The 57,671-nt window shown below is 38.6% G+C and carries 52 protein-coding genes (1 of these 52 cut by a window edge); 2 read left to right on the forward strand and 50 right to left on the reverse strand.

What is annotated here, in order from left to right; all coding sequences use genetic code 11:
* Positions 1 to 324 precede the first annotated feature (324 nt).
* The 19 genes from F4694_RS23220 to F4694_RS23310 form a co-directional block, all read right to left on the reverse strand.
* Complete coding sequence (locus F4694_RS23220) at positions 325 to 1,701, reverse strand: FAD-dependent oxidoreductase (protein ID WP_179602283.1); 1,377 nt, start codon at positions 1,699 to 1,701, stop codon at positions 325 to 327.
* 6 nt (positions 1,702 to 1,707) lie between these two features.
* The gene (locus tag F4694_RS23225; RefSeq protein ID WP_179602284.1) at positions 1,708 to 2,154 is read right to left on the reverse strand and encodes a GlcG/HbpS family heme-binding protein; all 447 of its coding nucleotides are present in this window, start codon (positions 2,152 to 2,154) and stop codon (positions 1,708 to 1,710) included.
* Between the two features lie 31 nt (positions 2,155 to 2,185).
* Positions 2,186 to 2,914, reverse strand: a complete 729-nt coding sequence (locus F4694_RS23230; RefSeq protein WP_179602285.1) for an SDR family NAD(P)-dependent oxidoreductase — start codon at positions 2,912 to 2,914, stop codon at positions 2,186 to 2,188.
* 17 nt (positions 2,915 to 2,931) lie between these two features.
* Complete coding sequence (locus F4694_RS23235; RefSeq protein ID WP_179602286.1) at positions 2,932 to 4,353, reverse strand: FAD-binding protein; 1,422 nt, start codon at positions 4,351 to 4,353, stop codon at positions 2,932 to 2,934.
* Between the two features lie 18 nt (positions 4,354 to 4,371).
* The gene (locus F4694_RS23240; protein WP_179602287.1) at positions 4,372 to 5,244 is read right to left on the reverse strand and encodes an isocitrate lyase/PEP mutase family protein; all 873 of its coding nucleotides are present in this window, start codon (positions 5,242 to 5,244) and stop codon (positions 4,372 to 4,374) included.
* On the reverse strand, positions 5,244 to 6,089 hold the full coding sequence (locus F4694_RS23245) for an FAD synthetase family protein (protein ID WP_179602288.1): 846 nt from the start codon (positions 6,087 to 6,089) through the stop codon (positions 5,244 to 5,246). The genes F4694_RS23240 and F4694_RS23245 overlap by 1 nt, the downstream gene beginning before the upstream one ends.
* Before the next feature lie 46 nt (positions 6,090 to 6,135).
* The gene (locus F4694_RS23250; RefSeq protein WP_179602289.1) at positions 6,136 to 7,332 is read right to left on the reverse strand and encodes an acyl-CoA dehydrogenase family protein; all 1,197 of its coding nucleotides are present in this window, start codon (positions 7,330 to 7,332) and stop codon (positions 6,136 to 6,138) included.
* Between the two features lie 186 nt (positions 7,333 to 7,518).
* On the reverse strand, positions 7,519 to 9,018 hold the full coding sequence (tcuA, locus tag F4694_RS23255) for an FAD-dependent tricarballylate dehydrogenase TcuA (RefSeq protein ID WP_257029357.1): 1,500 nt from the start codon (positions 9,016 to 9,018) through the stop codon (positions 7,519 to 7,521).
* A gap of 74 nt (positions 9,019 to 9,092) precedes the next feature.
* Entirely contained in the window at positions 9,093 to 10,046 is a 954-nt protein-coding gene (locus tag F4694_RS23260; RefSeq protein ID WP_179602290.1) for a VOC family protein, read from the reverse strand.
* Positions 10,047 to 10,068: 22 nt separating this feature from the next.
* Positions 10,069 to 10,908: an alpha/beta fold hydrolase gene (locus F4694_RS23265; protein ID WP_179602291.1), complete on the reverse strand. Its 840-nt coding sequence runs from the start codon at positions 10,906 to 10,908 to the stop codon at positions 10,069 to 10,071.
* Between the two features lie 292 nt (positions 10,909 to 11,200).
* Positions 11,201 to 12,523: an MFS transporter gene (locus F4694_RS23270; protein WP_179602292.1), complete on the reverse strand. Its 1,323-nt coding sequence runs from the start codon at positions 12,521 to 12,523 to the stop codon at positions 11,201 to 11,203.
* Between the two features lie 198 nt (positions 12,524 to 12,721).
* Positions 12,722 to 14,575, reverse strand: coding sequence for a V4R domain-containing protein (locus F4694_RS23275; protein ID WP_179602293.1), 1,854 nt, complete (start codon positions 14,573 to 14,575; stop codon positions 12,722 to 12,724).
* Positions 14,576 to 14,696: 121 nt separating this feature from the next.
* On the reverse strand, positions 14,697 to 15,473 hold the full coding sequence (locus F4694_RS23280) for a 2-keto-4-pentenoate hydratase (protein ID WP_179602294.1): 777 nt from the start codon (positions 15,471 to 15,473) through the stop codon (positions 14,697 to 14,699).
* A gap of 31 nt (positions 15,474 to 15,504) precedes the next feature.
* On the reverse strand, positions 15,505 to 15,978 hold the full coding sequence (locus F4694_RS23285; protein ID WP_179602295.1) for a flavin reductase family protein: 474 nt from the start codon (positions 15,976 to 15,978) through the stop codon (positions 15,505 to 15,507).
* A 42-nt stretch (positions 15,979 to 16,020) separates the two neighbouring features.
* Entirely contained in the window at positions 16,021 to 16,974 is a 954-nt protein-coding gene (locus tag F4694_RS23290) for a VOC family protein (RefSeq protein ID WP_179602296.1), read from the reverse strand.
* A gap of 64 nt (positions 16,975 to 17,038) precedes the next feature.
* Positions 17,039 to 18,232 carry an acyl-CoA dehydrogenase family protein gene (locus F4694_RS23295; protein WP_179602297.1) on the reverse strand — a complete coding sequence of 398 codons (1,194 nt, stop codon included), beginning with the start codon at positions 18,230 to 18,232 and terminating at the stop codon, positions 17,039 to 17,041.
* 35 nt (positions 18,233 to 18,267) lie between these two features.
* Positions 18,268 to 18,927 carry a GntR family transcriptional regulator gene (locus tag F4694_RS23300; protein ID WP_179602298.1) on the reverse strand — a complete coding sequence of 220 codons (660 nt, stop codon included), beginning with the start codon at positions 18,925 to 18,927 and terminating at the stop codon, positions 18,268 to 18,270.
* Positions 18,928 to 19,059: 132 nt separating this feature from the next.
* Positions 19,060 to 19,908, reverse strand: a complete 849-nt coding sequence (locus tag F4694_RS23305) for an alpha/beta fold hydrolase (protein ID WP_179602299.1) — start codon at positions 19,906 to 19,908, stop codon at positions 19,060 to 19,062.
* Between the two features lie 265 nt (positions 19,909 to 20,173).
* Positions 20,174 to 21,364 (reverse strand): MFS transporter, encoded by a 1,191-nt coding sequence (locus F4694_RS23310; protein WP_179602300.1) that lies wholly within the window; start codon positions 21,362 to 21,364, stop codon positions 20,174 to 20,176.
* A gap of 504 nt (positions 21,365 to 21,868) precedes the next feature.
* Here F4694_RS23310 and serC point away from each other — a divergent pair.
* Positions 21,869 to 22,966, forward strand: coding sequence for a 3-phosphoserine/phosphohydroxythreonine transaminase (serC, locus tag F4694_RS23315; protein WP_179602301.1), 1,098 nt, complete (start codon positions 21,869 to 21,871; stop codon positions 22,964 to 22,966).
* A 28-nt stretch (positions 22,967 to 22,994) separates the two neighbouring features.
* On the opposite strand, the gene F4694_RS23320 is transcribed toward serC, so the two are convergent.
* Entirely contained in the window at positions 22,995 to 23,645 is a 651-nt protein-coding gene (locus F4694_RS23320) for a protein kinase family protein (protein ID WP_179602302.1), read from the reverse strand.
* 126 nt (positions 23,646 to 23,771) lie between these two features.
* Between F4694_RS23320 and F4694_RS23325 the strand changes: the two genes are divergently transcribed.
* The gene (locus F4694_RS23325; RefSeq protein ID WP_179602303.1) at positions 23,772 to 24,347 is read left to right on the forward strand and encodes a GNAT family N-acetyltransferase; all 576 of its coding nucleotides are present in this window, start codon (positions 23,772 to 23,774) and stop codon (positions 24,345 to 24,347) included.
* 23 nt (positions 24,348 to 24,370) lie between these two features.
* On the opposite strand, the gene F4694_RS23330 is transcribed toward F4694_RS23325, so the two are convergent.
* The 30 genes from F4694_RS23330 to asd all read right to left on the reverse strand — a co-directional run.
* Positions 24,371 to 24,571: a hypothetical protein gene (locus F4694_RS23330; RefSeq protein ID WP_179602304.1), complete on the reverse strand. Its 201-nt coding sequence runs from the start codon at positions 24,569 to 24,571 to the stop codon at positions 24,371 to 24,373.
* Positions 24,572 to 24,687: 116 nt separating this feature from the next.
* Positions 24,688 to 25,233, reverse strand: coding sequence for an outer spore coat protein CotE (locus F4694_RS23335; RefSeq protein WP_179602305.1), 546 nt, complete (start codon positions 25,231 to 25,233; stop codon positions 24,688 to 24,690).
* 218 nt (positions 25,234 to 25,451) lie between these two features.
* Positions 25,452 to 25,901 (reverse strand): YlbF/YmcA family competence regulator, encoded by a 450-nt coding sequence (locus F4694_RS23340; RefSeq protein ID WP_179602306.1) that lies wholly within the window; start codon positions 25,899 to 25,901, stop codon positions 25,452 to 25,454.
* Between the two features lies 1 nt (position 25,902).
* Complete coding sequence (gene miaB / locus F4694_RS23345; protein ID WP_179602307.1) at positions 25,903 to 27,447, reverse strand: tRNA (N6-isopentenyl adenosine(37)-C2)-methylthiotransferase MiaB; 1,545 nt, start codon at positions 27,445 to 27,447, stop codon at positions 25,903 to 25,905.
* A 189-nt stretch (positions 27,448 to 27,636) separates the two neighbouring features.
* The gene (locus F4694_RS23350; protein ID WP_179602308.1) at positions 27,637 to 28,503 is read right to left on the reverse strand and encodes a 2-oxoacid:ferredoxin oxidoreductase subunit beta; all 867 of its coding nucleotides are present in this window, start codon (positions 28,501 to 28,503) and stop codon (positions 27,637 to 27,639) included.
* 2 nt (positions 28,504 to 28,505) lie between these two features.
* Positions 28,506 to 30,242 (reverse strand): 2-oxoacid:acceptor oxidoreductase subunit alpha, encoded by a 1,737-nt coding sequence (locus tag F4694_RS23355; protein ID WP_179602309.1) that lies wholly within the window; start codon positions 30,240 to 30,242, stop codon positions 28,506 to 28,508.
* Positions 30,243 to 30,710: 468 nt separating this feature from the next.
* Entirely contained in the window at positions 30,711 to 30,971 is a 261-nt protein-coding gene (spoVS, locus tag F4694_RS23360) for a stage V sporulation protein SpoVS (protein WP_003181955.1), read from the reverse strand.
* Between the two features lie 170 nt (positions 30,972 to 31,141).
* On the reverse strand, positions 31,142 to 31,939 hold the full coding sequence (locus tag F4694_RS23365; RefSeq protein WP_179602310.1) for a TIGR00282 family metallophosphoesterase: 798 nt from the start codon (positions 31,937 to 31,939) through the stop codon (positions 31,142 to 31,144).
* A gap of 109 nt (positions 31,940 to 32,048) precedes the next feature.
* Positions 32,049 to 33,608: a ribonuclease Y gene (gene rny / locus F4694_RS23370; RefSeq protein WP_179602311.1), complete on the reverse strand. Its 1,560-nt coding sequence runs from the start codon at positions 33,606 to 33,608 to the stop codon at positions 32,049 to 32,051.
* Positions 33,609 to 33,923: 315 nt separating this feature from the next.
* Positions 33,924 to 34,964, reverse strand: a complete 1,041-nt coding sequence (gene recA / locus F4694_RS23375) for a recombinase RecA (RefSeq protein ID WP_179602312.1) — start codon at positions 34,962 to 34,964, stop codon at positions 33,924 to 33,926.
* Between the two features lie 333 nt (positions 34,965 to 35,297).
* Positions 35,298 to 36,551, reverse strand: coding sequence for a competence/damage-inducible protein A (locus tag F4694_RS23380; protein WP_179602348.1), 1,254 nt, complete (start codon positions 36,549 to 36,551; stop codon positions 35,298 to 35,300).
* An 18-nt stretch (positions 36,552 to 36,569) separates the two neighbouring features.
* Complete coding sequence (pgsA, locus tag F4694_RS23385) at positions 36,570 to 37,148, reverse strand: CDP-diacylglycerol--glycerol-3-phosphate 3-phosphatidyltransferase (protein WP_179602313.1); 579 nt, start codon at positions 37,146 to 37,148, stop codon at positions 36,570 to 36,572.
* A 50-nt stretch (positions 37,149 to 37,198) separates the two neighbouring features.
* The gene (locus F4694_RS23390; protein ID WP_179602314.1) at positions 37,199 to 38,107 is read right to left on the reverse strand and encodes a helix-turn-helix domain-containing protein; all 909 of its coding nucleotides are present in this window, start codon (positions 38,105 to 38,107) and stop codon (positions 37,199 to 37,201) included.
* 21 nt (positions 38,108 to 38,128) lie between these two features.
* Positions 38,129 to 38,920 (reverse strand): DUF3388 domain-containing protein, encoded by a 792-nt coding sequence (locus F4694_RS23395; protein ID WP_034676716.1) that lies wholly within the window; start codon positions 38,918 to 38,920, stop codon positions 38,129 to 38,131.
* Between the two features lie 156 nt (positions 38,921 to 39,076).
* Positions 39,077 to 39,334, reverse strand: a complete 258-nt coding sequence (locus tag F4694_RS23400; RefSeq protein ID WP_179602315.1) for a DUF3243 domain-containing protein — start codon at positions 39,332 to 39,334, stop codon at positions 39,077 to 39,079.
* A 79-nt stretch (positions 39,335 to 39,413) separates the two neighbouring features.
* On the reverse strand, positions 39,414 to 40,136 hold the full coding sequence (gene ymfI, locus F4694_RS23405; RefSeq protein WP_179602316.1) for an elongation factor P 5-aminopentanone reductase: 723 nt from the start codon (positions 40,134 to 40,136) through the stop codon (positions 39,414 to 39,416).
* A 75-nt stretch (positions 40,137 to 40,211) separates the two neighbouring features.
* Complete coding sequence (gene yfmH / locus F4694_RS23410; RefSeq protein ID WP_179602317.1) at positions 40,212 to 41,501, reverse strand: EF-P 5-aminopentanol modification-associated protein YfmH; 1,290 nt, start codon at positions 41,499 to 41,501, stop codon at positions 40,212 to 40,214.
* The gene (gene yfmF / locus F4694_RS23415; protein ID WP_179602318.1) at positions 41,501 to 42,781 is read right to left on the reverse strand and encodes an EF-P 5-aminopentanol modification-associated protein YfmF; all 1,281 of its coding nucleotides are present in this window, start codon (positions 42,779 to 42,781) and stop codon (positions 41,501 to 41,503) included. Before yfmF ends, yfmH begins: the two co-directional genes overlap by 1 nt.
* A 201-nt stretch (positions 42,782 to 42,982) precedes the next feature.
* The gene (locus F4694_RS23420) at positions 42,983 to 43,933 is read right to left on the reverse strand and encodes an ABC transporter permease (RefSeq protein WP_179602319.1); all 951 of its coding nucleotides are present in this window, start codon (positions 43,931 to 43,933) and stop codon (positions 42,983 to 42,985) included.
* A 3-nt stretch (positions 43,934 to 43,936) separates the two neighbouring features.
* The gene (locus F4694_RS23425; protein ID WP_179602320.1) at positions 43,937 to 45,016 is read right to left on the reverse strand and encodes an ABC transporter permease; all 1,080 of its coding nucleotides are present in this window, start codon (positions 45,014 to 45,016) and stop codon (positions 43,937 to 43,939) included.
* The gene (locus tag F4694_RS23430) at positions 45,013 to 46,536 is read right to left on the reverse strand and encodes an ABC transporter ATP-binding protein (protein ID WP_179602321.1); all 1,524 of its coding nucleotides are present in this window, start codon (positions 46,534 to 46,536) and stop codon (positions 45,013 to 45,015) included. The genes F4694_RS23425 and F4694_RS23430 overlap by 4 nt, the downstream gene beginning before the upstream one ends.
* A 190-nt stretch (positions 46,537 to 46,726) precedes the next feature.
* A complete protein-coding gene (locus F4694_RS23435; RefSeq protein ID WP_179602349.1) occupies positions 46,727 to 47,800 on the reverse strand; it encodes a BMP family lipoprotein in 1,074 nt (357 codons plus the stop codon).
* A gap of 112 nt (positions 47,801 to 47,912) precedes the next feature.
* On the reverse strand, positions 47,913 to 48,638 hold the full coding sequence (locus F4694_RS23440; protein WP_179602322.1) for a GntR family transcriptional regulator: 726 nt from the start codon (positions 48,636 to 48,638) through the stop codon (positions 47,913 to 47,915).
* A gap of 246 nt (positions 48,639 to 48,884) precedes the next feature.
* Entirely contained in the window at positions 48,885 to 51,227 is a 2,343-nt protein-coding gene (locus F4694_RS23445; protein WP_179602323.1) for a DNA translocase FtsK, read from the reverse strand.
* A gap of 158 nt (positions 51,228 to 51,385) precedes the next feature.
* On the reverse strand, positions 51,386 to 51,622 hold the full coding sequence (locus F4694_RS23450; RefSeq protein ID WP_179602324.1) for a YlzJ-like family protein: 237 nt from the start codon (positions 51,620 to 51,622) through the stop codon (positions 51,386 to 51,388).
* Positions 51,619 to 52,371 carry a ClpP family protease gene (locus tag F4694_RS23455; protein WP_179602325.1) on the reverse strand — a complete coding sequence of 251 codons (753 nt, stop codon included), beginning with the start codon at positions 52,369 to 52,371 and terminating at the stop codon, positions 51,619 to 51,621. Before F4694_RS23455 ends, F4694_RS23450 begins: the two co-directional genes overlap by 4 nt.
* A gap of 160 nt (positions 52,372 to 52,531) precedes the next feature.
* Complete coding sequence (locus F4694_RS23460; protein WP_179602326.1) at positions 52,532 to 54,202, reverse strand: ribonuclease J; 1,671 nt, start codon at positions 54,200 to 54,202, stop codon at positions 52,532 to 52,534.
* Between the two features lie 237 nt (positions 54,203 to 54,439).
* The gene (gene dapA, locus F4694_RS23465) at positions 54,440 to 55,306 is read right to left on the reverse strand and encodes a 4-hydroxy-tetrahydrodipicolinate synthase (RefSeq protein WP_179602327.1); all 867 of its coding nucleotides are present in this window, start codon (positions 55,304 to 55,306) and stop codon (positions 54,440 to 54,442) included.
* 80 nt (positions 55,307 to 55,386) lie between these two features.
* Positions 55,387 to 56,631: an aspartate kinase gene (gene dapG / locus F4694_RS23470; RefSeq protein ID WP_179602328.1), complete on the reverse strand. Its 1,245-nt coding sequence runs from the start codon at positions 56,629 to 56,631 to the stop codon at positions 55,387 to 55,389.
* Positions 56,632 to 56,664: 33 nt separating this feature from the next.
* Positions 56,665 to 57,671, reverse strand: partial view of an aspartate-semialdehyde dehydrogenase gene (gene asd / locus F4694_RS23475; RefSeq protein WP_179602329.1) — the 3' portion only. The gene runs 52 nt beyond the window's last position; only the last 1,007 of its 1,059 coding nucleotides appear in the window; its start codon lies off the right edge, out of view; the stop codon is at positions 56,665 to 56,667.

Consider the following 57,671-nt stretch of genomic DNA (forward strand, 5'->3'; position numbering starts at 1 on the left):
GCTCGTGTGATTTGTCCTCAAGACCCTGCATTAAGGACTAATCCCTCTGATCGCTCGTGTGATTTGTCCTCAAGACCCTGCATTAAGGACTAATCCTTCTAATGGCTCGTGTGATTTGTCCTCAAGACCCTGCATTAAGGACTAATCCCTCTGATGGATCGTGTGATTTGTCCTCAAGACCCTGCATTAAGGACTAATCCCTCTGACGGCTCGTGCGATTTGTCCTCAAGCCCCTGTATTAAGGACTAATCCTCCTAATGGCTCGTGTGATTTGTCCTCAAGAATTACCGTCAAATATTATAACCTTCCACAAAATGGTAAATATCAGATAACTGCACTCGCTGATAATGCTTCCCGAACTGCTATTCTTCCAAAAACCGCAGCCTTTCCTAGCGAACTTCCCGTCATGTACCCTGCCCCGTGGAATCCTCCAGTTACTTCACCGGCCGCATACAGCCCTGGAATGTGCTCACCAAAAGGATTCAAAACCTGAGCAGCAGCATTGACAGACACACCCGCATAGGTAGCAAGCATTGCAACTGTTGATTCAAATGCATAGAAAGGTGCTGTTTCAATCGCTGTTGGTTTACCGTAGTTATGTGTTAACGACCTTCTGCCAAAATCAGGATCTTCCCCATTTTGAACGCCTTGATTGTATCTAGAAATGGTATCTTCTAGTACTTCTACAGGTACGTCAATACAATCTGCCAGTTCTTCTAAAGTATCAGCTTTGTACAGAAGTCTGCGCTTCTTAAGCAATTCAAAATCATAGAGTGGATCATCTATCACACCTTTAGCCATTACGGTTTGGTCCCATACTTGATAGCTGATCTGATCAGGCTGGTCGAATGCCGCTTTTCCTAATAGTTTATAAGAAATAGACTCATTCACAAACCGCTTCCCAAGCTGGTTAACCATAATAGCTCCTTTATAAAATGCCAATCCCTGCGACTTTAACTTCCCAGCTGCACTTGGATGAAATCCGTATGTTCCATTCAAATAGGGAAGGTCCTTCACCCATGCACCATGTTCCCAGGCCATCCGAATCCCATCACCCTGATTGCCGGCACCTCCAATTCTTAAGGCACCCTTTAATTGCGGGGCAAACTGTCCAAGCAGCTCCTCACTTTTGGCAAAACCACCAGAGGCAATTAATACTCCTTTCGAAGCAACTGCCTTTCTCTCTACCCCATCCTTCTCATATAAAACCGTATCAATTCGTCCCGTATCATTTTTTAGGAGTCTTCGTGCAGGAGCATTAAAATAAACCGTCACGTTTTTCAGCTGCTTCACTCTCTTGTATAGGGACTGGATTGCCTGATGAGGATCTATAATATGTCCGCGTGGAACACTATGACCACTTACTGCTTCCAATGATCTAAACTCGATATCGTGGTCTACCAGCCATTGGTAGGTCTCGAGCTGGTGTCTGCCATATTCAGCTACTAGTGTTTGATCATTTACCCCGCCGCCAACCTCTGTCATATCAGCCAAAAGAGATTCAGTAGAATCGATAATTCCTGCTTTTTCCTGCATATCTGTTCCTGCAAATGCCATATAGCCTGAGCTAAGGACTGTACTGCCGCCAAGTTCTTCCTGCTTTTCTAAGAGCAGGACGTCTTCTCCCTGCTCCCCTGCCTCAACAGCAGCGCACATGCCTGCAAGTCCGCCGCCTAGAATAATCAAATCATATCTTTCCATTCCTTATCACTCCTCAGATTCAAAGGCTTTTAAAACCTCTAAGGCGGCTTCACATACCTGCATGTCGTGTGAATAATGACCACCGCTTACACCAATTCCTCCAATTAGTTCGTTATTAATTTTGATTGGATATCCACCGCCAAAAATGACTAATCTAGGTGTGTGAACAATGCCATGTAATAATGGAGGATCGTCTTTTAATCTGTCATACCATTCATGTGTCGCACGGTTATAAGCTGCTGCAGAAAATGCTTTATTTTGAGCGATTTCAAGGCTTAGTACTGGCGCACCATCCATCGCATAAAATGCTTTTAAATTACCAGGTTTGTCAACAATCGCAATACTAAAAGGAATTCCTAGTTCTTGTCCCTTTGCTAAGGCAGCTTCGAGCATTTTATTGGCTAAAGCTAAGCTAATATTTTTTGATTCAATTGCTGTTATAATGTTTTCCATTTTCATTCCCCTTTTCTACCAACATAATAGTTTACAAATTTACTGGTCTTCCATTCCCAAATGCCTCGATTACTGTTGCGGAAACTGCTTTCATTTTTGGCAAGCATAAATCAACAATTACAGTTGCCATGTCTACTGGGTGCAGCCAATTGTCTTTGTTCGCATCCGGTGCAATATCTTCCATCATCTTTGTATCAACCGGACCTGGGCAAACTGCATTTACCCTGACATTGAATGGTTTTAACTCTTCTCCTAATGCTTTGGAAAATCCAATAACGGCCCATTTCGAGGTAATATAGGCACTTCTGTCTGGTCCGCCTTTTGTTCCCCAAATAGATGATAGATTGATAATGACACCATTTCTTTTCTCTTTCATTTGCGGTACTACTGCTTTCGCGCATAAAAATACACCGCGGGTATTGATTTCCTGTACAAAATCCCACTCTTCAACTGTTGTTTCATCAAATGGCTTGAGCAGCATGACACCGGCATTATTAATTAAAATATCAATACTTCCAATTTTTTCCACCGTTTCCTGAACTGCTTTATTAACATCATCCCAAGAGCGTACATCACCAGAAAGAGCAATGGCTTCGCCAGCTAGCTCTTCCCTAATATAAGCAGCAACTTCCGAAGTTTCTGTTAGACTTCGAGAAAAAACAGCTACTTTTGCCCCCTGTTTTGCTAGGAGTATACATGTTTCCCGGCCAATTCCCCTGCCGCCGCCAGTTACAAATGCAACTTTATTTTTTAAATCCAACGTTAATCCCCCTTTCTCTACACCCCAAGTTTCTTATCACTACTAACATAAGAAGCTGCATGCTCACCAGCACGTTTACCAAACACCAGCCCTCGAAGCACGGAGGTGCCTCCAGGATATTTTCCATAGTATAGACCCGCTGTTTCACCTGCGGCGTACAATCCAGGAATTACATCATCATCCTGCGATAAAACCCTGCCATTTGTATCTGAAGCTATGCCGCCATTAGTGAAAACATTGGAGCAGACAATTGGGTAGGCAATATATGGCGCCTTATCGATTGTTATCGCCCAGTTTGATTTTGCCGGTGTAATCCCAACAGCCTGTTTTCCGTCCTTCTTATCCCAGTGGAATTCCCCTGGCTGTACAGCAGCATTAAAGGATTCTACTGTTGCAATCAATTGATCTGCAGGCACCCCAATTTTCAATGCTAATTCCTCTAGTGTATCGGCAACAATTGCCGGTTTATCCGTTTCGATTGCTCTCTCATAATTCGGAATGTTGTACATTTTTTGATCACTAATCATATACGCGATATGGTCTGGGAGGTCGTAAAAGATTTTGCGGGCTACCGCTTCATATTGCTCGTCAACTGTGGAAATTCCTTCATCGACAAAACGGTTGCCATTTTTATCAACTAAAATCGCGTAAGGGTAGGTCATAACTGCTGCTTCTTCCCGCTTACTTCGTGGGTCAACTGGTTCTGCATGGAAAGAGTCGAACTGACCCGCTCCTTTAGCCCCTATTGACATGGCCATCCGAATACCTTCCCCCTTGTTGTAAAGACCGCCTTCTGCAACGGTGCGAATTTTATGCGCATCCCTGCCAACATACTGTGCCATCATTTCTTGATTTCCCTGGAATCCGCCAGCAGCAAGAACAACCGCTCCTACTTTCAGCTGTAGAGAATTTCCACCCTTAACCCGAACCATGAGTCCATTTACCGCACCTTCATCATCAAGGAGTAATTTCCATGCTGTTGCCTCGTAAATAATTTCAACACCAAGCCCGCCAGCACGACGTGATAATGTATCAATGATTGCCCTGCCGCCACCAACTGGAAGCAGCCGTGGTCTTGAAGATGTTAAAAACATCGTCGGCAGGTAATCGAATTCTACCCCTTTTTCCTCAACCCACCTTAGTGTACTGCCGGCGTTTTCTGCGAGAGTTTCTATGTACTCCCTATCGGAAAAATGATCGGAGAACGCCATCATATCTTCTACAAAGTTGTCTGCGATCTCATCAATATTCTTCATTCTCATGTAGGACGCCGTCCACCTTGAATTTCCGCCTCGATGATCGTAATCCGTCCGTTCTAAGATTGCGATTCGTAAATTTCTTCCTGCCTTCTTGGCACTTTCCGCAGCGGACAAAGCTGCTGCTGTTCCTGCTACACCGCAGCCAATTACTACAATGTCATAATCCAATTCTCTCTCCACTTTCGTAACCTCCTAGTACTAAATATTATATATATAGTTCTTTTCCCACTCTTTGATTTGATTCAGCTTGAAAAGAGATTGTCTTTCCTCCCAGGTACAGATTAAAGGTAATAGATTTTCCTGAGAGCCTTCTTCTTTCAGTATTCTTAAGGATTCAGTGATTCCTTTAATTGCTGAACGCAGAGCTGTATTTGCACACAACATGATTTTAAAACCGATTTCCTCTGCCTCTTTTAAGGAAATAAGCGGGGTTTTGCCCCCCTCTACCAAGTTAATAACCTGCTGGATTCCTTTTAACGAACTGGTGATTTTCCGTAATTCTTCAATGGTATTTGGTGCTTCAACAAAAATAATATCTGCACCCGCTTCGTAATAAGCAAAAGCCCTGTCTATCGCGTCTTCAACACCATTAACAGCAATTGCATCTGTGCGTGCCATAATTGCTAGATTTTCATCTTTTCTTGCATCTAAGGCTGCCTTGATTTTCCCTACCATTTCTTCTTTAGAAATAACATCTTTACCGTTAAAATGGCCGCATTTCTTTGGCGAGACTTGATCTTCCATTTGAATGGCTGCTACTCCTGCACGTTCAAATTCTCTGACCGTCCTGATTACATTAATTGCATTTCCAAAGCCAGTATCACCGTCTACTACAATTGGAACATTGGTAACGTCAGCCATTCGAGCGACAATATCAACAACTTCTTTTAATGAAGTAAGCCCTACATCTGCCCAGCCCAGCTGTGCATTCGAAATCCCAGCCCCCGTTGCGTAAATCGCCTTAAAACCAATTTCCTCTATTAATTTTGCAGACATCGCATCATAGGCGCCAGGCAAGATAAAGGAACCGGGTTCTTGAAGCAGTTTTTGAAAATCTTTGCATTTATTCATTAATTTGATCCTCCAACAGTTAGAATATTGCGGATATCAGGAGTGTTTGAAGCGTTACGGTTATGCCACACAACGTTTATCTCCCCAATTAAATACGACTGCAGTTCAGTAACTGGTTTAAGTAATTTCCCTTGATTACCTTCCGCCACCATCACTTCAGCACGTTTTGATAGATTTCCCTTGTTTATGGTTACGGTATAATAACCAGGTGCAGGCAATGTATAATAGGGTTTTAGATTGAAAGATTGACCATCCCACTTACATTCCACTTCATAGCAGCGCCCAAGAAAATCAGACAGTTCCTCGACATTACCTGCAGTAAGCCTCTCACGAATAGAGGTAGAACTAATCTTTTCTCCACGGCACATCACTTTCTCCACTTTCGTCACATCTATAATCCCGCCTGAATCTCTCTTCAACCGCTCTAAATTTCCTATCCCTCTTGAACCATAAGAAAAATCAAAACCAGCGACTGCATGGATAACACCTAATTTGACCAGATAATCCCTCACATATTGTTCAGGTGAAAGAGAGGCAAATTCTTTATTGAATTGGGCAATATAAAATGTATCAACACCTAATTCTCGAAGAATTCTCTCTTTTACGGAAGGAGGCATTAAGTAGTCAATCTTTTTTTCCCCATTGGATAGGACTGATTTGGGATGTGGAAAAAAACTCATGACAGCTAGAGATACACCTTTTTCTTTTGCCTTCCGTAATGCCGTTTTTATTACTTCACGATGTCCGTAATGTAGACCGTCAAAAAAACCAAGCGCCATCACACATGCTTTTGCTTTTTCCTGCCAATCTGCCAAATTATCAGTGTTTATATAGATTGTTTCCATACAGTCACCTTTCTTGTCGATTAAGATTTTCTACTAGAGTAGAGTTCTAATATCTTAAAGCATTGGATTCCAGACCAGATAATACGCGGCCATAGTTTTCTTTTGTGATTAATGGGGAAAGTGTTCTGTGTGAGTAAAGTGTCCAAAAGTCCCGGAAAATTCTTTGCAGCGGGTGCCCTTCATATACGTATCCAGAACCGCTTGCAAGCATTAAAATATCGAGTGCTTCCTTACTTACTTGATTGGCATAACCGATATCCGCTAAGGCTTTTACTCGCGCTGGCTTATCCATGAATTTACCGCTGGCAGCCCATGAATCAAGTTCATCTGCAACACGGTAATAGTGCATGGAAGCGGTATCAACTTTCAACGCAGCATCAGCAAGTAACGAGTGCAGCGTGGATGAATCACGTAAATATTCAACCCCGATATGTGCAGCTTTTCGATTTGGAAGTGTATCTTGGAAAAATTCTAACGCCGCCTTTACCAATCCTAAGCCTGGCAATGCTAATGACAACGATAAGGATGGAAAAAGTGCCGTACTATATAAAGGAATATCTCTTAGATGGTCTGATTTAAATGTTCCGTTCAACACCTCTGGAAAAGAAACGACTCGATGATCCGGAATAAATACGTTGGTCATTTTTACACTGTTACTTCCTGTACCCTTCAACCCCATAACATGCCAGTCATCCATAATCTCTAACTCTTCAAAAGGTAGCGTCATCAAAGCCTGATCCACTAGATTGCCTTCATCATCCCTGATTGCCATCCCAAAGTACCCCCAAGTGGCATGAAGCGATCCGGAGCAGAACATCCAGAAACCTTCTTCGATTAAATAACCACCTTCGACTTTCCTCGCAATACATTTTCTAGGTTCATATACTCCAGCAAACAGGACATTATCTTCATTCTCTCCGAAGATTTCTTGGTGCGTTTTTTCCGAAAATGATTCTGCTACCATGAGTTCCCGAATGGCACACAGTGATAAAATCCAGCCTGTAGATGCACAGCCACGAGAGATTTCAACAATACAATCAGAATAGGTTCTCATGCTAGTTTGATAGCCGCCATAAATCCTTGGACGAAGTAGCTTGAATAATCCTGCTTCTTTTAAGTCGTTCATTGTTGCTTCAGGTATCCGGCGAATTTCTTCCGTCTCTTTTGCTCTCTCTCTCAGCTTCGGAACAAGGGCTTTTGCTTTATCTACAAGATACGTGTCGCTATAGGTAACGTTTGTCATGGTACTATCTCCTTTTCAACTTTATTCACTTTTCGTTTAAGTTCTTACCTAGATTTTAGAAAATTACAAAATCATTTTAAAGGGTAAAAACCTTTCAACTTTCAAACATTTTCAGCTAATTTTTATTGGATTTTCAGCGAAAACTTTGAAGTTTTGTCCACAAGACTAGTAAATTGTATAGAATTTTTACGAATTAATAATTTCCTTCGTTTTGATAAACTTGGCTGCATTTTCACCGGCAATTTTACCAAAAACCGATCCAGCCATTAAACCTGCACCACCAGGGTAGTTAAAGTAAAATAGACCACCCACCACTTCACCTGCAGCATAAAGCCCTGGAATAGAATGGGATAACACATCTTGAACTTCTGTTGTCGAGTTAATTTTCAAACCGCCAAAAGTAAAGGTAATGCCACAAGTAATGGCATAGGCTTCAAATGGACCGTCCTCCAACGTATTTGCCCAATTTGACTTGCGTACGGCTAGTCCTTCCGTACACCTGCCGTCCTTGATATTTGGATTAAACGGGATATCGTTTCGGATCGATGCATTGTATTCTTTCACATTTTGTAAAAAACCTTCAGCGTCTACACCTTCAAGTTTTTCTGCTAGTTCCTCTAGTGTATTGGCTTTTACTTTTGTTACCTGCCTGCCCTTGTATTCTTCTCGTAATAAACGAGATACCTTTTGATCAAAAATTTGCCATGCAAATTGTCCTGGCTGGTCGAGAATTAATCGGCCATATTTGGCATAAGTGTAATTACGGAAATCTGCACCCTCGTCCACAAAGCGCTTTCCTTCGGCATTTACCAGGATTCCAAAAGGATAACTGAGCTTTTGAAAACCTTCTGTAAAATCTGGAAGATACCGGTCCCCGCCAACAGAATGACAGCCTGACCAATTTCCAGAAGAAAGTGCGCCAATATTTAATGCCATTTGAATGCCTTCTCCCGTATTAAAACGGCTCCCTCTTGCATGGGCCAGGTCCCATTTTGGTCCTAAATAACGTGTTCGCATTTCAGGATTAGCATGAAATCCTCCGGAGGCCAAAATGACGGCCTTAGCATACACCTTTGTTGTTTTGCCTTTGTGCTTAAAAATCACTCCATGCACGCCTTCGTCATCATGGATTAGCTCAGTCGCCATGGCCTCGAATAGCGTTTGCACACCTAAAGAAGTTGCTTCTTTATGCAGGGCTTCTACTAATCCAGGTCCCCCGCCGACCGATTCAACAATCATTCCGCCCCAGAACTTAAATTTTCCGTCTACCTTAAAGGCTTGACGACCATATATAGGCACCCAGCGTACCTTGTGGGAAGTGAGCCATTTCATCGTTTCAAAACTTTTTCCTGTTAAAATTGAAGCTAGTTCCGAATCAGTACGGTAATTGGTGACACGGCACATATCTTCATAGAATTCTTCCTCAGAGTAGACTCCAAAATCTGAAGACTCAATATCCTCTTGTGAAAGGTCTGGCATAATCTCCTTTAAGTCTTCGACACCATCATAAGCAAACCGGATGGAACCATGTGTATAGGTGCTGTTTCCTCCTTTTTCAGCTTCTGGTGCTTTTTCAAGGACCAGGACATTTGCGCCATTCTCCCTTGCTGAAATGGCTGCGCACATAGCAGCATTGCCGGCACCTACTACAACGACATCTGTTTCATAAATTTTGATTTCACTCATAACGCTCAGCCTCACTTTCCTAAAAATGTCTTTGAAAAAAGCTGACTCAATTACTTTTGAGTCAGCTTTTTAATTTAAGCCTCTATCGTAGGTTTGTTCATTTCTTTATCGCTGACGGATTCCCCCCAATAGGTGTTAGCGATTGAATGATCTTCCTCCGTCCATTCAACTGGTTCCCAATCAGGTTCAAGAATTAAGTAGGAATTACTAAATAGCTCAACACGACAGCCGCTGCCTGGGTCAAGAACATATAAGTAAAGTGCTTGAGAAACACCATGTTTACCAGGTCCGATGAACTTAATACCTTCTTCACTTAAAATGTCTGCAGCACGTAAGACATCCTGTGCATTATCCAGCCAATACGAAATGTGGTGGAGCTGGTTTGGCGTTGCTGCCTGTGGTCTGGAAATAACGGCAATGTCGTGAACGAGAGGCGTTACACTCATCCAGCCGGCCATGGTTGATTCATTGTTATATCTCACATATTCACGAAGCTTAAATCCTAATTGAGCTCCTAGGTAATCGAGGATTTCTTGGACATCCATGGATGTAGCAATATTTACATGATCAAATCTTCTTGGTGAGCAGCCACGAGCCCAAGCCTTATATGTTTGATTTTTCAAAACGGAACGTCTTTTTTCATCCACTTTCGGTTTTTCAACATCATAATAGATTTCAAAGGAATGCTGACTTGGCAGTTTAAATCGTATGGCCCTACCTTGACCCGCTTCTTCACCTGCTTCAATCCATTTTACTTCCGTTCCAGCTTTTTCAAGCAGCTGTGCAAAACCTTCCACATCTTCCGGACGTTTCGTTCTCCAGCCGATATGATCTACATATCCTCTATCTCCTGCAGTTAAAGAAAGGGAGTGGTGTTCAAAATCGCCCCATGCCCGTAAATAATACGTACCGTTTACTTCCTCCGTTACTTCTAAGCCGATTACATCACGGAAAAACCATAGTGATTTTTCTAAGTCGGGAGTAACGATTGCCACATGTCCTAACTTTGCAATTTCAGGTAAAGTCATCTTCTTTTCCTCCTTTGATTTTTTAGATTCTATCAGCAAAATAGTTCTGAATTAGGTAATTAAAGCTTTCCTGCTTTTCAATTTGCGTCCAATGTCCACATTTCCCGTATACATGAAGCTGGGCATTCGGCAAATGTGAGAGTAAATAATAGCTGGATTCTACGGAGCAAACCATGTCATCCCGGCCGTGCACTAGTAAAACGGGATTCTCAATTCTTCTTAATGCGGTTGTTGGAACTGGTACAGCTGCTGTTGCGAAAATAGAATCATTGGAGATACGGACATCTGGCTTCATAGCTGTTTCATATCGGTAATCAGTAATAGCATCGATAATCGGCGCCATTTCCTCCGCATCGTATACAAACCAACTCATAATTTGACGCAGCTTCTTTGGCGTGGGATTGTCATAAAATCCTTTCGCGCGCGCTAACTCTGGGCTTAGTTTGGTATTTGGAGTTCCTCCTGGTCCCATTAACACCACTCGGTCAAATCGTTCTGGATGTACTAATAAAAGCTCAAGTGCAATAGAACAACCTAATGAATTACCAACTAAATGGGCCTTTTGAACACCCAAATCATCTAGAAGCTCCATAAGTTGAGTTACCCATAAATCCATCCACGCTTGCCTATTCTTAGGCAAGGTTTCCGGATGACTGCTGTTGCCAAAACCTAAAAGATCTGGAGCAAGACAGTCATACGTCTCGGAACAGTCTTTCAAGGCATAACGCCAGTTCGCGAACGATGTAACACCTGGTCCGGAGCCATGTAAAAATAAAATCACTTCTGAATTGCCTTCACCTGCACGATTTAGGTATGTTTCGTAGTTAACAGTCTTAATTAATTGTTGAGTAATGTTTGTCAATTTACCATTCTCCTCCTTGAACAAAAATCAGTTTTTCTAGAAATCCCCCACGGATGAAATCCCTTACATTTTTAAATTTGACAGTTAAACATAGTAAAGTTTATCTATAACTGAAATTTTAGAAAATTTAACACTTTATTTCTAGAATAAAAACTATTTGATTATTAATCATTTTTTAGTAGATTTTTGTTGGATTATTTAAAGATAAACAAAAAATATTACCTAATTAAGTGTTGTTTTCATAAAAAATAGCCCAAAGAGGGCTCAAATAAATTATGTTACTTTAATTAAATTAATTAGGAATCTCCACTGCTCCTGTATCGACTATGTCTTTCTGGTTATTCTTCGCTAATCTTAAGGTAAATAGAGTAATCAGGCTGACAAGCAGGCATCCAGCAATGATAAACATTGCTTGTTTAAAATCGAAAATGCCCATTAACATTGGGCCTATGAAACCACCAAGTGATGATAATGTGCTTACTAAGGCAATTCCAGCAGGTGCGGTTGATTCAGAAAAGAAGAAGGTGATATAAGCATAGAAAGTTCCGGATATCCCATATAATCCTGCTGAAGTAATCGATAGCATTAATACCATCAGCGGCACACTTGAAACGTAAGCACATCCAATGAACCCAATCATGGCAATTGACACACATGCACCTAAATGCAATTTATGCCTGCCCGTTCTATCTGCATTCCAACCTGTAAAAAGAATGGATGGAATCGCGATAATAGAAGGAATCATTGCCAACCATCCAATTTGCAAATTGGTTGTTTCAGAAGATGAAAGCGATTTAATAATCGTTGGCATCCAGTAAGATAGTGCATTCACCGCAACAAATCCAGCAATATTAAATAAAGCTAATTTCCATACTTTCGATTCCATTAACATACCCAGATGTGATGATTTATTTAATTTTGCACTTAGTTTTCTTTCTTTTACAAGCTCATCTTCAAGCCACGTTTTTTCCTGTTCTGTTAACCACTTGGCGTTAACAGGACGGTCTGTCAAGTAAAATAAAACCACAATACCCAATAAAACTGCAGGTATGCCCTCTAAAATAAACATCCACCGCCATCCTGCTAATCCTCCCCAAGTCACGGTATCCATGATCCAGGTAGAAAGCGGTGCACCAATTAATGCACTTAATGGCAAGGCAACGAAAAAGAGAGCTGTTGCCTTTCCTCTTTCACGGGCTCTAAACCAATATGTTAAGTAAAGAATGATTCCTGGGACAAACCCAGCTTCTGCAGCACCCAATAAAAAGCGTAAAATATATAAGTGGGCGGCAGATTGGATAAATCCAGTTAATACGACCACAATGCCCCATGTAATCATAATACGGGCAATCCAAAGCCGTGCACCAACTTTGTGCAAAATAAGGTTACTTGGGACTTCAAAAAGGAAATAACTAATAAAGAATAAACCAGACAGTAATCCAAATGCTTCTGCGGTTAATGCTAAATCTGCATTCATCTCTAAAGCTGCATAGCCCATATTTACCCGATCCAAAAAGGCAATGACATAAAGAATTAAAATAAACGGCAGTATTCTTCTCATTGTTTTCTTTAAAGTACTTCTTTCAACGGTATTAATAGCTGTAGCTTGATTCAAATAAATCCCTCCCAGATTCTTGTATCAAAAAGAAAACCCTTACATTTCTAAATATTAGAAAATTCTAAATATATAAACTAGAGTAAAAATCATTGGATTTTCTATCATTTTCAACTAGTTTATATTGGTTTTTTGATACTTCACCTAGGAAAAAAGAGCAATCAAACATGAATGCCCTGGTAACCTAACTCACTATTCTTATATTTCCAGCTCCCCCAAAGCTAACAGTGAATCTAAAATCAATAGTAACTGATAGCTTTGTGATGAGTCTCGCAGATCTTTATTAATTAGATTTTCAATCTTGTTAATCCGGTACATAAGTCCACTCATTGATAATGACAAATCATCCATCGTTTGCTGTAGTTTACCGCCATTTGATAAAAATACATATAGTGTTTTCAATAATTCCTTTTGTTTGCCCTCTCCCAATTTATAAAGCGGCCCTAATTCCTGTTTAGCAATTTTTTTAATCCCACTTACATTTTTTGAATTAATTAAAATACCAACAATTCCCAAATCCTTGAAATGGATAATTTTCTTCTCCGTTGACATCCTCAGGCTTATAAGGGATTCATCCAAATACTCCAAAACATGTTCAATTTCTTCAGCTTGATCACTAATTCCAATCTTATAGTTGTAATTTGAATGAGTCGTTTCAATATGTTTTAAGATTTTTTCCAAATTTTGCAGTATGTTCGAAGTTTCAGGTATCAACATAATGATTTTACCTTCATATTGACCGATTAGTGCTTTATATCCCTGAATGTCTAGATACTTAGCAATGGATTCTAAAATTTGTTCATAGTCATTGCTATCTTTTGCTGTCTTGCCATTCTCTTTATAGTCAATTGCAGCAATATAGAAGGGCGTTTCAAGATTTACCCCCATATAGCGTCCGCGATTGATAATTTCTTCTCTAGAGGAATACTGTCCCTTTAAAATTTGTTCTAAGAAATAGCCCTTCATCTTTTCAAGTGCTTCAAAGCTCGTCTTCTCATTTAAAAGGTATAGCGAGGCTGCATTTGCTACCCGCTCGATAAACATAATGTTATTCTCAGAGCTTTTCTCTGTTTCTTTTAAATAAATAAATGTACAATAGCCAATCACTTTTTTTTGTACAATAATAGGCGTGATGAGACGCTCTTGGTTTTCTGTTTTTAGTCTAGTTGTTTCTTTAAATAGGGGAAGCGGTTTATTATTTTTTCTATTCTTTCGAATTAAGCTTTCTTTCAGTTCTTTACTCAAAGCGCTATATTCGTCTTCTTCCATTCCTGTATAAACAATTTTTTGAAAGCTTAAATCCTCAATTGAAATCGGTATTTTTAATAGTCCAAAAGTAGAATCGGCAATATCCTGTAAATTGCTTCCGTTTGAAATACTTTCCGTTAATTTTTTATGAAATTTGGAAACCTTATCGATATAATTCCACTGCTCTAACAATTGCTCATAGGTGTACTCTAATTCTTCTATAATATTGGTTTCATGATAGAATTTTAGCTCATCCTGGATCTCTAGTCCCCAATCCTCCTGTAGCTTCATCTCGAAGCAGCATTCAGGGTCACCTTTGGCTAGGCAGCTAATTTCCTTCACAATCAAACTCTTTTTACAAATGGTAGACATATAGCCGCTTGCATACCCCGTTAAGATATGGCATACAGGCATATCAGATTTCCCATGATGTTTAAGATGCTCCTGTGCTTCAAATGAATGAATCCACTTTCCTTTACCACTTATTGTTCTAATATTTTCTGAATCAACCCATTCAATAAATCTTTCAGACTGGACATCTCCTATATGGCCTGTACTCAAATGGAGCACGGCAGCTTGTTTAATTAGATAGTCAATGGAGGTACTCGTTAACATAGCCTCTTCCGCATTGCTGACACCCAAACTCCAGCCATAACGAAGCAAAAACCCCTTGGACCGCTTTAATCCCAAATTCTCGATTATGCCCTTACGCAATAAACCAAAGGCTCCTGCAGTGGTTAGAATTTTCTTATTTCCTTCCTCTATGTAGTTTGGTTCCAGCAGATTGCCTGAGTTACCCCTCATAAACTCACCTTTTCCTTCTAAAGATTAAATATTAAACTGTGTTGATTAATAAATGCCAGAGTTTAAAATAAAGACTCCTTACATTATTCATACAAGGAGTCTTAATCTTTATATCTTGTTATTATTTCTTGAAGGCAGCAGTTACTGCTCCAATATGTTCAAATTCAGCGGTGAAGGTATCTCCATCTTCAATTGGTATTGCTTTTGAAAGTGCTCCAGAAAGAATAACTTCCCCGGCATAGAGTGAAATTCCGTAGCTTCCAAGTGCATTGGCTAACCATGCCACTGCTTGAGCTGGGTGCCCCATTACAGCTGAACCATCTGCTGAGTCCAAATACTCACCATTTCTTGTTACTGTCATTTTTACGGCTGCTAAATCTAAATGATCTATTTTTGCAGTTGTTCTTCCTATAATTGCACCAGCGGATGAGCCATTGTCTGCAACTGTATCTTCAAATTTGATCTGCCAATCTTTTATTCGACTATCAATAATCTCTAGAGCTGGAACGACATAGTCCGTAGCTTCAATGACATCGTTCATCGTTACACCCGGACCTTTTAAGTCCTTTTTCAAAACAAACGCAATTTCAAATTCAATTCTCGGCTGAATATACTTATGAAGACTGATTGTCTCTCCCTCTCTATACATCATGCTATCAAGAAGATGTCCATAATCAGGTTCGCAAACATTCAGCATTTCCTGCATGGCTTTACTTGTCAGCCCAATCTTTTTTCCAACAACCACAGCACCTTTTGCAACCTTTTGGCGAATTTGGAAAAGCTGGATGTTGTAAGCATCCTCAACAGTAATTTCTTCTGTTGAGGATGTAAATGGGGCAATTGTTTTTTTCTGATCTTCTGCTTCCATTAAAGCAGTCGCCGCTTTTTGAATATCCATTAGAGCTGTCCCCTTTTCATTAAAGTGTTCATTATACCGTTACAGCTTCAGCTAAAGCACGGTACTTTCCACTATAAAAAATGAGTGGTTCAGCATCTTCTAAATGAATGTCTGTTACACTTCCAATGAATAGCGTGTGATCTCCTTCAACATGTTCTGCAGATACTTCACAGGCTATTTGTGCAACCGCCCCGTTTAGTACGGGCTTCCCATCAAGCCGGTCAAATTCCACATCGCGGTGTTCCTTTAACTGTCCAGCAAATATCATCGAAAGTTCCTGTTGGTCAGCAGCTAAAATATTAACTGAAAACGTTTTGCTTTGTTTAATTTTCTCAAGAATCCTTGCCTTTTCACCAATTGAGATTACTACTAGTTTCGGGTCAAGTGACACAGACATGAAGGCATTGGCTGTCATCCCATGTACGTCTCCATCCACATCAGTAGCAATTACGGTTACGCCTGTTGCAAATTTTCCCATTGCGGTTCGAAATTCACGGTCATCCATTCTACTAACCTCACTCTTCTATAAAATTAATTTATTATACTCTTAAGCTTCAATCGTCGGATTGTTTTCTGGTAACGTATCTGTTTGATCTCCCCAGAAGGTAAAGCCTACATCCATTTCATCTAGCGTCCATACAATAGGCTCCCAATCTGGTTCAAAAATCAAATAACCATTCGTGAACAACTCTACACGTACTCCGCTTCCTGGATCGACCACGTATATATACATTGCTTGTGAAATACCATGCTTACCTGGACCTTTAAACTTAAGTCCATGTTCCGTTAAGATGTCTGCTGCCCGCAGCAAATCTTGGGCATTATCAAGCCAGTAAGACAAATGGTGGATTTGATGTGTTGATGGTGAGAATGGATCATGGCTTACCGCGATATCATGAACCAAAGGAGTTACACTTAACCACGCGCCAATTAATGATTCATCCGGAGCTTTAACACATTCTCTCATTTTAAATCCTAATTTCTCCATCAAATAATCTGAAATAACGTTTGCCTTTAATGAAGATAGAATATTAACATGGTCAATTCTTCTTGGTGAACAGCCTTTTGCCCAAGATTTGTAGGTCTGATTCTTTAACACTGAACGCTTGGAAGGCTCTGCTAATGTTTTTTCCATGTCATAATAAATTTCAAAACGGTGTTCACTCGGCAATTTAAAACGAATGGCTCTTCCTTGCCCTGCTTCCATTCCAGCCTCCACCCAGCTTACTTCTGTTCCTGCCTCCTCGAGTAGATGTGCAAATTGCTCTACATCTTCCGGACGCTTTGTTCGCCATGCAATATGATCAACATATGACTTTTCCCCAGCTGTAATGGATAATGTGTGATGTTCAAAATCTCCCCATGCGCGTAAATAATGCGTACCATTTACTTCTTCGGTTTCTTCTAAACCAATTAATTCCTTAAAGAACCAAAGTGATTTTTCTAGATCCGCTGAAACTAAAGCGACGTGACCTAACTTTGCGATTTCTGGTAAACTCATGTTTTTTCCCCCATTTAATTTTGTATTTGAATCTTCAGAAAACAGAAAGCCTTTTCATTTAAAATTAGACAAAATAGGTATTCGGTTCTTGCCCGCAAAGGACTCTTCCATATGTTTCGATTAAACTTGATGGTGTAATGAAACCATGTAAATGCATGGCAAAAAAATCACGATAGACTAATTGTAGAGGATTATTATGGTAGGTAAACATGGAGCCCACACCAGCAACTAGAAGATCAATCGCTTCCTTACATAATTGATTGACATAGCCGAAATCTGCCTTCACTTTTACGATTTCAGCCGTATCCATTACTTCTCCACGTTCAGCATAGCTATCAATTTTATCTACAGCACGGTATAAAAACATTTCAGCAGTATCAATTTTCAATTGTGCTTGGGCAACCTGGTGATGTGTGATTGGTGCTTCATTTTGTTTTTGATAAAAGGTGTTTCCAATTCCAGCTTTCGGAAGTCTTTCCATATAGAGGTCCATCGCTGCCTTTGCAAGTCCCAATGCCGGTCCTACAATCGATAAAGTAAGAGATGGCACAAAAGAAGATCTATATAATGAAACGTCTTTAAGCGGATCAATTAGGTAATGACCTTTGCTTGCTAAGCGATCCAATGATACACGGTGTTCTGGTACGAAGACATTTTGAATTCTACAGCTATTACTGCCGGAACCCTTTAATCCCATAACATTCCAGTCGTCAAGAATCTCTATTTCCTCACGTGGTACCACCATAATGGCCATTTCCATTCCGTCATTTTCATCTGCTAACGGGAATCCGAAGTAGCACCAATCGGCATGTGGACTTCCTGAAACAAATGGCCACTGGGCTTCTTCCACAAAGTATCCGCCTTCAACCTTTTTGATATTACACTTAATCGGTTTAAAGTTACCTGCTAACACAACATCTTTGCCCGTTCCATAAATCTCATCTAAGGCTTTTTCTCCAAATGTGTAAGAAATCATATAATCACGAATATTGCTTAAGCAAACGAACCAACCTGCTGAACCGTTACCACGGGAAATCTCTGTTACAACCTCTGTGAACGCTCTCATATTTGTCTGATAACCGTCAAACATATTCGGCCTGAGTACCTTTAAGAGTCCCTCATTTTTTAAATCATCTACAATCTCTTCTGGAATTCTACTATTTTTATCAATATCTAGGCTAAACTCTCGCAGTTTAGGAATAAGAGCCCGCGCTCTGTCCACTAATACATTTTTCGTTTCCAACACGCTTTGGTTCATAAGAAAACCTCCCGTAATTATAGTTGTTATACCATTTAAATTTCGTTACCCACTTCCTGAGCCAGACCCATTTTCTGATATTTTTCACTAACATTATCTGCAATACGGGTTAAATGTTTTTCCATTAGCTTTTTTGCTAGTTTGGCGTCCCGATCTTTTAAGCTAAAGTAAATCATCCAGTGCTCCGCCTGCGATTGCTTTCTTCGATCGATTGAAAATAACATTGCCGGATTCCCAACATAATTCAAGTAATCCCATAACTGATTTGCAAGAGTAAACGTATAAGGTAACTTAGCCGCTAGATAAATGATCCGGTGAAACTCAATATTAAGGAGTGAATACTCTTCCTCAGAGATTTCTAGATTATCCATCTTAGTTAAAATCGTATACATTTGAGAAAGTTCTTCATCATTTAAATTTTTTATCGCATGCTCCGTCATTAAAGCGTCTAGGTTTGCACAGACCAATAATCGCTCCATCACTTCTTCCATCTCTGGTCTTTTTACAAACACACCTACTTGGGGAATGATTGACAAAAATCCTTCTTCTGAAAGTTTTGTCATAGCCTTATGTATCGGTGTGCGGCTGATATTTAAATGCTCAGAAACTTCATTAACATTAATCGCTGTATCAGGTACCCAGACTCCATCAATAATTTGTCTTTTAATATAGCGATATGCCTGATCTATTTTCATCTTAATACACCTTCAATTCTCATTTGTTGTCGTTACCCCTATAATATTAGTAATCACTCTAAGAGTCTATCACTTTCATACTGATAGGAAGAGAGGATCAACGGTGTATTAGCAATTAAATCAACACTATTTCTAAATTTCACCGTTGAAAAAATCCGAAGTTAGTTTGATAAATCTTTCCTTTTGTTCTACCTGTGCCCAGTGTCCACAGCGCTTGAAGATATGGAGCTGTGCGTTTGGCAAGTAATCCATGACGTAAAGGCTGCTTTCAATCGGTACAAATCGGTCTTGGTGTCCATGAATGAGTAACATTTCATTCTCCATTTGTTTAAGTGCTGAAGGAGGAACAAGCATGTCAGACAGATGTGTTTTTGTGAAATTTTCCTCATAAGATCTGCGTACATCGGGTCTTAAGAACAACTCTAACCGTTCTGCAACAATCTTCTCCAGCTGATCTTCTAAAATACTCTTATCGTAGAGGAACCAGCTTAATAGATTTTTAAATGCAACAGGGTTTGGATCTTTGTGGAAGTTTGCTAATTTAGCAAGCTCTGGGGTAGGTTCTTTCAAGCCGCCTCCTGCTCCCATCAACACGATACGATCAAATCTTTCTGGAGCATACATAAGAAGGTGAAGTGCAATAACACCGCCCAGGGAATTCCCAACCAAATGGGCTTTTTCAATTTCTAAAGTGTCCATTAATGATAGTACTTGTTCTACTCGAATCTTCATCCATTGTGCCCCATTTTGAGGGTATTCTTCAGGATGATCTGTATTTCCAAAGCCAAAGATGTCTGGTGCCACTACGTGAAATTTATCTTGAAAACTAGGTAGAATTTCTCTCCAGTTTGATTCTCCACTTGCCCCAGGTCCGCTTCCGTGTAAGAAAATAATTGTCTCAGATGACTTATTATCTCCACCTTCATTAATAAAAGTTTGATAGTTTCCGGTTTGGATCTTTCGTTTAATGACTTCAGCCATATTTCAATTCCCTCACTTTCCAAATCAATTGATTCTTCTAACTAAAATTTCAGTTCTTGTGTTAAACATCATATATGTAGTATAAAATCTCTAAAAAAGCGCTTCCATTAACTAACTATAATTTTACCTACTGTTTTTTAATCTGTCAATCAATTCTAAATATTTATTAAAATTAAAATATAAATAGATGAAAATCTATCTTAAAAACCTTTCACAAAAATATAAAAGGATGTACAAAGTTATTTGTAACATCCTTTCTTCATAATTAATTATTTAATGTAACTTCTATATCTTTTTTAGGTTTCATTACCGCTGCAGCCCATATTAACGATAAGACAATTAATCCAATGGCACTGACAGCTAATGGGAATCTTCCAATGTCTTGATTAAATATGTTTTGCACGATTTGGAATCCAAATGGTCCCAAAATACCGCCTAGACCCTGCCCTACGACAACAAGCCCTACTGCTGGCGGTGCACCAGGAGGAGTAAGTTCTGAGACTTTTGTAAATACACCTGGAAGTCCAATCCCCATTGCAAACCCGCCAATAATGCTACCGACAAAGATCATTGTTAGGGTTGGTGAGTAATAACAAATTGCCATCCCAATCCCTGTTACAAGAACACCTATAGGCAGATAAAAGTTTGGCAGTGCATGTTTGATTTTTCCAAAGATAAATCCTGCAATCAGTGTACCAAAAGTAAATACAGAGATTGCCATACCTGCTTCTGTTGCATTCCCTAGTCGATCACCTTGAATGACGACCGAAATATTTGTAACATATCCAAAGATTAACCCAGAGTATATTACTTGCCCTAAACATACCCAATATATTGCTTTTGGTAATTTAAGCTTATTACTTGCTTTTGCTGCTTCATTCGTCTGTTTCTTTTCAGGCTCTGGTAAATAAAGCATAGTAACGGCGAGTATCCAAATTGGGAAAAGGTACGTAAGGAATCCATATTGCCAGCCAAAGGAATCTGCTAAAATTCCGCCGCCTAATTGGAAGAAAATCGCTCCAATACATGCAATCGTGGAAGTTCCAAAACCAATTAAGAAATCCCTTTCCCTGCCGTCAAAGAAATCCGTAATGACATCAATAGATAACGGCATGGTAATACCAACACCGAGTCCTAAAAGTCCTCTCATTGCGATAATCAATGGCAGATTATCAATAAATGTTGGCAGTGTCCCACCAATAATAAATAAAGTCAACCCGATAAATAACAATGTTTTCTTTTTAAATACTTTTGTTAGTTTTCCATAAAATAATGCAGGTACAATTTGTATGAGACCCGGGAATGTAGCTACCAACATGACAATGGTGGGATCATAATCTGGAAATGCCTTAATAATGTCAGCCATAATCGATCCAGCTACTCCAGCTGCAACATCTTGAAAAGCCAGAATGACGACTAAAAATTTAAGCATATTTCTACTAATATTTTTTGCCATTTTTATCCCCCTTGTATTTGTAATACAGTATGCGATGTTTTTCTGTAAACGTTTTCATTTAACTTAAAGAATATTACTTTTGATTTGCTTGTGGCCAGCAAGCAACAAAAGCTTAAAATCTCAGTTTTTAATAAACTGAAATTTTACATTTCTATTTTTCACGATTTTACCGGTGAAAATCGTGAAAAAAGCAGTTCCTTTTGCTAACTGTAATTCTACAGTCGTATAAAATGCTTGTCAATGTATTCATAATACTTTTTATTTTCTGAATAATTAATTACACAATTTCTCTTATTAAATAAAAAAAACACTGAATATCTACTATTTTTTACTTAATTTCTTTGTGAAAAATTGAACTCTATTTTTATGTTTTAAAAAGGTTAGCAACTAAAATTTTATATATTTTAAGTTTTTTTAAATGTAAACGTCTTCACTTGAATTTAGTTGATTTAAAATGTAAGAAAATATGTTATATTCTAATAAATGAAAAATGGGAGTGAAAAAATGAATACACTTGTCCAGCGCGCCTATAACTTTAATGCAGGTCCATCTGCCCTTCCGTTAGCTGTTCTTGAGAAAGCTCAACAGGAACTAATCGATTTTCGTGGTACGGGTATGTCAGTCATGGAGCTCAGCCATCGTAGTGCTGCCTATGAGGAAGTACATAACAACGCCATTGCACTTCTAAAAGAATTGTTATCTATTCCGGAAAATTACGAGGTCCTTTTTCTCCAAGGAGGAGGAAGTCTTCAATTTTCAATGGTTCCCATGAACTTTTTGAAACCAGGAGAAAAAGCAGGATATATCATGTCCGGGTCATGGTCTGAAAAAGCATATTCTGAAGCAAAACTATTTGGGGATGCTTACCATGTTGCCTCTACGAAGGAAGGACAATATCGCCGTGTCCCACAATTTGACGAGTTGAAATACAACCCGACAGATGCTTACATTCATCTAACATCAAATAATACAATATACGGTACACAATGGAAGGACTTCCCAAACACAGGTGATGTACCATTGATTGCGGATATGTCCAGTGATATCTTATCCAAGCCTATTGATGTCAGTAAATTTTCATTAATTTATGCAGGCGCTCAAAAGAATCTCGGTCCTTCTGGTGTTACAGTAGCAATCATTCGCAAGGATCTGCTTGAAAAGGCGAATCCTAACATTCCGACTATGCTAAAGTATAGCACCCATTCAAAAAACAACTCTTTATATAACACACCGCCTACATTCGGAATTTATATGCTTGGCGAAGTTTTGAACTGGATAAAAGAAACAGGCGGAATTAATGAACTAGCCAAACGAAACGAGGAAAAAGCAAAACTCATTTATGACGCAATCGATCAAAGCAATGGATTCTATATTGGTCATGCAGAAGTCGAAAGCCGCTCACTGATGAATATTACTTTCCGAGTGAAGGATGAAGAATTAGAGAAAAAATTCTTAGCTGAAGCAAAGAATGAAGGATTTATCGGTGTAAATGGTCACCGCTCTGTTGGAGGCTGCCGCGCCTCTACCTATAACGCTGTCCCATATGAAACATGTAAAGCGTTTAGTGAATTCATGGTGAAATTTCAAAATGAAAATCGATAAGTAAACTTAAAAAGGGAAATATATAATTTTATATACTTCCCTTTTTTATTTTTCTAAACAAACGATACCCTTTTCTGACACTGTTAACGATAAAGAAAGGTATAGGAATATTATATTTATAAATAATAGGCAGATAAATTTTGTAATAAGCCTTTTTTAGGTCATCCCACTTTCGGCATTTTCCCTGCTTATAAAAATCTGATACATCTACTATATACCCTCTCCCATTACTCATCACAACATTTTTTCCGTGTACATCAAAGGGATTTAATCCAACCGACCTCGCATACGCAATCCCCTCATCCACATCGTGAATAACACTTTCGGGGATTCGTATTCCTTTCACGACTGCATTGAACAGATTAACCCCATCAATTCTTTTTAAAATTAAATAATTATCTCCGTAGTCAATTAATGAAGAAAAGGATGGATGATTCCCTAGCTTCTTATATACTTCCACTTCTTTTTTTAGGTCCTCAGGATTTCTTCCATACACCTTTACAACCCAATTGGGGTTCGACCGATGTAAAAATACCCCTGCATAATTCCCGCTCCCAATTGTTTTCCAAGTATTTGAGGTATTTTTTACAATAATTGGATCAAATGGACCTTCGGTTGATAATTGGATATTGGGCAATAATTCATTTCCAATCAATTTTATATATTTCTCAATTTTCATTTGGACACCTCAAAACAAACTAGATAATTCTTTCCTTTTAGTATACATCTCATATACACTTAGAATAGAAAAAATATTCTCTACTTTAACAAAAAATTTATTACCTATTTATAATGAGGTGTTCCTGTGTTATTTCCAACCTTAGAAACAGATCGATTAAAATTAATTGAAATTACTCAAATTCATGCTACCAGTTTATTTAATATTTTATCTTTAGAAGAGGTAACCAGATATTACGGGACTGATACTTTCACCTCAATCGAAGAGGCAAAAAAGTTAATTGACATGTTTCAGAAGAACTTTTACGAAAAACGGTCCATGCGCTGGGGGATCGTCCTGAAGGAAAATAACAAATTTATCGGTACCTTAGGTCTGAATGGATTACAGCTAAAAAATAAAAAAGCGGAAATTGGCTATGAAATTCATCCCTTCTATTGGAGGAAAGCCTATACTTCAGAAGCGATCAAAGAGGTTATGCGTTATAGCTATCAAGAGTTGGGATTAAACCGCATAGGGGCTGTTGTTTACTTAGAAAACGAGGCTTCAAGTAATCTTCTTGAGAAGTTAGGCTTTAAAAAAGAAGGGGAATTGCGTGATTATTTGTTTCAAAACAATTCATATCATACCACTAGTATGTTTTCTTTATTAAAGCGTGAATGGGAACTGCTTGCAATTGAATCAAAGGATGCTCAAGTTCAATAAAAAGCCAGGATATATCTCCTGGCTTACTCTTCAAAATAATCTCTAAATGCTTTGGGATTATCGGTTTCTTTCCCCTGATAATATGGGTTATTCTCGGTAGAATCCTGCGGGTCAAGATTTGTTTTAATAATCAAATGTGGTCCTGATGGCTGCTCCACAATGATTCTGTCGTTTAATTGGTCGAAATCAGGCAGTTTGTTATTTCCAGGTTGTCTAGGCTCCATTTCTGTGACACCTCCTAAAAATAGGTTGCTGATTTTTCTTTTTTATCATACCTTCTTTCTTTTATTATAAGATAATAAAAAAGAAAAAACTAGGAAGTAGAGACTTCCTAGTATGTTTATTCTTCTTCGACGCCGAGTAAGAAATCTGGATTCAATTCCTCAAATTCTTCGTCGTCAACATCCATTCCCCAATCATCGTCATCGTCCTTGCAACCATGTGGATTAACGGCGACACATACTTTCGTTTCGCCAATCACTTCCACGAGGAATTCCCTTTCAACATGGACAATGATTCGATTGCCATTCGGGGAGATAACGGCTTCACAACAATTTGGCTGCTGAAGAACGCGAGCACAAATTTCATTGTCATCCAAACAATCATGGTCACGGTATCGTAACTTAATGACATCTGTATATTGAACCTTTTCGGTTACTACTTCTGTTCTGGTATTATCATTAAATGAATACCAAACGTTAATGTCATACGAGCCGTGTATCTCTACAGTTTTGCCGACTTTTTTCGCGTTGTATTTATGGTTGATAATCCAACATCCAAGAATGCTTGTCGGACTATGTGCCGGGCTAATCGTATGATTGGACTGGGTGAATTTACGCCCTTTCGCTACTACGGCCTTCGTAATTATCTCTCTGTATTCTCCCATTTCGCGCGAACCCTCCTCATTCATTTTCAATTCATCCTATGCAATTTTATAGACTAGTGTGCGATATATTTCTGCGAATACTGGATAAAAGTTTAGTCATAATTCATTTTATGCGGGAGTCTAATGTAGGTTCCAATTAGGCAAGTACTTTAAGTTGAAATGACTTTTCTAAAAATGTCCATAAAAAAACCAGGCTCTGTAAAAGCCTGGTTACCTTTTTAATGTTCATGGTCGTGATCGTGATTTCCACAAGACCCGCCATTATGAATACTTGCACCTGTTTCACCTTTTAAGACATCTCCGCCAGTAGACTCAATAATGACATCTGTTACCTTATTAGAGATTGTAGTAGCAATTAACTGAAGCAATTCATTTACTTCCATTTGGGACTGCTTAAACTCTTGAACAACTGGAATATCATCTAACTCCTGTTCAATCGAAGAGATTTTATCTTCTACCTTTTTTAATGCTTCTGGCTTACCGTAATGTTGTAAATTAACGGCTTGCTTTTGCAAACCCTTAATATCTGAAATTAACGTACTAACCTTCGGGTTTACATGAATCTGTGCTTCTGCACGTTTAAAGAAATCAACTTCCTCAGTTTCTCCTATCATGCGTGCTAATTCTTGTGCACGAGCGATGATATCGTCTTTTGTATATTTCGCCACTTTACTTCACCTCTACCGGTTCTAATTCTTCCACCATTTCTCCGTTTAATGACCATGTTTTTGTATCAGTAATTCTGACCTTAACAATTTTACCAATTGCTGATTTAGGAGCAGCAAAATTCACAAGCTTGTTTCTGGAAGTGTATCCTGCAAGGACATCAGGATTGTTCTTGCTTTCCCCTTCAACAAGAACTTCAACAATTTGGCCTTTGTACTTTTTCATCGCTTCTGCAGATAACTCGTTCACCAAAGCATTTAAACGTTGTAAACGTTCCTTCTTAACTTCCATTGGAACATTATCCTGCATTTTTGCTGCAGGTGTACCTTCACGAGGAGAATAAATGAACGTATAAGCTAGTTCATAGCCTACTTCACGATATAAAGATAAAGTTTCTTCAAATTGTTCATCCGTTTCATTTGGATAACCAACGATAATGTCAGTGGTTAATGCAACATTTGGAATTGCCGCTTTAATCTTGCGTACTAACTCTAAATATTGTTCTCTCGTATATTTACGAGCCATAATTTTCAATACATCGGTTGAACCTGATTGAACTGGAAGATGAATGTGATCCATCAGATTACCGCCTTTTGCAAGGACTTCAATCAAATGATCATCAAAGTCACGTGGGTGACTTGTCGTGAAACGAATACGAGGAATATCAATCTTCCTTAATTCATCCATAAGGTCACCTAGACCATAGTTAATGTCTTCTAAATCTTTACCATAAGCATTTACGTTTTGGCCCAACAGAGTAACTTCCTGATAACCCTGTGCTGCTAAATGACGTACTTCCTGGATAATCTCTTCCGGACGGCGGCTTCGTTCCTTACCACGAGTATAGGGAACAATACAATAGGTACAGAATTTGTCACAGCCATACATAATGTTAACCCATGCCTTAATATTTCCACGTCGTACTTTTGGAAGGTTTTCAATCACGTCACCTTCTTTAGACCATACTTCAACAACCATTTCTTTTGACATGTATGCTTCATGTAAAATATTTGGCAAACGATGAATGTTATGTGTACCAAAAATCATATCCACTTGGTTATAGGTTTTTAAGATTTTATTGACCACAGATTCTTCCTGTGACATACATCCACATACACCTAACAGTAAATCTGGCTTTTCTGTCTTCAAATGCTTTAAATGTCCTAGTTCACCAAACACTTTATTTTCAGCATTTTCACGAATCGCACATGTATTTAATAGGATAACATTCGCATCTTCTGTTCTGTCAGTCGGTTCATAGCCTAAAGCCAAAAAGATTCCAGCCATAACTTCCGTATCGTGCTCGTTCATCTGGCAGCCGTACGTACGAATATAAAACTTTCTGCCTTCACCCATGCCGCGAAACTCTTCAGGAATGGAGAAATCATTGTGGTATTTTACTTCTTCTTTACCACGTTTTTTAGCGTCTTTTAATGATGGTGCAGTAATGACCTGTTCAAAGTACTTACTGTAATCCTTGGCGGATTTTTTGTCCGAAGAATTAGCAGCTTCAATTTGTTTAGATTCTAAACGTTGTTTTTCATTCATTCGTAAAAAATCTCCTTTCAGTCGTTTTAGCTGATGTGTCTATTAATATTAATAAAGTAAATTTTTACCTGTACATAGTGTCAGAACACGCCTAACATACTTCTGCACATTATTATAGTATAAAGGTTAATAGGCTTGAAAACAATAGAAAATCCCGTAGCAGCACACTACGAGATTTTCAAATTGCTATTACATAAATTCGCCAACTAGTTTATCAAAATATTGTTGATCAAGGTTTAAATCAGCCTGTGATAAAGGAGTTTCAGCGTAACCATTGATTAATTCCTGATACGATTGACGTTCTGTGTTCTGATAAATTAAACCAGTAACTAAGCCATTATGCTTCATCAATGTTTGCATAGCTTCTTCACGGTTTGAAGGATCATAACCTTCAATATCACTCAACTTCGTTAAATTCTCTTTAAACCAGTCATAAGTGTTGACTTTATTATACGTTACACATGGGCTGTATACGTTTATTAAAGAGAACCCTTTATGCTTAATACCAGCTTCAATTAGAGCAGTCAAATCCTTTAGATCTGTTGAAAAACTTTGTGCAACAAATGTTGCTCCAGCAGTTAGGGCCATCTCCATTGGAGAAATAGCTTGTTCAACCGATCCCATCGGAGTTGATTTTGTTTTAAATCCAGCAGCGGAACGTGGAGACGTTTGTCCCTTTGTTAAGCCATAGATTTGGTTATCCATTACAACATAAGTAATGTCAATATTTCTCCGGATTGCATGGATTGTATGACCCATACCAATTGCAAAACCGTCTCCGTCACCACCAGAAGCGATTACTGTTAAATCACGGTTTGCCATTTTTACACCTTGTGCGATTGGTAATGAGCGGCCATGAATTCCATGGAAGCCGTATGAATTAATATATCCAGAGATACGGCCAGAACATCCAATACCAGAAATAACAGCTAAGTTTTCAGGCTCGAGCCCTACATTCGCTGCTGCACGTTGCATTGCCGCTTGTACAGAGAAGTCGCCACAGCCAGGGCACCAGTTCGGTTTTACATTATTTCTAAAGTCTTTAAAAGTGGCCATGTTTAGAACAACTCCTTACATTTTGTATATACTTCGTGTGGTAAGAACGGATTACCGTCATATTTTAAATGTTTAATAATCTTTTCAGCATGACCAACATTCATTTTCATAATGTTTGCCAATTGTCCAGTAGCGTTGTTCTCAACAACTACAACTTTCTTTGCTGAACGAACAAGTGGTAATACTTCGTCAGTCGGGAATGGGTGAATCAAACGAATTTGAGCATGGTTTACTTTTAAGCCATCGTTTTCTAAACGAACCATTGCTTCTTCAATTACACCACGAGTTGAATTGAATCCAACAAATAAGACATCAGCTTCTTCATGTTTCACATTTTTATAAACTGGTGTGTTGAAACGAATATTTTCTATTTTACGGAATCGCTTGTCCATTTGGGCAATTCTGTTTGCTGCTGATTCAGAAGGTTTACCAGTTTCGTCATGTTCAACACCTGTTACATGGTGGATACCATTTTTCATACCAGGAATAACACGTGGTGAAACTCCATCAGCTGTCACTTCATAACGTTTGAAATATCCTTTGTTTTCATTTTCAGGAATTTCATCTGTTACCAGTTTACCGCGTCTGATTTCAACTTTATCCATGCTTAATGGTTCAACAGTCTGTTTACCTAGAGATAATTGAAGATCTGAAAGAATAATAACTGGACATTGATATTCTTCAGCAAGGTTAAATGCCTCGGCAGTATCATAGAATGCTTCTTCTACAGTACTTGGAGCCATAACGATTTTAGGGATTTCTCCATGTGTTCCATAGATCATCGCCATTAAATCGGACTGCTCTTGCTTTGTTGGTAATCCTGTAGATGGACCGCCACGCTGGGTATCAACAATAACAAGCGGAGTTTCTGTAATACCAGATAATCCGATTGCTTCCATCTTTAATGATAGTCCAGGACCTGCAGATGCAGTTATTGTACGTACGCCAGCATAGTTGGCACCAATTGCCATTGTACATGCTGCAATTTCATCCTCTGTTTGAATAACTGAACCACCAAGTGCTGGAAGCTTTTTAATTAAATATTCCATTATTTCAGAAGCTGGTGTAATTGGGTAAGCAGCCATAAAGCGGCAGCCAGCTGCGACAGCCCCTAATGCAATAGCGTCATTTCCAATCATGAACATGCGCTTTTTACCGTCAGCTTTTTCAAGTTCCATTATTTCAACGCCATCTACAAGCTGATTTTTCATATACTCATATCCAGCTTTAATGGCATCCATGTTTTTCGCAACTACTTGTGCACCTTTTTTACCAAAAATCTCTTGAACTACTTCTTCAAACACATGAATATCAAGATTCAAGACAGCTGATGTAGCACCAATCGCTACCATGTTTTTCATTAAGGATGTCCCTAATTCAGTAGCAATTTCTGTAAATGGAACCGCATACAATGCTGCTTGTGTATCTTCTGGTTTCTTAGGCGTGAATTTTGCATCAGCAAGGATTACACCTTTAGCGTGTAACTCTTTGTAGTTTAAATCGATAGTTTCTTGGTCAAAAGCGACAAGAACATCAAGATCATCAGAGATTGAACGAACTTCTGTCGTACTTACTCTGATTTTGTTGTTGGTATGACCACCTTTAATACGAGATGAAAAGTGACGATAACCATACAAGTAATAACCTAGGCGATTTAATGCAATAGCAAATATTTCCCCTGTACTTTCAATACCTTCCCCTTGTTGTCCGCCAACTTTCCACGAAAGTTGATTGATCATGACTTACACCCCTTTGGATATGTAAAAAGTATATTTTAGAACTCGTTAATAGTGTAGCACAATTCCGAGTCATTCACTAGAATTTAGACTTTAATGCTTTAAAGGCTAAATCAATCGAAACTAGAATATGTACTAAACGCTTACAATTCTAGACCTCTATTCCAAAAATTGCAACCCTTTCAGACGAAATATTGTCTAAAATATGAATATTTTTTTATATTATAAAAATTGGCATTTAGTAAAGCTACTTACCTTACCCTAAAATTGTTGTAAAACGTTGCTGTTATGCGATTCGGTACTAAATCTAAAAAAATATATTACTTTAACACTTTATCATAGAAAACGTTTTCATTTATACTAGAATAACATTATTATAATGATTTGTATATAAAAATACCTGCTTAAAATATAAGCAGGCAAAAGCGTTTGTTTTATTCATCTTATTTCACATCATTGATTCTATCTCTTTCATCTTGGTTCAACAATAAGCTTTATAGCCGTGCGTTCTTCACCATCAATCTGAATATCAGTGAACGCAGGGATGCAAATCAAATCAACTCCGCTAGGTGCTACAAATCCTCTTGCAATCGCTACTGCCTTAACAGCTTGATTCAATGCACCTGCACCAATCGCCTGTATTTCTGCTGCACCTCTTTCACGCAGAACTCCAGCAAGTGCACCAGCTACAGAATTAGGATTAGATTTTGCTGAAACTTTTAATATTTCCATTCCTAGCTCCCCCTTGTATAATCCCGATCCTGGCATGAGCAGTTTCATGAGCAAATCAGGTATATAAGATTCCACTGCTACTATATTCATTCTGCAAAAGACATATTCCGGCTTGGACAAAAAAAGTGCTTATTTATCGTTAAAAAGAAATAACCTTCCATTTCGGAAGGTTAAGAATACCAAGGATGATCTTCATTTATTAAAATTCTTTCCATTTTTTTGCACTTTCCAGTTTTTCTGTCTAGTTCCATGTAGACGCCGCTAAGCTGAGTTCTACCTGATTTAGGGACTTCAAATCTTACAGGAAGGCTTGTAAGGAATTTAGTGATGACTGCTTCCCTTTCCATCCCAAGAATTCCATCATATGGACCTGTCATCCCTACATCTGTTAAATAGCCTGTCCCATTTGGCAGGACACGGCTATCCGCTGTTTGTACATGTGTATGGGTGCCTACAACTGCAGAAACCCTCCCGTCTAAATACCAGCCCATTGCTTGTTTTTCACTGGTAGCTTCTGCATGAAAATCCACAAAGATAAAGGGTGTACGTGCTTGAGCGATTTCGACTAATTCATCTGCCTTTTTAAAAGGACAATCCAGCGGAGGCATAAACGTTCGCCCCTGCAAATTGATGACAGCTACCTCGATGTCATTCACCTTAAAAAATGCTAACCCTTTGCCGGGAGTTCCTTCTGGAAAGTTTGCTGGACGTACCATATTCTTTGCTGATTCGATAAATTCAAAAATCTCCTTGTTGTCCCATGCATGATTTCCAAGGGTTACAGCCTGTGCTCCAGAACCTAAAAATTCCCGATAGATTTTTTCTGTAATACCTCTGCCGCCTGCTGCATTTTCACCATTAATAATCGTAAAATTTGGTCGATATTTTTCCTTAATCTTTGGCACATACTCCTTAACCATATCTCGACCTGGTGAACCAACAACATCTCCAATAAATAATAAGTTCATTTGTAATCCTTTCGTAATGCATTTATTTATTATAAATTGTATCACACTTTTATTTTATTTAACCTCAACTCCAAACTTCAAAAAAATAAAGCAGTGCTTTCGCACCGCTTTATTTTGCATATTCTACAGCCCGTGTTTCACGGATAACTGTCACTTTAATATGTCCAGGGTAGTCAAGCTCTTCTTCTATTCGTTTTCGAATATCTCGAGCCAAACGATGTGCAGCTAGATCATCAACTGCATCTGGTCTTACAATAATCCGGACCTCTCGGCCAGCTTGGATCGCAAAAGATTTTTCAACACCTTCATAAGACTCAGAAATTTCCTCCAGCTTTTCTAAACGGCGGATATAGTTTTCTAGAGTCTCACTGCGTGCACCAGGTCTTGCAGCCGATAAAGCGTCAGCAGCAGCCACTAGAACCGCAATGGTTGATGTTGGCTCCGTATCACCATGATGTGAAGCAATACTGTTGATTACCACTGGGTGTTCCTTGTATTTAGTCGCAAGCTCAACCCCGATTTCAACGTGACTTCCTTCCACTTCATGGTCAATCGCTTTTCCAATATCATGTAATAGACCTGCACGTCGTGCCAGTGTTTCATCCTCACCAAGTTCAGCTGCAAGTAAGCCCGAAAGCTGTGCAACCTCCATTGAGTGTTTTAAGACATTTTGCCCGTAACTAGTACGGAACTTCAAGCGTCCTAGGATCTTAATAAGATCCGGATGTAATCCATGAACTCCGACTTCAAATGTCGTCTGTTCACCCACTTCACGAATGTACTCATCCACTTCACGACGAGATTTTTCGACCATTTCCTCAATTCGTGCAGGATGGATTCGTCCATCTTGAACTAATTTTTCAAGCGCTAATCGCGCCGTTTCCCGACGAATCGGATCGAACCCTGATAGAATAACAGCTTCTGGAGTATCATCGATAATCAAGTCAATTCCTGTAAGTGTCTCTAGTGTACGGATATTTCTTCCTTCACGACCAATAATACGGCCTTTCATTTCATCATTCGGAAGGTTGACTACAGATACAGTCGTTTCCGCAACATGGTCAGCAGCGCAACGCTGGATTGCTAGGGATAGAATTTCCTTCGCTTTCTTATCCGCTTCCTCTTTGGCGCGGTTTTCACTTTCCTTAATCATTATCGCAGTGTCATAGGTTAATTCCTGCTCCATCTTATCGATAATGATGTTCTTCGCTTCCTCACGAGTCAAACTCGAAATACGTTCAAGTTCAGTTTGTTGTGTTCGTACCAACTCGTCCACTTTGCTTTCCATCTGTTCAATATGCTGTTGTCTTTGGTTTAGAGAATCATCCTTCTTTTCTAATAGAATTTCTCGTTTATTTAACGATTCATCCTTTCGATCTAAATTCTCTTCTCTTTGCAGTAAACGGTTTTCTTGTTTTTGCAGTTCATTTCTTCGTTCACGAACCTCACGTTCGGCTTCCGTACGAAGCTTGTGAATTTCATCCTTTGCCTCTAGCAAAGCTTCTTTTTTCAATGAATCAGCATCACGCTTTGCATCTTCAAGAATCTGCTCTGCAGCATTCTTTGCACCTGCTATTTTTGCCTCAGCAATGGATTTACGAACAAAATAGCCAACAACGGCACCGACGATAATGCCAAGCAAAATGGAGATGATAGTAATAGGTTCCATCGTTACACCTCCTCTTGCTATGAACTTTTGTTACACTTTTTAAGTGTCGGCATGTACATTGGTTTGGTTCAACATACAGCAAGCACCAAGCTTTTCATTGTAATATTAACAAAAATGTAAAATATACATGTTAATTGTAAATGTGTGTATATTTATTGTCAAGGGTAACTCCTGACAGCTTTTTGAAATATTTAGACTTTGTTCATGTTTTAACAATATATAAATCGCTATTTTTTGCATAAATATACACACAGACTGATAATTATTCACTTTTTATTAAAAAGAGCAAAACCTAATCAGGCTTTGCTCTTTTTGTTAGTCTATTAATTCGAACTGTTCATCGTCATCGGCTTCAGTGACTATCTTTTCACCGTCTAATCCGAAGTGTTCACGAATCTTTTGTTGAATTTCAAGACGAACACTTGGATTTTCTCTTAAGAAGGTCTTTGCATTTTCACGGCCTTGACCGATTCTTTCCTCATTGTAAGAATACCAAGAACCGCTCTTTTGAACGATATCTAATTCAGAGCCAATATCAATGATCTCGCCCTCTTTAGAAATTCCTTCACCATACATAATATCGACTTCCGCTGTACGGAATGGAGGTGCAACTTTATTTTTAACGACTTTAATCTTGGTTTTGTTACCAACCACGTCAGTGCCTTGTTTGATAGCTTCTCCACGACGTACTTCAACACGGATCGTAGAGTAGAATTTCAACGCACGACCACCAGGTGTAGTCTCAGGGTTCCCAAACATGACACCAATCTTTTCACGAACTTGGTTAATAAAGATTGCGATTGTCTTCGATTTGTTAATGACACCAGAAAGTTTACGGAGTGCCTGAGACATCAAACGAGCTTGAAGACCCATGTGGGAATCTCCCATTTCTCCTTCAATTTCTGCTTTTGGAACTAATGCTGCAACGGAATCGACTACTAGAATATCAATCGCACCACTTCGTACAAGTGCCTCTGCGATTTCTAGCGCTTGTTCTCCTGTATCAGGCTGGGATAACAATAACTCATCGATGTTAACCCCTAGTTTTTGTGCATATGCTGGGTCAAGTGCGTGCTCAGCATCGATAAACGCTGCTTGTCCGCCTGCTGCTTGTACTTCAGCAATTGCATGTAAAGCAACAGTTGTTTTACCTGAGCTTTCAGGTCCGTAAATTTCAATAATTCTTCCTCTAGGATATCCGCCAACACCAAGTGCTGAATCTACTGCTAATGAGCCACTTGGACTTGTTAAAATCCTTGTGTCTGTCTTTTCTCCCATTTTCATGATGGAACCTTTACCAAATTGCTTTTCTATCTGTTTTAGCGCCATTTCTAAGGCCGCTTTACGATCACTCACTACTAGTTCCTCCCTTATATATAAACCAAAAAGTTAATAGCCAAATTCAATAATTTAAAACCTACTAATAATATAACCTCTTTTTGGACATTTGTACAGCAAAAAGTCGAACACTTATTCGTTTTTTTTGAAACAAATAAACATGTAATAAAAGGGTAAATGCTCTAGCATTTAACCCATTTTCAACAGTTTTTGAACTCTAATTTACCTTTTTTATCTGTTTTCAAACTATTTACTAACTATGTGTGACAAATTTGTTTATCCGAGAGTATGTTACGTTATGCGAGAGAATGATACCAGATACTGTTTTAAGTTAAAAAAATCACAGAGAGCTTAGTTAGCTTTCTGTGATTCTTGCAATTGCTTTATTAAATAATAGCAGCCGTATTTTACTGAACGGCTCCGGTTTGCTTCCCTTGAACCGCCAAGTTCCAGCTTTTTAACCACTGTTTGCTGTCCTCTAATCGAAATCCCAATGTAAACTGTTCCTACAGGTTTACCCTCAAGCTCACCTGGTCCAGCAACACCAGTGAAACTAATCCCTATGTCTGCGGATACTAATGCTGCAACATTTTCAGCCAGTTCTTTGGCACACTCTTGACTTACAACCCCATATTTTTCAATGGTTTCTGGTTTAACCTTTAAAACATTCTTCTTAACCTCATTCGTGTAGCAAACAACTCCGCCCTTAAGGACTGAACTAACACCGGGTACACTCGTTAGTTCCTGTTGAAACAATCCTCCTGTTAAACTCTCTGCAGCTGAGATTGTTAATTTCTTGTCTTTTAAAACTCTCATAAGTTCCGCTACTAGAGAAGTATTGTCATACCCATATATAAACTGACCTACACGAGCTCTAATGTTACCCTCTACTTCATCAAGCATTAACTCTGCCGTTTGCATGTCTTGGTGCTTCGCAGTAAGCCTTAACGTGCATTCTCCATCTGCAGCCAGCGGGGCAATTGTTGGATTTGTTTGTTGATCTATTAAATCCATGATTTCTGTTTCTAACGCTGCCTCACCAATTCCAAAGAACCTTAAAACTCTAGAAACTATTTTCTCATCTGTTTTTACTTGTTTGGATAAAGCTGCAGTACCAAAGTGTAAAAACATTGGCTCCATTTCTTTCGGGGGTCCTGGTAGAAGCATATATACGCAATTACCATTTTCGACCATCATACCAGGTGCCATCCCATGATGATTTGGAAGGATAGTAGAATCCTCTAAAACAAGGGCTTGCTTCTTATTATTTTCAGTCATTACCCTATTTCCCTTTTTAAAATAAAGTTCAATAGATTCTAATGCTTCCTGGTCCATTACTAGATTTTTCCCTAAATGGCGTGCAATTGTTTCCTTCGTTAAATCATCCTTTGTCGGTCCTAGCCCGCCCGTAAAAATTATCAAATTTGAACGTTTTTCTGCAATTTCAATTACGGACCTTAATCGGTCAGGATTATCACCAACCACCGTATGAAAAAATACATTGATACCTATTCCTGCAAGTTGTTGCGAAATAAATCGTGCATTACTGTTAACGATTTGACCTAGCAGTAATTCAGAACCAACAGCAATAATTTCTGCATTCATCATCCATTACCCCAAGTTCTATTTAGAATTTTTAAATACATGCATATTCTTCGAAAAATAATCCCAGCCAGACCAGATTGTAAAAATTAATGCAACCCATAATGCTACATCTGCAAATGGAAATCCAATCATCTCAAATATAATATTATGTAATAAAAGTGCTGAAATTGCGATAATTTGTGCCCAGGTTTTGATTTTTCCAAGGTTATTGGCCGCTACCACTTCTCCACCTTCTACGAGCAACAGACGAAGTCCTGTGACCGCAAATTCTCTGCTTATGATTACGATAACAATCCAAGAGGCAGCATATCCAAGATCGACAAGAACAACTAGTGCTGCAGAAACAAGTAATTTATCTGCAAGCGGGTCAAGAAATTTCCCCATATTTGTAACGAGATTATATTTTCGGGCATAATAGCCATCCACCCAATCAGTTGAAGAAGCAAAAATAAAGATTAATGCTCCAACAAAGTGGGTTACCGGAAGGTCAGCTCCCAGTAAGTGCATGTTTCCCCAATCAAAGGGGAAAAGCATTATTATCAAGAAAATAGGAATTAAGAGAATCCTTGATATCGTTATTTGATTTGGTACATTCATTGTTTTGCCTCCAAATAATATTAGAACGAAAAATAGTCATCGCTTGATGACTATTCGTTCTTCGGAACATATTGAATCGTAATGTTCTGAACAACCTGATCAGCAGGTGCGATTGCATACTCAAGCTTTTGGTCATTGACGTAAATCTCAGTACCTACCGCATTACCAACAACAATGACTGCTTTGGATTCACCTGCTAGATCTACTTCTGTACTTTGTGTACCAGTGTTTGATAACATCCCATTGAACTTGGAAATACCACTGCCATTTTTAACACTTACCCATGTATTCCCTGTTGAAACCAGTTTTACAACAAATTTATCAGCATTTTTCAAATCATAGGTAGAGTTCTTTCCACTGTTTTGAACAGCTATTAATTCTTGTTTCGGAGTTTCTACAACCGGCTTCTCCTCAACAGCCTTTTGTTCATCATTCTCTTCTTCTTCTTCTTCATTTTCTTTTGTGTTTTCTTTTTCTGTCTCGTCTGCTTTGTCCAGATTTTCAGAGCGTACAAATTTCACAGGCTCATTTTCCTCGTTAACTTGGTCATTGGCCTTGTCTCCAACGTTATTAACAAAGAAAAAATACAGTAACCCCGCAGCTCCAATAATAAAGACCCCAATTAAGACCTTTGGAATGATATCAAAGATTTTCGAGGATCCTTCCGTTACGGTCTTTCGCGTTTTTACTCGAGATAATTTCTCAGGTAGATCCTCATTGTGAGTTGCTGGGATTTCGTTTTTATACGTCTCAAATATTTCTTCTGGATTAAGCTGCAGCGCTTCAGCGTATTGTTTTACAAAAGCTCGAACATAAAAATTTCCCGGCATACTAGAATAATTGCCTTCTTCAATCCCTATTAAATACCGCTTTTGAATTTTTGTGATTGACTGTAAATCCTCTAAGCTTAATCCTTTGGCTAATCGCTCTTCTTTTAGTCGATTACCTAATTCAGTCACTTATTAACACCTTCCAATTAATTAAAATCCAAAATCTCCAAAATCAGAGCCAGAGAATAAGTTATTTTGGTCGACAATATCATACGTAATTTCTTCGTCTGCATCGTTTCGGAGCTCAATAATATAATCAAAATCATCAAGCGTATACTCAGAATTTTGAACAAAAATATCAGGGTGTTCGACCACTTTAACAGCCGGTAAACGCATGATCTCACGGACTAGCTGCCAATGTCGTTCACTAGCACGTTTGGTTGAAACAATTCCATCAAGAATAAACAAATTATTTTCGTTGTATTCATCTTGGATCAGCTGGTTCCGTATCGTCTGTTTTAGAAGAGTGGAAGATACGAATAACCATCGCTTATTGGCACATACGCTCGCTGCTACAACAGACTCGGTTTTACCTACCCTCGGCATCCCACGAATACCTATCAGTTTGTGTCCTTCCTGCTTAAATAATTCTGCCATAAAATCAACCAATACACCAAGTTCACTCCGAACAAACCGGAATGTCTTTTTATCATCCGCATCACGTTGTATGTATCGGCCATGGCGGACAGCCAGACGGTCACGTAGTTTTGGTTCTCTAATCTTTATTACTTTTATTGTGTCCATTGTATTTAAAATTGACTCTAACCGTTTAATTTGGTTATCATCTTTTGCTAAGATCAATAAACCGCGTCGACCTTCATCTACACCATTAATGGTTACAATATTAATTGAAAGCATTCCGAGCAGGGAAGAAATGTCGCCCAATAAACCAGGACGGTTTTTTTGAATCTCATATTCTAAATACCACTCTTTTTTCTCCATAAAAACCTCCTTAGGCGTAACGACAAATTTTTCATTTCCTCATCTATCCAATATAATATATGATTTTGATAGAAGATGAAAGTAAAAACAAGCTCAAACGATAATTAAGTATGTATGACTCCTAAATAGCAAAAAAAAGAGAGGTTACCCTCTCTCTTAACGACTGCCATTATTTTGAACTAATTTAACCATTATGTTTGCAATGGCTTGCTGCTCTTCTTTATCGGCAACAGACCAAAGATCTGCAAGAATTCTTTCTTGCTCGTTTTTCGGTTCTACCTGCTCTGAAAGGTAATCACCAATCTGTAATGCAAGCGCACTTATCGCACCCTCGCTCATTCCTTCATTTTGAGCTTGGTGAAGGCGGTCAGCAAGAAAATCTTCCCATTGCTTCCAGTTATCTAAAACAGACATATTAAACCCTCCTTTTTAGTTGTACATTGTTATTTTGCAATGATAGGGAGGAATTTATTCATGAAAAAATATGTATATTTTATGTATACCAGCCGCCATTTATTGATAGAACTTGTCCCGTAATATATGAAGATTCATTTGATAGTAAAAATTTAACACCATTAGCGATTTCCTCGGGAACACCTAACCTGCCCATGGGAATTTCGTATTGAAGAAGTTGTTTATCCTCCTCAGAAAACTGGCTCATCATAGGAGTCTCGACCGCCCCAGGAGCAATTGCATTCACCCGCACCCCATTTAATGCAACTTCTTTACTTAATGCTTTTACGAATGATATTTGTGCCCCCTTAGCCGTCGAATAGATCACTTCGCATGCGGCACCTGTTTGACCCCAGATGGAGGATATAAGGATTACATTTCCTGAACGTTTTTTAATAAGCTTTGGCAAAAGTTCTTTCGTTATCATTAAAGGACTCATCACATGGACCCTCATTAATGATTCTACATCTTCCTGTTTTACATCAACAAGAAGGCCATAGTGCGTATTACCGCTGCAATGAACAATGACATCGAGGGAGAAGATCTGTGAACAAACCTTTTTATAACTATCCGGCTCTTCTAAATTGGCTTGAATAGAAGTATATTCACCGCCAAAGGGTTCAAGTTCATTTAGCAGTTCCCTCATTGCTGCTTCATTTTGATTAAAATGCAGATACAAATTATAACCGATAGACGCTAATTTTAAAGCCACCGCTTGTCCAATTCCACCGCTTGATCCAGTAACTAATGCAAATTTTTCCACATACTTCACTCTTTCTATTCTAACTACTCCTCATAATAAACGAAAAGAAAAGCGCCGGCTAGCGGCGCTTCTTTGTTATTTCTTAGGTATTACTTGACATACTGAGAAACGTTCTTCTGAAATAACTTCTGATGACATGGTTTTAATATCATTCATCGTTATTTTCTCTAGTGTAGGAACAACATCGAACAAATTCATATCGTTAAAGGCATATCTTGTGAACTGATTAGCGATATATTCTGGTGAGTTCACAGCACGTAAAAATGCCCCTATTTTTTTCTTTTTAGCTCTATCTAATTGCTCCTCTGTGAATGTTGTTCCATTCTTAGCTTGAAATAGCATGTTTTTAAGATCATCTGCAAGTTTATCGGGATTTTCTGTATCTCCGCCAACCATTGCAAAGCCGAAACCTTGTTCCTGTGTATAATCATAAGAGAAGGTTTCATCAATTAGACCTTCATTATAAAGTTGATTATAATTCTCCGAGCTTTTACCAAATAACAAATCCAGGAGTACATTCATGGTTAGTTCATTCTTTAATAACTCTGGCCCCGTTTGATCAACATGCAATGCTTTCATCCCAATTAAGCATTTAGAGGTTTGCACATTCATTTCCAGCACTTGCTTTGGCTGTCCAGTCTGAAGTGGTTCGTCTTCAAATTTACGCTTAATCTCTGGCATCTCTTTGTAATTCTTTTTCGCTTGGTTTTCTCTAACTTGATCCATAAATTTATTTGGATCGACTGGTCCAACAATAAACAATAACATATTGCTCGGATGATAAAAGGTATTGTAGCACTCATAAAGTAAATCTTTTGTAATATGTGAAATCGATTCAATGGTACCGGCAATATCAATCTTCACAGGATGGTTTTGATATAAATTTTGAATCAGTCCAAAATAGAGACGCCAATCAGGATTATCATCATACATAGTAATTTCCTGACCGATAATCCCTTTTTCCTTTTCGACCGTTTTTTCCGAAAAATAAGGATCTTGAACGAAATCAACTAACGTTTCCAGGTTTTTTTCTACATCCGAGGTACTGGAAAATAAATACGCAGTCCTGGTAAAAGAGGTAAAGGCATTTGCAGACGCCCCTTGTTTGCTGAACTGTTGAAAAACATCTCCGTCTTCCTTTTCAAACAGTTTATGCTCAAGGAAATGGGCAATCCCATCTGGAACCTTTACATATTCCTCTTTCCCCAACGGAACAAAATTATTATCAACGGATCCATACTTTGTCGTAAAGGTAGCGTACGTTTTATTAAACCCTTTTTTTGGCAATATATAGACATTTAAACCATTGGATAACTTTTCATGATAAAGCTCTTCTTGGAGCTGGTCAAAATTAATTTTCTCCATTATTTTACCGCCTCCGTTCCTGTTAAGAAGTAGATGGTATCAAGTTCAATTTTATTCGCTACAGCGACAATTTCTTCCTTTGTCGTTTTTTCCATATCATTAATCCACTGCTCAAGTTTAATATCCTTGGCAGCCACAACGTTATGATAAAGAATTTCCGTTAATCCCCGGGAGGTATCAATGGTTTCAAGAATTTGATTTCGAATCACTGCTTTTGTCTGAATTAATTCTTGATCAGTAAAATCGCCTTTTTGCATCGCTTCTAACTGATCGCGAATGATTCCCACTGCCTGGTCATAGTTCTTCAAATCAATCCCTGACATGACCATCATGAGCCCCTTATGACTCTCAAGCCTGCTGGATACATAATAAGCCAAGCTTGCTTTTTCACGAACATTGATAAACAATTTAGAATGCGAAAAACCGCCAAAAATGCCATTGAACAATTGAAGTGCGAAATAATCGGAATCACCATAGACAATATTTGTACGGTACCCGACATTTAATTTCCCTTGTTTTACATCTTGTTCTTCTTTAATTTCATTTACCTGGTCCTTCTTTGGTATCTCAGTGGTTACTACCTTTTTCGGTGTACGGTTTTCAAATTTCAATAAATTCTCTGCAAGGCTTTTTACTTCCTCTTCCTTTACATCACCAATGACATAAAGATCCAGCTCATCCTCGGAAAACGCATTCTTAAAATATTCGTATAAATTTTCAGGAGTAATCGTATCAACATCCTCTGCTTCTCCATTCACTTGCAGAGCGTAGGGCTCACCCTTACACATTTCTTGAAGCAGGCGTACGTTCGAATAACGCATCTTATCATCATAAACAGATTGAATTCGCTGCTTTAATGTTCGCTTTTCTTTGTTCACAGTTTCTTGATCAAATGCATTTCCTGAAACATTTGGCTTAGTCAAAACCTCAGAAAGAAGTTCAAATCCTTTTTTCAGTAAAGGGGTAGGATCACTTAAGAATTTCTCATTTGCGATCTCCAGTGTAAAACTAATTATATGATATTCACCTTTTTTCGCTAAATCAATAAATAGAGTGGCACCATATAATTCATCTAAATAAGAACGTAATGCAGTCGTGGTCGGATAGTTTGCAGAGCTGCTTTGTAAAACCTGAGGAAGCAGTGCTCTCTTAGTAACATCTTCTTTTGTTAAAGGCGCTTTCATTTTCCATACAAATGTATTCGTTTTGTATTTATCTGTTTCAATGACATGGAGTTTGTAGCCCTGCATAGTGGTGATTTTTTCGGCAGTTGAATCCATCTCATAACCCTCCTTCAGATTTCAAAATCCTTCTTATTATATATGTAAACATTCATCGTGTTATTTTACATCTTTTCCATTGTTTTTATCACTTATTCTTACTATAATTTGCCAGGCTTGGTTTTTACAAGTTTAAGCTACTGACTCCTATACAAAACAAAAAGGGCTGACAAATTAGCCAGCCTCTTTAACTTACATTTATTATCGTTTTCCTGGATCAAATGGTTCTCCCGCTGCTTTAGGTGCTTGTGAAGATTTAGAGAAGATTACTAAAGCAATTAAGGTTACTACGTATGGGAAAATTTTCAGAATGATTGGCGGTATAACAGCCAATTCTGGGATAACTTGAGATACGTTAGCGATTGTACTAGCAAATCCGAAGAATAATGTTGCTCCTAAAATCCCTAATGGTCTCCATTGACCAAAAATTAACGAAGCAAGTGCTAGGAATCCTAGTCCTGATACAGAACCAGTGAATTCGCCTGCGTATGTTAATATAATAATGGCACCGCCTAATCCTGCTAAAGCACCAGAAATCATAACTCCGATATAACGGATTCTTACTACATTAATCCCGGCAGCTTGGGCAGCCTGTGGAAACTCACCACATGATTTTAAACGCAGGCCAAATTTCGTTTTGTTTAAAATAAATGCACTTAAAAGTAGTACAACTAAAATAAACCAAGTTGTTGCATATGTTTTCGTAAACAATAGATCTCCGATTATTGGGATTTGAGATAAGACCGGCACATCAAATGGCGTAAATCCACTTGTAATACGAATATTACCACTACCAGTAATATTTCTAGCTAAGAATACTGTTAAAGCCATTGCAATCATATTAATCGCAGTACCACTGATTACTTGGTCAGCACTTAAATTTATGCTTGCAAAAGCATGTAATAGGGAGAACAAAATACCTACTACCACCGCTACTAATAAACCAATCCATAAAATCGTTGATCCTTGCATTTTATCTTGCAGAAAGTTAACAGTTAAAGCACTCGCAAATGCTCCTGAAATCATTAAACCTTCTAAACCGATATTTACGATACCGCTTCTTTCACTAAAAAGACCGCCTAGTGCAGTTATTAGTAGAGGAATTGTAAAAACAATTGCGTAAGGGAATATTTGTTCAATTATGGTCCACATATATTATGCTTCTCCCTTCTTGCCAACAGGTCCATTTACATCATTTGCATTTGAACGAGTCTTGCGGAATTTATTTAATAGACGGTGAATCATTACGCTTGTAGCCGCAAAGTAGATAATAATAGCTATAATTGTATTTGCTAGTTCAGGCGGGATCTCGATCATCGCATTCATAAAGCCTGTACCTGAATAAAGAATACCAAAAAGAAGTGCTGCAAAGAATACGCCGATTGGAGAGTTTGCACCAAGTAACGCAACGGCAATGCCATCGTAACCCTGGGATGGTAAGATACCAATTTGCATGCTGGAAGCATTACCTGTGTATAATGCTACCCCGCCAAGACCTGCTAGTGCTCCTGAAATTAACATAGATAAGATAATGTTGCGATTAACTTTCATACCTGCATACTCTGCTGCATGCCGGTTGAAACCTACCGCTTTTAATTCAAAACCTAATGTTGTTTTATTTATAATAAATGCAATGATAATTACAGCAATAACCGCAAAGAACAACCCTAAGTTGATATAAGAACCTTGAAACATTTCTGTCAGCCAAGGCGTTCTCAAGGTGGACTCTTCTGCAAGTTTACGTGATTCAGTTTCAAGGAATTCACCTTTAAAATAACCTGGAACCACATAGTAAACTGTCCAATACGCAATCCAGTTCATCATAATGGTTGATACTACTTCATGCACATTGAATCTTGCTTTAAAATAGCCTGGAATAAATGCCCATAATCCTCCGCCAACGATACCAGCTAGTATCATTACTAGGATTAAAATTGGTCTTGAAAGATCAAACGTTAAAGCGACTGCAGTAGCACAAAGGCCGCCAATTAACATTTGACCCGCTGCACCAATATTAAATAGACCTGTACGGAAGGCAAAAGCGACAGCAAGTCCAGTAAAAACAAGCGGTGTTGCTGTTGCAAGCGTATCACCAATACGTGATATATTTTTTAATGCACCTTGGAATAAATACGTATAACCTTCGATTGGGCTTGCCCCTATAAATAACATTAGCAGGCCACCCGCGATTAGTCCTAAAATAATTGAAATTAATGATACAATGGTGTTTCTCACACGGTTCCCTCCTTACTCACTCCTGCCATCATCAGTCCTACTTCATTTTCATTCGTTTCAGAGGCATTAACAGTTCCAATCAACTCTCCATTATTTACGATGGCAATTCGGTCTGAAAGCTGCAGTACTTCATCAAGCTCCAATGAAACTAGAAGCACAGCCTTTCCTTTGTCACGATGTTCGATTAGTCTTCTGTGAATATATTCAATCGATCCTACATCCAATCCACGTGTAGGTTGTACGGCAATGAGTAAATCAGGATCTAATTCCATTTCACGCCCAATGATAGCCTTTTGCTGATTACCTCCAGATAGAGTCCTTGCAATAGAAGCTCCGCCTTCACCTGAACGAACGTCAAAGTTTTCTAAAATACTTTTCGCATACTTCCTTATTGCTGCGCCATTAAGTAATCCAGCCTTTGCAAACGGAGGTTTATTATAAACTTCTAACACCATGTTATTTTCTAGTGTATAATCAAGGACAAGTCCCCGTCTATGTCTATCTTCAGGGATATGGCCAATTCCGCTTTCAATTCTTTGGCGAATTGGAATATTTGTAATTTCTTTACCTTTTAATAAAATTTTCCCTGATTCAACTTTTCTAAGTCCGGTAATCGCTTCAACGATTTCTGATTGACCATTTCCTTCAACCCCGGCGATACCGACAATTTCTCCTCTTCTTACTTCAACCGAGAAGTTTTTAAGTCCTAATACTTTTCTATTGTTTTTCACCGAAATAGAATCTATTTGAAGTACTACCTCACCAGGTGTACTAGCTTTCTTATCCACTTTAAAGTTTACTTCACGTCCAACCATCATTTCTGCCATTTGTGCGGTGCTTGTTTCTTTTACGTTAACTGTTCCGATTCCTTTTCCACGTCGAATAACAGTACAACGGTCTGCAACCGCTTTAATTTCTTTCAACTTATGTGTAATAATGATAATTGATTTACCTTCATTGATAAGATTACGCATAATTTTCATTAACTCTTCAATTTCATGCGGTGTTAATACAGCTGTTGGTTCGTCAAAGATTAGAACTTCAGCTTCACGGTAAAGCATTTTCATGATTTCTACTCTTTGCTGCATTCCTACTGAGATATCTTCAATTTTTGAATGTGGATCAACGTTTAAGCCGTAGTGCTTTGATAATTCTGCTATTCTTTTAGCAGCCTTATCAATATCTAAAACCATACCTTTTAATGGTTCACTGCCTAAAATAATATTTTCAGTAACGGTAAAATTTTCTACTAATTTAAAATGCTGATGGACCATTCCAATGCCAAGCTGATTAGCAACATTGGGATTTGTAATTTTAACTTCTTTTTCCCGTATTTTAATGATCCCTTTTTCAGGTTGATACATACCAAATAATACACCCATTAGTGTTGACTTACCGGCACCGTTTTCCCCTAATAAGGCATGTATTTCCCCTTTTTTTAATGTGAGGGTAATATTATCATTTGCTACAATACCAGGGAATTCTTTCCTAATATTCAGCATTTCAACCACATAACTCATAGTAGCACTCACCTTTTTATATAGACTCGAGTTTCTTTGAAAATAGGGAGTCCCCTATTACAACATCTAAAACCGAAGGATATTGAAACGTTATATATGATTTCTCTAGTAATATGCATAGTTGCCAGAACAATCATACATAAAAGGACATAAAAGAGACGGGAGATACCGTCTCTCTTTATGATTTTTTTTACTTGAATAAGCTTCCTTGTTCAGAAGCAACTTTGATTTCGCCAGACTTAACTTTTTCAAATACTTCTTTTACTTTTGTAGTTGTATCATCGCTTAAGTTTGGATTTTCTGCTGGTAAGCCAATACCATCGTTTTTAGCATCGAATACTAATGTTTCGCCACCAGGGAAATCACCATCTAACTCACGCTGAATGATATCCAATGTAACGTTGTCTAATTTCTTCATAGCTGAAGTTAAGATAATTGATTTATCTCCATCATATTTTCCATCTTCGTACTGATCAGAGTCGACACCAACGATCCAAACTTTTTCGCCAGCTTTACCACGTGTTTTTGCTTCGTTGATTGCACCTACACCAACACCGCCAGCAGCTGTAAAGATTACATCTACACCACGGTCATACATTTGAGCAGCAATTTGTCCACCAGCAGCTACGTTATCAAATGAACCTTGATAAACTACGTTTTCAGCTTTAAGTGTTAGGCTTGTTCCTAGGTTTTCATTTGCATATTTAACACCTTGTTGGAAGCCCCAGTTAAACTTTTGAACAGCAGGAATTTCCATACCACCGATGAAACCAGCTTCACCTTCTTTTAATTCAAGGGCAGCAGCAACACCAGCTAGGAAACCTGACTCATGCTCCGCAAAGAAAACTGCAACTGTGTTGTCTTTAACAACTGGCTTAAAGTCACCTGAATGCGGGTTACCATCAAGGATTACGAATTTTGCATCTTTATATTTATCTTGCGCATGGAACACGGCAGTTTCAAACTTAAATCCAGGTGTTACGATAAACTTATAACCTGCGTCGTATAAGTTACCCATTTCTTTAAGGTATTCTGCCTCAGTTGTACCAGCTGGCTTAAGATATTTAGATTGAATTCCAAGTTCTTCCTCAGCTTTTTTAATACCTTCCCAAGTATTTTGGTTAAAGGATTTGTCATCAATTGTACCTGCATCGGTAACCATACCAATTTTAACAGCATCTTTACCATTGTCTGTACCAGTACCCTTGTCATCTCCGCCGCCACATGCTGCTAACAATGTGCCTGAAGCTAAAATCAATGACATAGCTAAGCCAAATTTACGTTTTTCCAAGGCAATTGACCCCCAATATTTTTGTTTGATTTAGTAGGAACTTTCAGAAAGCAGTTTGATTACGTTTTCATTATCTCAAAAAAAATTAAAATCTTTTTCGCAAAACTTGAAAACTAAATTTATCTGCTTTAAAGTAGTTTACCGAGAAAAGGACTGGTTCATCCAATTCATCGAAATGCATTTGCTTTAGTACAAGCAATGCCGTTTCTGGTTCACATTCTAAAATAGGTGAAATTTTCTCATGATAACCAATGGGTTCAATTTGAGCAACCGCATAAGTAATCTTTCGGTTGGCCTCTTCTTCTAAAATCGAGAAAATTGATTCCTCACCATGAGAAAATGTCTCTGGCAGGATTTTTTCAGGTACCTTGTCGATACAATAAACGACTGGTTCCCCGTTTGCTGTTCTTACCCTCTCCATGATTACAATTTCCTCATTTGTAGAACATGAGAAACGACGTATATCCTCTTCAGTAGCACCAACAGTTGATGAACTTAAGAAAATGGTGCCTGGTTTCATCCCAGCTTGTAAGATCATGTCCGTGACACTATTAAGTTGTTCAATACCTGAGGTAAACAAAGGTTTTGCGTTAACAAACGTACCGACACCATGGCGGCGAATGATAACATTTTCCTCTTCAAGTATTCGAAGTGCTTCTCGAAGCGTGGCTCTACTTACACCCAGTTGTTTGGCAAGATCAAATTCAGAAGGTAGTTTTTCTTTTTCTTTGTATACTCCTAGTTCGATATCTTGCTTTAACCGATCGATAACTTGTAAGTATAAATGTCGGTTATCTAGCTTAATAGACATGCAGGTACCTCCAACTCTTTCCTAAGACATCAGACATCTGATGTATAATCATTCCTACTAATCGAAAATAATATACCATTTTTTTAGGCATATGGAAATAGAATTTATAACTTTTGTCGAAAAAAGCAAAATTGTCGAAAGATGTCAAAATTAATAGGACTATTTACTCTGAAATCTGCTATAATTTATAGTTGTCTACAATCAATAGGTTTAATATGTAAAAAAAAGAGCCGGATGGCTCTTTTTTTAATTCACTTCTTCGTTTGGTTTTGATTGTAAAACAGTTCTAGGTTTACTGCCTTCATATGCCCCTACAATACCACGAGCTTCCATTTCATCAATTAAACGTGCAGCTCTTGTATAGCCAATTCGAAAACGGCGTTGCAGCATTGACACTGAAGCAGTTTGCATTTCAATAACTAAATCAACAGCATCGGCATATAAATCATCGTCCACTTCGCCAACTGCCTCTGGTGTATCATCTGGTATCATCTCTTCTTGATACTGTGCTTTTTGCTGTCCGATTACAAAATTAACGGTATCTTCCACCTCATTATCCGATAAAAATGCTCCCTGTACACGAACAGGTTTTGAAGCACCAACTGGCAGGAATAACATATCCCCTCTACCTAGGAGTTTTTCTGCCCCCCCCATATCCAAGATTGTCCTTGAATCGGTAGCACTCGAGACAGCAAAGGCAATTCTTGATGGGATATTTGCCTTAATAACCCCCGTTATGACATCAACAGATGGACGCTGGGTTGCTATTATTAAGTGAATTCCAGCAGCACGGGCCATTTGGGCCAATCTAGTAATCGAGTCCTCTACGTCTGAAGAAGCTACCATCATTAGGTCAGCTAGCTCGTCCACAATTACAACGATATATGGCAAAAGTGGCTGCTTGTCATTTTCCTCGATATTGTGCCTCTTAACGTGGTCATTATAGCCTTCAATATTACGTGTTCCTGTATGGGAGAAAAGATCATATCGTCTCTCCATTTCACTTACAACCTTTTTCAAAGCCTGCGATGCTTTTTTAGGTTCTGTTACCACAGGTGCTAATAAATGTGGTACACCATTATAGACATTTAACTCCACCATCTTTGGATCAATCATCATTAATTTTACTTCATGAGGCTTAGCTCTCATTAAAATGCTTGTAATAATACCATTAATACAAACACTCTTCCCGCTTCCGGTTGAACCGGCCACGAGCAAATGGGGCATTTTATTTAATTCAGCAAGTACTGCTTCCCCAGTGATATCTCTTCCAAGACCAATCAGTAGTTTTGACTCCGGTTTATTATTTTGGGTTGCTTCTAATACCTCTCTTAGGGACACCATTGCCACCTCAGAATTCGGTACTTCTATCCCAATGGCCGACTTCCCGGGAATAGGAGCTTCAATACGGATATCTTTAGCAGCAAGTGCTAAGGCGAGGTCATCACTTAGACTAACAATTTTACTAACCTTAACGCCTACATCAGGGTGCACCTCATATTTTGTAACAGCTGGTCCTAGATGGACCTGGGTTACTCGCGCTTTTACCCCAAAGCTCTGAAAAGTTCGTTCCAGTTTAGCTGCATTTGCATGGATTAATTCGTATTCTCCGCTCTGATCTGTCTTCTTCGGAAGTTTAAGGAGTCTTAAAGGTGGTAATTCATAGGCTACATTCTCAACTTCCGTGAAGGTAATCGGAGGAGTGGAATCTTCTTCTATTATCTGGTCATTCCCTTTGTTTTTGGGATCCTCTTTTCTTCGCTTAGGTTTTTGTGTTTCCTCGTCTGAATAAGCACGATCTGCAAAACTTGAGATCAGTGGCTCAGGTGTGACCACTTCATCCTGCGTGTGTTGCAGAGGAGTGATGATTTCAGGCTGTTCAGAAGCCGCACGGTTTTCCCGTTCACGCTGCTGTTGTATCCTTCTTTCTTCGCGTTTTTCTTGTTTTTTCTGCTTCCATTCTTCCATGTCCAAGTGAAAGGCACTCCATTGTCCCTTTGAAAATTCAATTAGAGCAATACCTATTTTTGCAACAAACTCACCGAATGATTTTCCTGTAAGTAAAATGAATCCAATTAATATAAAGATAAAAGCAATAATCTTGGTACCAGTTTCAGCAAAAAGATAATGAAACATAGCAAAAAGAATAGCACCTATCATTCCTCCGCCAAGGTCAATTGTACTGGTTTCTCCTTTGACTTCCATCATGAAAATCTCCCACGTGTTACTTATGACACTTGGGTTTTTAAAGTTCCCATCGTTTGTCAGTAAATGAAAAAGCGTAACATGGCTTAAAAGGAGAATGGATGAAACAATTAAATATATACCAACTAATTTAATATGAAAGATAAAGGGTATCATTCGTTTCCACATCAGATATACACTGAGGATGACGAGACCAATCAGGCTGAGCATATACCATTCACCCATCCAAAAACGGAAAAATAGTACTGCTGCCTCACCAACAGCTCCCAATTTTGCTATTGATATGATAGCCAGTGCTAATAAGACAAGCGCGGAAAGTTCAAATTGAACGGTTTGTTTTAAATGATTATCTCTCTTTTTTGATCTTCTTTTTTTCTTAGCCATCTAATCACCTGTCTATAGAAGTGTAATACTATCATTATCATCCTATCGCATTATCAAACACCGGTATAAATACAATAAGAATATAATTAAACCCAAAAGAAGAAAGCAGCCGGAATGGCTGCTTAAGCTTCTTATCCTAATTATACCATAATACCCTGCTAGTTTGCGGACAATCCTTCAATGCTGGCACAAGAAATTTTAGCACCAGGACATATACGCTCGTCTAAATAATGCTGCGGGTCACTGCTTAATATGCGAACAACCTGCACATTTTGTGAGTCCATTTGTTCGACAATTAATGATATACCTTGATAGGTTACAGTTTGTTGTTTAGTAAATGATTCCGTTTCAGGAGGATATATAAATTCCTGCGGCATCGTGGTATAAAGAATCATTGAACCAGCCCCTCTGAAGACGCTTTACTTTGATCTATTAATTCGTTTAGCTTCCTCATCGCTTGACCTAGTCCGCCAACCTCATCAATTAATCCATATTCGACTGCATCTGGACCAACGACATTTGTACCTATGTCGCGAGTCAGATTTCCCTTAGCAAACATTAAGTCTTTAAATTTCTCTTCGGTGATATTCGAGTGCTTGGTTACAAAATTAACCACTCTATCCTGCATCTTATCTAAATATTCAAATGTTGCGGGAACCCCAATTACAAGGCCCGTTAATCGGATAGGATGAATGGTCATCGTTGCTGTTTCAGCAATAAAACTGTGATCACACGAGACGGCTATTGGCACTCCAATGGAATGCCCTCCTCCTAAGACAATCGAAACAGTTGGTTTTGAGAGTGTAGCCAGCATTTCAGAAATGGCAAGCCCTGCTTCTACATCTCCTCCTACTGTATTTAATATAATAAGTACTCCTTCTATTTTTGGATTTTGTTCAATCGCTACTAATTGAGGAATCAAGTGTTCATATTTTGTAGTTTTATTTTGTGGAGGCAGTGCTAAATGACCCTCAATTTGTCCGATAATTGTTAAGCAATGAATTCTTGAATCGGAGGATAGCTGTGGTACATTCGTTTGCCCAAGCTGTTGAATTTTTTCCATTAAAGAAGAAGGCTTATCCTCTTTTTGAGGTTCCTGCCCTTCTTGATTACCCGATTCGTTTTGTTGTAAATCCCTTGTCATCATAAGTCTCCCTTCACGCATGATAACGTTAGTATTAACCTATGAAACAATTTCATTCTTAGATATCAAGAATCATTTCAACTTGTCCGTTGATTGGAACGAAGACCAACTTTTTGCCAATAAAGAAAAGCATTGGTTTTTTCCAATGCCTCCCTTCTAATTAAACTTCCATAATAATAGGAAGAATCATCGGTCTTCTTTTGGTTTTTTCAAATAAGTATCGGTTTAATACATCTCTTATGTCCTGCTTCGCACTTGACCATTCAAAAGACTCCTTTGAGATGTTCTTTTGGACGATGTCTTGAACTAATTTAGTTGATTCATCCATTAACTTTTCAGATTCGCGAACATAGACAAAACCACGAGAGATAATTTCAGGTCCAGCAGCGATTTTCTTATCCTGGCGTGTTAATGTGACGACTACAATTAAGATACCATCTTGAGATAGTAGTCGTCGGTCTCGTAATACGATATTTCCAACATCACCGACACCAATACCGTCAATTAATACATTTCCGGATGGTACCTTACCACCTATAGTCAGCTTTCCATCCTTATATTCTACGATATCGCCACGATCGGGAATAATAATATTTTCATCTATAATTCCACCACAATCAAGGGCTAGTTTCCTATGCGCCTTTAACATTCTATATTCCCCATGCACAGGGATAAAAAACTTTGGTTTCATTAGATTGATCATAAATTTTAGTTCTTCTTGGCTGCCGTGACTAGAGACATGTATGGTCCTTTTTCCTGAAATAACATTGGCTCCTGCTCTAAAAAGCATATCCACTGTTCTGGATATTAATAATTCACTGCCTCTAAGTGGGGAAGCGGCAATTAATACGGTATCTCCTGGCTGAATATTAACATGTTTCGCAGATTGTTTAGCCATTTTTTGGAGCGCCTCAATTGGCTCACCTTGACTGCCTGTCATTAAAACTACTATTTCTCTATCTTCGTAGTTGTTTATTTCATTCACCGAGATAATAAGATCTTCTTCTACTTCCAAGTAACCTAAATCTAGTGCGATATGATAAATTCTTTCAAGACTTTTTCCCACAACAGCTACTTTACGACCATTATCCCTTGCAGCATCAAAAATATGCTGAATTCTGTTTATGTCTGACGCAAAGCAAGCCGCAATAATTCTGCCTCGAGTATTATAGAATGCTGAAGATAATTCTCGTTCGACGATGGCTTCAGATGTAGTGTATCCGGGCTTTTCTGCATTTGTACTGTCCGAGAGTAAACATAGTACACCCTTTTCTCCAATAGCTGCCATCTTTCCAATATCAGGTTTATAAAGCTTTGTTGCTGCCTGATCAAATTTGAAATCACCTGTATAAACAATACTGCCCTCTGATGTTTGGACACAAACACCAACTGAGTCCGGAATACTGTGATTTGTTCGAAAGAAACTTACCTCAACGGATTCCATGTTGATAACTGAATCCGATGTTATTTCAATAAAATTAGTTTTCCCGCTATATTCCTGCTCTTTTAGCTTCGCGTTTGCAAGAGCTAAAGTAAGTTTAGTTCCATAAACAGGTACGTCCAGCTGGCGGAGAAGATAGGAAAGAGCACCGATATGATCTTCATGACCGTGTGTTAAGAAAACAGCCTTAACCCTTTCTTTGTTTTCCGTTAAATAAGTGATGTCTGGAATAACGATATCAATGCCAAGCATTTCATCCTCGGGGAACATTAGCCCGGCATCAATAATAAAGATGTCCTTGTCCACTTCAACAAGATACATATTTTTCCCGATTTCTCCAATACCACCAAGCGTAATAATCTTAATGGAACTATTTTTTCTATTTATCAATTTCCGTTTCCTCCTATGTTGATTGTCTAGCTCAAGCACTCTTTCACTAGAGGTCTTCGACATTTCAAAATTGCCCGATCGAAATCAGTTATGATTATTATACTTGATAGTTGAAAACCTTTACAACCAAATTTAGTTGTTTTTACTATCTATGGTTATTTAGTTAGACGTTTTGCACATTTACTCGTATAAAATTACAAATGCCAACCGAAAAAAATTCGATTGGCATTTATATTATTATAACAATAATTTACTTAAGGCAGCTCGTTCTCTTTCCGTTAATGGTACAAGAGGCAGCCTTACTGATCCAACATCAAGCCCTTTAATTTGAAGTGCTGTTTTAACTGGCGCAGGGCTGGGAGCAGCAAAAAGCCCCTGCATAATTGGGAGAAGCTTTTGGTGTAGTTTTGCCGCTTTTTCATGTTCCCCATTTAAGAACGACTTCACCATTTCTTGCATTTCATTCCCAATCACATGTGAGGCTACGGAAACCACCCCAGCCCCGCCAATGGAAAGTGTCGGTATGGCTATAGCGTCATCGCCACTATACAAATCGAAGTCACGATCCGTATTTGCAATAATATTTGTCATCGCATTTAAATCGCCGCTTGCTTCCTTAACCGCTACAATATTCGGTATTTTTGACAGCCTTATAATCGTTTCAGGATGTATATTTACGGATGCCCTTGATGGTATATTATAAACCATTACTGGCAAAGTAGTGGCTTCGGCAATCGTTTTAAAGTGCTGGTACAATCCCTCTTGATTCGGTTTATTATAGTAAGGTGCTACTAACATGATCCCATCCACGCCAAGCTGCTCTGCTCTTCTCGTCAATTCCACCGAAGAGTAGGTATTATTACTGCCTGTGCCAGCAATTACAGGTATTCTTTTTGCAACTACCTTTACAACATGATCAAATAATGCCAGCTTTTCTTCCTTCGACAAGGTTGGAGATTCACCTGTTGTTCCTGCAACCACAAGAGATTCTGTCCCATTATCTATTAGGTAATTTACCAATTGGGTGGTTTTAGAAAAATCGATATGACCTTTTTTATCAAAAGGTGTGACCATGGCTGTCGAAACTCGACCAAAATGAACCATTTTACTACTCCTTTCAATTACGAAAATCCCGTTGCAACAAAGGCATAAAAGGATTAGACTGCCTTTTGTCGTCTAATACATTAGATATCCGTAAGCTTTATATCCAGGGTTTCTTCTTCTAGATGAAAGGCGTCATGTAATGCATTAACTGATTTAGCCAAGTCGTCTTGTTTCACTAGTACCCAAATCGTAGTGTGACTATCAGCGGATTGTAATATGCGAATTCCGTTCTCAGAAAGAGCTGTAACAATTCTTGAAGTAACACCCGGAACACCGGCAATACCTGCTCCCACGACAGAAACCTTTGCACAATGACGTTCTATAACAGGGTCATGTCCTATTTCCTTTAACACCCTAATTGCCCTGTCCGTCATTTCCTCCGTAACTGTATAAACAACAGCATTGGGTGAAATGTTTATGAAATCTACACTAATTTGTTCATTTGCCATTGCTTTAAAAACTTCGGCTTGTAAGTAGTACTGATCTTTTTTAGCAAATACCTTGAATTGAGTCACATTCGAAACATGTGCTATTCCCGTAACAGTTCTCTCTTTAATATCACTGCCTCGAGACTCTTTTGAGATGGATGTCACCAATGTTCCTAAATCATCGGAATAGGTAGAGCGGATTCGAATTGGAACTTTTGCCTGCATGGCTATTTCTACAGCTCTTGGGTGAATAACCTTCGCCCCCTGATAGGCCATGTTACAAACTTCTGTATAGGTGACAACAGAAAGTCGCCTAGCGTTATCAGCTATCCTTGGGTCTGCGGTCATGATTCCTTCCACGTCAGTAAAAATATCAATCCATTCAGCATTAAGAGCTGCTCCTAATGCTGCTGCAGATGTATCACTGCCACCTCGTCCAATTGTTGTAACGTCACCGTTCTTTGCAGCACCTTGAAAACCAGCAACCACAACCACATCATGGTCTTCTAAATCTCGCAGCAGTCGGTCACATTTCATTTCAACTATCTTTGCCTGTGAATGATCGCTGTTTGTTCGAAATCCTGCTTGAGCCCCGGTCAAAGCAATCGCATTTATGCCATTTTCTTGCAGCATATTTGCAAAAACAATGCTAGAAATAATTTCACCACATGATACTAGAAGATCTTGTTCACGTTTACTGACCTTACTTTCATTACTCCCAATTAAAGAGAGAAGTGTATCTGTTGCATAGGGATCACCCTTTCTTCCCATTGCAGATACTACAACTACTACCTTATATCCTTCGGCTAATGCATTATTGATATGTCTCTTTGCATGTTGCCTGCTTTCTTCATCCTTCACAGATGTTCCGCCAAATTTTTGTACTATGATTTTCATATAACCTTTAAACCTGCCTTTATAATCAAGCCTTTATTTTTTTTCTTTGATTAAACCCAGCTTTATCAAGCTCTCAGCAATTTGAACTGAATTCCAGGCAGCACCTTTGAGTAAATTGTCAGAAACAACCCACATATGGAAACCACGACCTTCATTAAGGTCGTTACGAATTCGACCTACAAACACATCATTACTTCCTACACAATTCGCAGGCATTGGATATAACTGATTCTCTGGGTCATCTTGTAACACCACGCCTGGAGCTGTCTTTAATAACTCTTTTATTTCATTTGCACTTATACCATCTTCTTCAATTTCAAAATAAACAGATTCCGAGTGACCTACTGCTACAGGTAAACGTACACAAGTCGCAGCTACATGCAGCTCTGGCAGATGCATGATTTTCTTTGTTTCATTAATCATTTTCATTTCTTCATAGGTATAACCGTTATCTTGGAACTTATCGATTTGTGGTATCGCATTAAAGGCGATTTGATAGTGGTTCTTGTCACCTTTTACAGGTAAAATCTTTGGCTCTACTGTTTCACCATTAATAATAGCCTTTGTTTGATTCTGTAATTCTTCAATTGCCACAGCTCCTGCACCAGAAACTGCCTGATACGTCGAAACAATAACCTTCTTAAGTCCAAATTTTTGCCTAATTGGTTCTAACGCTACTACCATTTGAATAGTAGAACAATTTGGGTTAGCAATAATACCATTATGTTGGTGTAAATCTTGTTCATTTACCTCAGGCACAACTAACGGAATATCTTGATCCATTCTAAAGGCACTTGTGTTGTCCACTACAATAGCCCCGTGTTTTACTGCTTCAGGAGCAAGCTCTTTGGAGATATTTCCTCCAGCTGAGAACAAAGCGATATCGACACCTGCAAAGCTTTCTGGTTTAGCTTCCTGAACCGTATGCTCAACACCATCAACCGTCACTTTCTTACCTGCTGAACGTGCAGAGGATAATAGAGTTAGCTGTCTAATTGGAAATTTTTCTTTCACTAACGTTTGGATCATTTGCTGACCCA

The sequence above is a fragment of the Neobacillus driksii genome (assembly GCF_013409995.1).
In the GTDB taxonomy this organism is placed as follows: domain Bacteria; phylum Bacillota; class Bacilli; order Bacillales; family Cytobacillaceae; genus Neobacillus; species Neobacillus driksii.

Excerpts from the sequence above, each read along its gene's own strand:
- F4694_RS23280 (WP_179602294.1), bottom strand. The coding sequence starts at position 15,473 with ATGGATATTCAAAAAGCGGCGACTGCTTTAATGGAAGCAGAAGATCAG.
- pgsA (WP_179602313.1), bottom strand. The coding sequence starts at position 37,148 with ATGAATGTACCAAATCAAATAACGATATCAAGGATTCTCTTAATTCCT.
- F4694_RS23260 (WP_179602290.1), bottom strand. The coding sequence starts at position 10,046 with ATGACTTTACCTGAAATTGCAAAGTTAGGACATGTGGCAATCGTTACT.
- F4694_RS23365 (WP_179602310.1), bottom strand. The coding sequence starts at position 31,939 with ATGAACTTATTATTTATTGGAGATGTTGTTGGTTCACCAGGTCGAGAT.
- F4694_RS23450 (WP_179602324.1), bottom strand. The coding sequence starts at position 51,622 with ATGATTCTTTATACCACGATGCCGCAGGAATTTATATATCCTCCTGAA.
- F4694_RS23395 (WP_034676716.1), bottom strand. The coding sequence starts at position 38,920 with ATGGAGAAAAAAGAGTGGTATTTAGAATATGAGATTCAAAAAAACCGT.
- F4694_RS23320 (WP_179602302.1), bottom strand. The coding sequence starts at position 23,645 with ATGAAAATTGAGAAATATATAAAATTGATTGGAAATGAATTATTGCCC.
- F4694_RS23295 (WP_179602297.1), bottom strand. The coding sequence starts at position 18,232 with ATGAACCAAAGCGTGTTGGAAACGAAAAATGTATTAGTGGACAGAGCG.
- F4694_RS23225 (WP_179602284.1), bottom strand. The coding sequence starts at position 2,154 with ATGGAAAACATTATAACAGCAATTGAATCAAAAAATATTAGCTTAGCT.
- F4694_RS23445 (WP_179602323.1), bottom strand. The coding sequence starts at position 51,227 with ATGGCTAAGAAAAAAAGAAGATCAAAAAAGAGAGATAATCATTTAAAA.
- F4694_RS23220 (WP_179602283.1), bottom strand. The coding sequence starts at position 1,701 with ATGGAAAGATATGATTTGATTATTCTAGGCGGCGGACTTGCAGGCATG.
- yfmH (WP_179602317.1), bottom strand. The coding sequence starts at position 41,501 with ATGGAGAAAATTAATTTTGACCAGCTCCAAGAAGAGCTTTATCATGAA.
- miaB (WP_179602307.1), bottom strand. The coding sequence starts at position 27,447 with ATGAATGAAAAACAACGTTTAGAATCTAAACAAATTGAAGCTGCTAAT.
- F4694_RS23245 (WP_179602288.1), bottom strand. The coding sequence starts at position 6,089 with ATGGAAACAATCTATATAAACACTGATAATTTGGCAGATTGGCAGGAA.
- dapG (WP_179602328.1), bottom strand. The coding sequence starts at position 56,631 with ATGAAAATCATAGTACAAAAATTTGGCGGAACATCTGTGAAGGATGAA.
- tcuA (WP_257029357.1), bottom strand. The coding sequence starts at position 9,018 with ATGAGTGAAATCAAAATTTATGAAACAGATGTCGTTGTAGTAGGTGCC.
- F4694_RS23240 (WP_179602287.1), bottom strand. The coding sequence starts at position 5,244 with ATGAATAAATGCAAAGATTTTCAAAAACTGCTTCAAGAACCCGGTTCC.
- F4694_RS23330 (WP_179602304.1), bottom strand. The coding sequence starts at position 24,571 with ATGGAGCCTAGACAACCTGGAAATAACAAACTGCCTGATTTCGACCAA.
- F4694_RS23275 (WP_179602293.1), bottom strand. The coding sequence starts at position 14,575 with ATGAGGGGTAACTCAGGCAATCTGCTGGAACCAAACTACATAGAGGAA.
- F4694_RS23305 (WP_179602299.1), bottom strand. The coding sequence starts at position 19,908 with ATGGCTGAAGTCATTAAACGAAAGATCCAAACCGGAAACTATCAAACT.
- F4694_RS23350 (WP_179602308.1), bottom strand. The coding sequence starts at position 28,503 with ATGGCCACTTTTAAAGACTTTAGAAATAATGTAAAACCGAACTGGTGC.
- F4694_RS23440 (WP_179602322.1), bottom strand. The coding sequence starts at position 48,638 with ATGTCTATTAAGCTAGATAACCGACATTTATACTTACAAGTTATCGAT.
- yfmF (WP_179602318.1), bottom strand. The coding sequence starts at position 42,781 with ATGGATTCAACTGCCGAAAAAATCACCACTATGCAGGGCTACAAACTC.
- F4694_RS23400 (WP_179602315.1), bottom strand. The coding sequence starts at position 39,334 with ATGTCTGTTTTAGATAACTGGAAGCAATGGGAAGATTTTCTTGCTGAC.
- F4694_RS23380 (WP_179602348.1), bottom strand. The coding sequence starts at position 36,551 with ATGAATGCAGAAATTATTGCTGTTGGTTCTGAATTACTGCTAGGTCAA.
- dapA (WP_179602327.1), bottom strand. The coding sequence starts at position 55,306 with ATGGTTCATTTTGGTCGAGTTTCGACAGCCATGGTCACACCTTTTGAT.
- F4694_RS23355 (WP_179602309.1), bottom strand. The coding sequence starts at position 30,242 with ATGATCAATCAACTTTCGTGGAAAGTTGGCGGACAACAAGGGGAAGGT.
- F4694_RS23420 (WP_179602319.1), bottom strand. The coding sequence starts at position 43,933 with ATGTGGACCATAATTGAACAAATATTCCCTTACGCAATTGTTTTTACA.
- F4694_RS23285 (WP_179602295.1), bottom strand. The coding sequence starts at position 15,978 with ATGGATGACCGTGAATTTCGAACCGCAATGGGAAAATTTGCAACAGGC.
- spoVS (WP_003181955.1), bottom strand. The coding sequence starts at position 30,971 with ATGGAAATATTAAAAGTTTCAGCAAAATCTAATCCTAATTCTGTAGCT.
- rny (WP_179602311.1), bottom strand. The coding sequence starts at position 33,608 with ATGGAACCTATTACTATCATCTCCATTTTGCTTGGCATTATCGTCGGT.
- F4694_RS23335 (WP_179602305.1), bottom strand. The coding sequence starts at position 25,233 with ATGGGAGAATACAGAGAGATAATTACGAAGGCCGTAGTAGCGAAAGGG.
- serC (WP_179602301.1), top strand. The coding sequence starts at position 21,869 with ATGAATACACTTGTCCAGCGCGCCTATAACTTTAATGCAGGTCCATCT.
- F4694_RS23250 (WP_179602289.1), bottom strand. The coding sequence starts at position 7,332 with ATGACAAACGTTACCTATAGCGACACGTATCTTGTAGATAAAGCAAAA.
- F4694_RS23290 (WP_179602296.1), bottom strand. The coding sequence starts at position 16,974 with ATGAGTTTACCAGAAATCGCAAAGTTAGGTCACGTCGCTTTAGTTTCA.
- F4694_RS23310 (WP_179602300.1), bottom strand. The coding sequence starts at position 21,364 with ATGGCAAAAAATATTAGTAGAAATATGCTTAAATTTTTAGTCGTCATT.
- F4694_RS23430 (WP_179602321.1), bottom strand. The coding sequence starts at position 46,536 with ATGAGTTATGTGGTTGAAATGCTGAATATTAGGAAAGAATTCCCTGGT.
- F4694_RS23435 (WP_179602349.1), bottom strand. The coding sequence starts at position 47,800 with ATGTCATTGATTTTAGCTTCAGGCACATTGTTAGCAGCATGTGGCGGC.
- F4694_RS23300 (WP_179602298.1), bottom strand. The coding sequence starts at position 18,927 with ATGAAAATAGATCAGGCATATCGCTATATTAAAAGACAAATTATTGAT.
- F4694_RS23455 (WP_179602325.1), bottom strand. The coding sequence starts at position 52,371 with ATGACAAGGGATTTACAACAAAACGAATCGGGTAATCAAGAAGGGCAG.